The organism is Aeromonas cavernicola, assembly GCF_002795305.1.
GTDB classification, from domain to species: domain Bacteria; phylum Pseudomonadota; class Gammaproteobacteria; order Enterobacterales; family Aeromonadaceae; genus Aeromonas; species Aeromonas cavernicola.
The window spans coordinates 1-57266 of sequence record NZ_PGGC01000045.1 but is presented as its reverse complement, the minus strand read 5'-3'; the positions used below and the strand labels follow the sequence as shown (position 1 = coordinate 57266).

Sequence of the window (57266 nt, the reverse complement as noted above, 5' to 3'; positions counted from 1 at the left end):
CATCATTGTTGGCCGTTTTACCGTTCGTAGCAGAGATGCCGGCCGCTTGGAATCAGAGCTAAAAAAAGCCCATAAAGAGCTGGAGAGCTATCAAAGTCAAATCAATACCCATTTTGCAGAAAGCGCGGCACTGATGGAGCAACTGGCTGATCAGTATCAAAGTTTTTATCGCCACATGGCCGAGCAAAGCAAATTCTTAGCCAACGCCCAACAGCCGCTATTCCGTGAAACGCTACTCGATGATGAGACGGTAACACCTGCAAATGAAGAACCTGATGTTCCTCCCCGTGACTATGCTGGCGCATCATCTGGATTACTCAAACAACCTGGTTAATTTAAGCTGGGAACTAATCCTGCCGCTAAACAGTCTGACCTTGACGATTGCCATGCAACTTTATTTCGGGAGCTATTTCTCACATGCGTAAACCTCTTTCCATGCTCAATGTATTAGCCCTTAGTATCGGTATCGCCTTATCCGCTGCGCCAGCGCAAGCGGCGTTGCCATCTTTACTTAGCTCTAATCAAGAAATGCCAAGCTTGGCGCCGGTACTCGAACAAGTTACCCCTGCCGTAGTCAATATCTCAGTCTCTGGCAAAAAAGTGACCCGTCAGCGCTTACCAGAACAGTTTCGTTTTTTCTTTGGGCCTAACATGCCTGATGAACAGGTCAGTGAGCAGCCCTTTCAGGCTCTCGGGTCTGGCGTCATTATTGATGCCAAAAAAGGGTATGTGATTACTAACGCTCACGTGGTTTCCGAAGCAGATGAAATCAAAGTCAATCTCAAAGATGGCCGTGAATATGCAGCAAAGAAAATTGGCGAAGATAAGCAATCTGATATCGCACTCCTCCAAATTAAAGCCGATGAGTTAGTGCAAATTCAGTTTGCCGACTCTGATAATCTGCGAGTAGGCGATTACGCGCTCGCCATTGGCAATCCATTCGGTTTAGGCCAAACCGTGACGTCAGGGATCGTTTCAGCTCTGGGTCGTAGTGGCTTAAATGTTGAGAATCTAGAAAACTTCATCCAGACCGATGCCGCCATCAACTCGGGGAATTCCGGTGGTGCACTGCTTAATCTGCGTGGTGAGCTAATTGGTATCAATACCGCCATCCTAGGTCCCAACGGTGGCAATATAGGTATTGGCTTTGCGATTCCAGCCAATATGGTGCGCGATTTAGCCGATCAGATCGTGAAATACGGTGAGGTACGTCGTGGCCAGCTAGGGATCACCGGTACTGAACTGACTTCCGATATTGCTAAAACATTCGGCTATAACAAAAAAGATGGCGCATTCGTCAATCAGGTCATGCCCGATTCAGCGGCAGATAAAGCCGGGATTAAAGCAGGCGACATTATCGTGACCATCGATGGCAAACCGGTGCGCTCATTTGGTGAATTGCGCGCCAAAATCGCCACCATGGGAGCAGATAAAAAAGTGGCGCTTGGCCTGATTCGTGATGGGAAAGCACAAACTGTAACCGTGAAATTGAAACAGGCGGATGACAGTGAAGTCCGTGCTAGTGCCCTCCACCCCGCCTTAGAAGGTGCCAAACTAAGCTCAGCCACAGATCCAGTGCCTGGCGTGACAGTTGCAGAAATAGAACCTCGCTCGGCGGCGGCGGCATCTGGTCTACAAAAAGGCGACATCATCATTGGCGTCAATCGTCAACGTATCAACAGCTTGGGAGAATTAACCAAAGCCTTGAAGAATAAACCCGATGTGCTGGCGCTCAACATCCAGCGAGGGGACTCCTCACTCTATTTGGTTATCCGCTAAACCCCTCATCACCCGCAGCAACACTGCGGGTGATTTTTATCTGTTGATAATGCTATTCTCTGCCAGCTGCGTATAAGAACGAGAATGGCATGAAAATTTCCTCTTTAGTCAGTTACTTGGCCAAGTCTATTGGTTTTGGTTTGGCGGTCGCTGCATTATTGTTGCTGCTGTTCCCCACCTTACGAGGGGGAGTCCAACTCCCTAGCCTGATCACTAATGCCCGCGATCTCACGTTCTCTTACGCAGCCCATCGCGCAGGGCCCGCCGTCGTCAATGTTTACACCCGCAGCTTTTCCCGTAATCGAGACAGTCAAGCCGAGTTGCGCCCACAAGGGCTAGGCTCAGGGGTGATCATGAATGAGCGGGGCTATGTACTGACTAACTATCACGTCATCGCCAACGCCGACCAAACCATCGTGGCACTGCAAGATGGCCGCGTCTTTAGCGCTGAGCTGGTAGGCTCTGATCGTCTCACCGATTTAGCCGTGCTCTATATCGAATCGGATAATCTCCCTGTTATCCCACAAGATCCTAACCGGCTCCCCGATGTCGGCGATGTGGTCTTGGCCATTGGCAACCCGTACAACGTGGGACAAACCATTACCCAGGGCATCATCAGTGCCACTGGCCGCACGGGCCTCTCTAGCATGGGGCCCGATGGTAATGGGCGACAAGATCTGCTGCAAACTGATGCCGCCATCAACGAAGGCAACTCTGGGGGAGCGCTGGTCAATGGCCGTGGCGATCTGGTCGGTATCAATACCGCAACCTATCACCTCAACGGCAATCAAGAGAGCTACGGCATCAGTTTTGCGATTCCCTACCGACTGGCTAAACGGATCATGGATGAGCTGATCGCCAACGGCAGGGTCATTCGTGGTTATCTCGGGGTATCGATTGTCGAGATCAATCCGATAGTCGCTCGGATGATGAATCTCGGTAACCTGCAAGGGCTGGTAGTTGAAAGTCTCGATCCTAAAGGCCCTGCCAGCAAGGGAGGCTTAAAACGTGGAGATGTCCTGCTCAAGATCAACGGGGAGTCCATTTCAGGCGTACGCAGTGCCATGGACCGTATCGTTGAAAGCCGCCCAGGCACTACGCTGACTATCGCGGTATTTCGTAATGGCAAACCACTCGATGTCACTGTCACCATTGAGGAGGATCTTCGCTATCAACCTCAAAGCTCGCCCAGTCAGTAAGTCAGCATCAGAACGAGTACCACGAGCCCCCACACTATCCGTGAGGTAACTCACACTTTTAAGCGGTGCAGGAATACACGTTACAGTACGTGAAATGCCACCGAGATCACGGGAAACAAAGCCCGATAGAATCCCTATTGGACTGAGTTGACGCAAAAAAGCCTCGAATATCACCTTGGTGCTTGGAATTTCCGCTTCGAATCGGAAAAACCATGCCTACTCCCGCCTCCTACGCCAGTTTAGGGTGACGTATCCCTTCTGCCAGCATTGGAGAGCAGACCTTGCAAAGCCCCCATGATGATCAAGACCTAACCCCAAACAGCCCCGAGCTGTTACGTAAAACCGACCACATATTAGCCCGCATCTATCCGCTCCTCGGCGAGCAAGGGATCAGGCCAAATGAGGTGCAGCAGCAGATGTTGGCTTCCCATGTCAAAGCCATGGTGTGGCGTTCTTACAGTGGTGAATCGCTGCCAGACGTTGATCTCAGCCTGTTTGAAGAGATCTCCTCCCTGTCATTACGTCTGGCTGAGCAAGTCGTCGCTTGGTTGGACAACCTCGCCTATGAAGAAGCTCACCTACTATCTGTTCACTTCGAAGTGGCCAAAGAAAACGAACTCAGCTCCGTACTGAGCCAGTAATAACAGGAGATATCGACATGACTGCTATCAAACTCGTAATTGGTGATCGTCTTGGCAAGGGCCAGAAAGTAGGAGCTGGGGCAGAAGCGGCAGGCGCTACCGTCACTATCATCCCCGGCATGGCGGCCGATATGAAGCTCGGCGACGTAATGAATAAAGAGCAGGCCGACCTTGGCATCTCGTTTTGCGGGAGCGGTGGCGCAGGTGCCATCACCGCTCAGACCAAATATGGCTACAAGTGCCGTTATGGGATGCGCTCTATCGAAGAAGGGGTGACGGCCATTAACGATGGCTGCATCGTACTGGGCTTCGGCTTTATGGATAAAGAAGAGCTGGGCCAGAAATTGATCGAGGCCTTCGCTAAGAAACACGGGCGCGGCTAATGAAAGAGAGCTTCACCACCGAGCTTGTCGTCAACGGCAAGGGCACGACCCGCCAGCAAGCGTTCGCCGCCGCCCTTAGCCAAGTGCAGCCTAGCCTGCTCAAAGGTACTCCGCGAGTCATGCTGAGGATCGAACCGGTCGACGTGCAGGTACTCACAGCCGAAGAGTCTGTGCGGGTGGAGAAGTTCTTATTCTTCTTCCTGCCGCGCCAACGCCGCGAATTCAGAGTCCAGCTGAAAATCACGGTCATGGTCACCAGTCTGGATGTAGATAAGGTGGCATTCACCCAAGTGTGACGCCATCCGCGGGTATCAACCCACAAAAAGGACATGTTGGATGTTTCTAATCATTTTTATTAAATCACTCATTATCGGCGGCTTGGTCGGCGTCGGGGTGGGGGCGGGCGCGGCGCGGATGTTCCACGCTCCGACCGTGCAAGGTATGGGGGCCTTTCGCACCCTTGGCGAGCTCAACTCCTGTGAAGGGGACCCTGCCTCCCACTTCTCGTTTGGCCTTGGCTTCTTCTTTAACGCATGGGCCTCAACGGTAGCAGCAGGTGCCTTTACCCAAGATGTGGATCACCGCATCATCCCCCATTGGGCTACAGCTGCTCTGCTGGTCAAAAACCGCGATCTGGCTACCACACTGCACGACCCAAAGAAAATGGCTATCGCTGGCGGCCTCATCGGCGCCATTGTGGTCGCCTTCCTTAACAGTACGGCTGCCGCCGTGCCTGAAGCGCTGCAAGTCACCGCCGTCAAAGTGCTGGTGCCTGCCGCTAACCTGTTGGTCAGCACAGTGATGCCGGTTATTTTCTGGCTGGCTGCCATCGAAGCCGGCAAGAAGTCTGGTTTCTGGGCCACCATTTTTGGTGGTCTAGCCCAACTCATCATGGGGAACGCAGTCCCAGGCCTGGTGCTGGGCATCCTGATCGGAAAAGGGGTCGAAGAGAGCGGCTGGAACCGAGTCACCAAGATCATGATGGTGACCATCGTCTTGCTGTTCGTGCTGAGCGGATTCTTCCGTGGCTTCGATATGAAACTGATTGAGTCTTTCCACTTGGGGATTCCCGTGTGGCTGGACAACGTCCATAACCTGATGAGCGGTAAATAAGGGACCACACCATGGATGAGAAATTAAGAAATAACTTTTGGTATGCCGACTGGTCCTTCCCGATTTTTGTTGGTTTGCTCTCTGCTGGCGTATTCGCGGGCACCCACATGTACTACTTGTATGGTGTCGGCGCCTTCAACGAAGTGGCCTTCGTCTCGATGCTAAAAGCGGGGATAGAAACTGGTGCTTACGGCGCCGTCGCTGCTTTCGGTGCTAGCTTCCTGTTTGCCCGAATTATTGAGGGCTCACTAGTCGGGATCCTCGACATTGGTGGCGCAGTGCAAACAGGGGTTGGTCTGGGCGTACCTGCATTACTGCTGGGCGCCGGTATCGTCTATCCGCTGGAGAACTTCACTGCATCGCTCGTGACCGGTATGGTCATTGGTTTGGCCATTGGCTACATCATTATTCTGGCCCGTAAGTTCACCATTAATCAGAGCAACTCCACCTATGGCGCCGACGTCATGATGGGGGCTGGTAACAGCTCAGGCCGCTTCCTCGGCCCCCTGATCATCCTCTCGGCCATGGGTGCATCTATCCCCATCGGCTTGGGCTCACTGCTCGGGGCATTGCTGTTCTACGTCTGGGGTAAGCCTATCACTGGTGGCGCCATCTTGGGAGCCATGCTGCTGGGTTCCTTCTTCCCAGTCGCTCTGGCCTAAGTCTTAGCCGCCCTTACGGGCGGCATTTTTCGAGGTCATCACCATGTACGACATGATCATCAAAGCGGGACGCCAAGGAAATGGTGAACTGATCGACATCGCCATCCAACACGGCAAGATTGCAGCCCTTGGTCAATTGCCACCTCAGGCCGAGGCAAAGCAAACCCTTGATTTTGCTGGCGATGTCTACGTGAGTGCAGGCTGGATCGACGGCCATACCCACTGTTACCCTGCATCCCCCATCTATCACGATGAACCAGATAAGGTAGGCGTCGAATCAGGCGTCACCACGGTGATCGACGCTGGGAGTACCGGTGCTGACGACGTGGATGATTTTCAGCAGTTAGCGGCACAGTGCAAGACCCGTGTACACGCCCTGCTCAACATCTCGCGTATTGGCCTACTGCGCCAAAACGAACTGGCTGACAGCCGAGACCTGGATGCGGAGTTAGCCAGCGCGGCCATTGCCCGTCATCCCCGCTTTATCGTGGGGATCAAGGCGCGGATGAGCGGTAGCGTGATCGGTGAAAACGGCTTACAACCGCTGCGCATGGCCAAGCAACTGCAACGCGATAATGGCAATCTGCCTTTAATGGTGCATGTAGGAAACACCCCACCCGATCTCGATGAAATTGTCGCGCTGCTGGGAGAGGGTGATCTGCTGACTCACTGCTTTAATGGCAAACCCAATCGCATCCTCACTCCGGCCGGGGAATTACGCCAAACGGTACGTGATGCAATGCGGCGTGGGCTCATGCTCGATATCGGCCACGGTGGCGCTAGCTTCAGCTTTGACGTAGCGCAGGTCGCCATCAGCCAAGGCATTTTGCCGCACACCATAAGCTCCGATATCTATTGTAAGAACCGGATTAAAGGTCCGGTCTACAGCCTTGCTCACGTGATGTCCAAGTTTCTCACTATCGGCATGACGTTGGATCAGGTGCTCGCTTGCGTCACTGCCAATGCAGCGGATGCCCTGCGCCTGAGTGGTAAAGGCCGTCTCGCAGTCGGGGCCGATGCTGACCTAACGTTGTTTGAGCTGGCCCAAGGCCCGGTCGTATTTACTGATACCGAAGCGCAGTCCCGCCATGGCGAACTGCAACTGCAACCCCTCGCTGCGCTGGTAAGCGGCGAGCTGGTTCTGACTCACTATGGGAAATCGCACCATGCCTTCTGTTTATGAGAAATATCAACTTAAACCGGTGATCAATGCCTCTGGCCGGATGACCATTCTGGGTGTCTCCACCCCGGAACAAGAAGTGGTTGATGCGGTCAATTTTGGTCTTGGTCACTATTTCGAGATCAAGGACCTGACCAACAAGACCGGCGCTTACCTCGCCAATCTGCTGGGCGTCGAAGATGCGGTCGTGGTCTCCTGCGCCAGTGCTGGCATTGCCCAATCGGTCGCAGCCATGATCGTCCGTGGCGACGCCTACCGATTAGAGCACCTGCACGCTCATCACCATAATGTGCCAAGCGAGATCGTGCTGCCCAAAGGCCACAATGTGAACTACGGCGGCCCCGTGGGCACCATGGTCAATTTGGGGGGCGGTAAAGTGGTAGAGGCTGGCTACGCCAACGAATGCTCACCAGCCCAGCTGGCTGCCGCCATTAGCCCTAATACGGCGGCTATCCTCTACATCAAATCTCACCACTGTGTCCAAAAAAGTATTCTGTCGGTCGCTGAAGCTGCCGAGGTCGCCAAAGCCCATCAGCTGCCTTTGATCGTTGATGCAGCAGCTGAAGAGGATTTACGCCTCTATTACCAGCTGGGCGCAGACCTGGTTATCTACAGCGGCGGTAAGGCCATTGAGGGACCAACCAGCGGTCTCGTCCTTGGCAAACGCCAATATGTAGAGTGGGTCAAGCAACAATCAGCAGGAATTGGCCGTGCCATGAAAGTCGGTAAAGAGGGGATCCTTGGCCTGACCCACGCCATCGAACGCTACTTGGTGAAAGAGCAAGAGAGCGGTGCGGCCATGGTCACCAAGATGACCCCGTTCATCGAGCGCCTCAACCAGTTGCCTGGGATCACCGCCAAAGTGGTATGGGATAGCGCAGGTCGCGACATCGCCCGCACTGACGTAGCCTTCGACCATGACCGTATCGGCATGACCACGGTGCAGGTCGTCGCCCGTCTGCAGCAGGGTACCCCCGCTATTTACTGCCGTGGCTACAAGGCTAACGAAGGCCATATCGAGTTTGATGTGCGCAGCGTCAGCACGGCCCAACTCGACCAGATTTATTCCGCTATCGCCCATCTCGTTCAGGAGAATCATTGATGTCCCTCACTCCCCATTACTATCGTGACCGTGTCTGCCTCAACGTATTGGCGGGTTCGAAACAAAATGCAGCCGAGGTGTACGCCGCAGCAGAAGGCCACGTACTCGTGGGCGTGCTATCCAAAAACTATCCGGATGTCCCCTCAGCGGTAGCTGACATGCGTGAGTACGCAGCCCTCATTAATAACGCCCTCTCCATCGGGCTGGGGGCAGGCGATCCTAAGCAATCCGCCATGGTGGCTCAGCTGGCTTGCCAATTGCAGCCCCAGCACGTCAACCAAGTCTTCACGGGCGTGGGCGCCAGCCGAGCATTATTAAACCAATCTGAAACCTTGGTGAATGGCCTGATCTCCCCGACTGGCACCCCTGGCATGGTCAAAATCTCCACTGGTCCACTCAGTGCGCAGCAAGCCGATGGTATCGTGCCCATTGATACGGCGATTGCACTGCTCAAAGACATGGGCGGTAGCTCAGTCAAGTTCTTCCCGATGGGAGGGCTCACTTGCCGTGACGAATATCAGGCCGTGGCCGAAGCGTGTGCTCGTCATGGTTTCTGGCTCGAACCAACCGGCGGTATCGATCTGGATAACTTTGAGGAGATAGTCAAGATCGCCTTGGATGCGGGGGTTGAGAAAGTGATCCCTCACGTCTATAGCTCGATCATCGATAGCAACAGTGGCCAAACTCGCCCAGACGATGTGCGGACACTGCTCACCATGGTGAAACAACTGCTTGCTTAATGATACTGGTGCCGACTAGCTCAACTGGTCGGCACCTCATTTGTGAATGATCTAATACTTGTTAACATTGGGTCTTTCTTTACGCAACCGGAGTCGCCTTATGACCAAACTGTCCCACCCCAGACTCCATCAGTTATTGGCTCAACTTCAGGCCGCGCCCTTGCCACAAGAGGAGCTCGCCCGCCGTCTCAATGTCTCGACCCGTACTGTGCGCACTGATGTGGCAACCCTCAATGAACTCATCGCCGCCCATGGCGCTCATCTTATCCACCAACGTGGCAGCGGCTACCAGCTCAAGATTTACAATCAAGGTTTGTTTAACGAACTACTGGCTGCGCAGGAGCAAGAGGTGAGCCTGCCCCGCACCAGCCGCGAGCGGGTACTTCATCTGCAAATCCTGTTGCTGACAGCAGAACAGGGGATCAAGCTCGATGAACTGGCTGACACTTGGTATTTAAGTCGCGCCGCCCTACAAGGAGATATGGCTGAAGTACGTGAACGACTTGCTCACTTTGGCCTCACCATCGACAGTAAGCCCCGCTTAGGGATGCGTATTCAGGGCTGTGAAACGGCAATCCGCGCCTGCCTCACCCAGTTACTCTACCAAGAGCTACTGCATAACAAGCAGCTGCAAAGTCTGCTACCCAACCTGTGCCCTAGCAAAACACTGGAGGTAGTGGGCAACCACATTCATGCTCAGCTTACTCGGCATCAGCTACGGCTAGTCGACGAAAATTTACAACAATTGACCATCTATTGTGCCGTGGCCCTCTTACGCCAGGCATCTGGGCATGAATTACATCAATTTACCAGCGAAGATCTTACGCCACAGATGTTAGCTGCAGCGAGAGACATCTATAGCGAACTCCCGACCCTCACCTTACCAGTAGAAGAGGAAATTGCCTGCCTCGCGATTCAGATCCAAGCTCGCCTGATTGCCGAACCGCTGCAACTGAGTGCCGTCATGGCAACCGAAAGCGAACAGCTAGTCGGCCATTTACTGGACTATATTCATCAGCACTATCCCTATGATTTACGCTATGACCTTCAGTTGCGGGCAGACTTGCAAACCCACATCTGCGCTATGTTGCTACGAGTCAAATACCAGATTGGTAGCCATAACCCGCTGGCAGATCACATTAAGCAGTATTATCCCCTCGCCTACGACATCACCTTGGCGGCCATCTCGGAGTGGATTAAACAGACGCCTTATCGCCTCACCCACCATGAAATCGGCTATTTAGTCATCCATATCGGGGTTGGCTTAGAGCGGCACTATGATATCGGCTACACCAGACACCCGCAGGCGCTGCTGCTATGCGATGCCGGTAACGCCACCTTTCGCGTGCTGGAAGCTCGCATCAAGCGAGAGTACCCACAACTGCAACTCACCATGCTGGAGTCTGTGCGAGATTACGAAGGGCTGGGGGAAGTGCTGCAAGATTTTGTCATCAGTACCGTCAAGGTTACTGAGAAGAATGCCCCTGTGATACAAGTGGCCCCCTTCCCAACACAGTACCAGCTAGAGCAACTGGGTAAACTCGTGCTCATTGATCGCACCCGCCCTTATATGCTCGATAAATATTTTGACGCTAGCCACTTTCTCATCGTGAATGAGCCTCTCACTCAGACTCAGCTATTTCAGCAAGTCTGTGACCAATTGGAACAAGAAGACCTCGTAGAAATGGGTTTTCGGACGTCGCTGCATGAGCGGGAGCGGATTGTCTCCACCATGCTAGGGGAGGGTATTGCACTGCCCCACTCACTGGGATTACTCGCTCGTCGCACCTTGGTTTATACCATCCTCGCTCCACAGGGGATCGACTGGGGAAATGGCGAGACAGCCTCCCTGATATTCGTACTGGCCATCAGCAAGGCTGACTATGAAGAAGCGATGGCACTGTACGATCTGTTTTTGACACTCATGAACGAAAAAGCCAGCAAGAATCTGCTGGCTTGTCGTGACTTTGCCAGCTTCAAAGCGCTGGCACGAGCGGGTTAAGTGATCAAGTGAGGGGTCACTTACTCCTCATGAAAGCCAGAAGTAAATAACGCCACGACTGCGGCTAACGCTTCAACTTCTTCAGGACCATCAGCCTGAACTTGTACCTGCTTACCTTGGGCTGAATCGAGCATCAACAAACCAATCACGCTGTCTGCATCCGCTTCGACACCCTCTTCGTTACGCAGCAACACATGGGCATCAAAGCCCTGCACCAATTCAAACAGCATCATGGCAGGCCGAGCATGAATACCCAGCTTGTTTTTCACTTCTACCGAAGCACAGACTGTCATGAAAAATCCTATTTCAGCTCAAGATGGGGGGCTGCTTTATCCAGTGTTCGATGGCGGGTCTGCACATTTTTACCCATCTGAACAAAGGTGTTCGCTAAATGCTCTACCATAAAAACCGACCGGTGCTGGCCACCGGTACAACCAATACCTACCGTCACATAACTGCGGTTATTGCGCTCTAAATGCGGTAACCAAGTTACCAACATATTCTCGATCTGCTGAATAAAACGCATTACATCAGCCTGCTGTGAGAGATAGTTGATAACAGGGGTATCTTTACCGGTAAAGGGCTTTAGCTCTGGCACCCAGTGAGGATTAGGTAGAAAACGCGCATCAAATACAAAGTCCGCATCCTTGGGAATACCGTATTTAAAGCCAAATGATTCGAATACTAAAACCAGCTCATTCTCTTTTTTGCCCAGCACCCGAGTCTTAATAAACTCACTCAGCTCATGAATACTCAGGCTGGTGGTATCGATACGGAGATCTGCCGTTGAAGAAAGGGGGGCCAGCAAATGGGTCTCTTCCCGAATCGCCTCGTCCAACGACAAGTTATTACGCGAAAGTGGATGTAACCGGCGACTTTCGCCATAACGTTTGAGCAAGGCACCATTATCCGCATCAAAGAAAAAGCTGGCAAACTCAACCCGGCGCTCATTACGAACCTGAGCTAACAGGAGCTCTAGTTTTTCTGGGTCACTTGGCAGGTTACGCACATCAATGCTAACAGCTAGCTTGTCACACTGGCTTTCAACTGACACGATCAACTGCGGCAACAAGTTAACTGGTAAGTTGTCGACACAGTAGTAGCCAAGATCCTCTAACACTCGCAGAGCAACCGTTTTACCTGACCCAGAGCGGCCACTGACCACGATTAACTGCATGTTATTCTCCCACCCTAAAAGCTATCACCCACATCTTTCGATCAGGCAGAGGTCATCACTTGGTATAGCTCTTCATCACTCTGAGCTTGACGTAACTGGCGACAAACCGCCTTGTCACCCAACTTCGACGCCATCAACGACAACGTTTTGAGGTGCTGTTTGCACTCACTTTCTGGTACCAATAAGGCAAATAAGAGGTCTACCGGTTGGTTATCTATCGCATCGAAGGCAATAGGCTCAGCAAACGTCATTAGAATCGCGGTTGGCGGGAATTCGTCATCGATTCGACCATGGGGTATCGCGATACCGGCCCCAATCCCAGTACTGCCCATTTTTTCACGCGCTAACAAGCACTCAAACAGCGTTTGCCGAGAAGTGCCAAGCCGTTCAGCAGCCAACTCGCTGATGATTTCCAGCGCTCGTTTTTTGCTAGTACAAGGGACTGCACTCTTGGTGCAGCCCAGACTCAGTATGTGTTCAAGTTGCATAATTATTTTTTGTTTAGCTTATCTTTGTGCTTGATAACTTGCCGGTCTAGTTTATCGAGCAAGATATCGATGGCCGCGTACATATCTGTGTGCTCTGAGTTAGCGAACACCTCGCCTCCATTCACATGAAGCTTGGCTTCGGCTATCTGGTTCAATTTTTCAACGCTAAGCACCACATGTACATTGTTGATGTGGTCAAAATGACGCTCTAGCTTGGCAAACTTATTATTCACATAATCACGTAAAGCTTCAGTGATCTCAACATGGTGTCCGGTCAGGTTAATTTGCATAACAATTTTCCTTCTGTTTTGCCTAAACCAGGCGTTTGCGCTGATTGGATGGTGGGATCAATAAAGATTCACGGTACTTAGCGATCGTTCGTCTTGCCACCATGATACCCTGTTCGGCCAACAAATCCGCGATCTTGCTATCACTTAGTGGCTTGGCAGGGTTTTCTGCCATAACCATTTTTTTGATCAGCGCACGAATAGCTGTCGATGAGCACTCCCCTCCTCCTTCGGTGTTCACATGACTGGAGAAGAAAAACTTCAACTCGAAAATACCTCGCGGTGTATGCATATACTTTTGAGTCGTTACCCTAGAAATGGTCGACTCATGCATCTCCACCGCATCGGCAATATCATTGAGTACCATGGGTTTCATGGCCTCTTCACCATACTCAAAAAAGCCCTGCTGCTGTTCAACAATACAACATGCAACTTTCAGCAGCGTATCATTGCGGCTCTCTAGGCTTTTGATGAACCACTTGGCTTCTTGTAGATGGGAACGAATAAACTGAGTATCGGTACTACTACGCGCATTGCGAGCCATAGCAGCATAGGTTTCATTGACGCGGATCCGTGGTGCCGAATCCGGATTAAGCTCCACAACCCAACGATCTTGGCGCTTTACTACAGAGACATCTGGTATCACGTATTGAGAGTCACTATGGATGATATAGTTACCTGGCCGTGGCTCTAACAGTAAAATCAAATCAAGCACTTCTTTGAGGTCGCTCTCTTTGAGGCGAGTCTTGCGCGCTAAGGTACGGTAATCACGGCTTCCGAGTAACCCCATGTGCTCAGAAATCACCTCTCTCGCTTCATGCAGCCACGGTGTCAATGGATCATATTGTCCTAACTGGATGAGCAAACACTCCTGTACCGAGCGAGCGGCGACCCCTACTGGGTCAAAGTGTTGAACTCGCTTAAGTACGGCTTCAATCTCGTCAAGCTCTACTTCAACATCATCACTGGTTACGGCAGCCTGAATATCCGTGAGCTCAACGGTCAAGTAACCAGATTCATCAATTGCATCGATGATGGCAAGGGCAATGGCAGCATCTAGATCACTAAATGGGGTTAGCCGCATCTGCCAAAGTAGGTAATCTTGCAGACTTTCTGTTGTCTCCCCCTGATAAACACTATCTTCACCATCATAGGCAGGCCCTGCACTTTGGGCCGTCCCTGCGGAATAGACATCATCCCATGTGGTATCAACCGGCAGTTCATCAGGCATCTGCTCTTGAGCCATGGCATCACTAGAATCTAGCTGCGCAGCATCGTTTTCTAGCTCCGACGCCGTCTCTTTTGCGTCATTTTCCTCTTGTTCTAGCAACGGATTGCTATCGAGTGCCTGTTGAATTTCCTGCTGAAGTTCCAGAGTGGAGAGCTGGAGCAGACGAATCGCTTGTTGTAATTGCGGCGTCATCGTCAAGGATTGGCCAAGACGCAACTGTAATGTCGGCTTCATCTACGTCGGGATATCCTTATGCTTCGATCGAGGCACTCTTCATAAACATGAAGAGATGTCCCCTTACTATAGACTGAATTGATCACCCAAATAGACACGCTTGACCTGCTCATCAGCAAGGATTTCCACCGGAGTACCCTCTGCGATCATCTTGCCATGGCTAACGATATAGGCCTTTTCACAGACCGCCAACGTCTCTCTAACGTTATGATCCGTGATCAAAACACCTAACCCCCGGTCCTTGAGATGCTGGATTATTTTTTTGATGTCAATCACCGAGATAGGATCAACGCCGGCGAATGGCTCATCCAACAAGATAAAACGTGGTTCAGCTGCCAGAGCTCGTGCTATTTCAACCCGCCGTCGCTCGCCACCAGAAAGGCTCTGCCCCAAGTTATTACGGATATGGGTAATATTGAACTCTTCCAATAATTGCTGAACCCTGTCCTCCCGCTGCTCACGACTTAGTCCTTTGCGGGTCTGCATCACACCCATTAGATTATCGAATACCGATAGGTGGCGAAAAATCGATGCTTCCTGAGGTAAGTAACCGATGCCATTACGGGCACGTACATGCATCGGCTGCAAGCTAATATCTTGCTCATCGATCGTAATAAGCCCCGCATCTCGCTGTACCAAGCCTACGATCATGTAAAAAGAGGTTGTTTTACCTGCCCCATTTGGCCCCAACAAACCCACTATCTGGCCTGTCCCGACCTCTAGACTCACATCACTGACGACCATTCGCCGTTTATAACTCTTCTGCAGCCCCACTGCTTTTAACACTGCCATGGTTTATTTTCCCTGGTTTTTACGATCGGTGGGTTTGTCGAAGTTTTCTATTTGATCAGGAAGGAACACGGTTTTCACTCGCTGATTGGGCGCCTTACTCTCCGCAATCATCTGTTGCTTGACAATGTCATAGCGGATCAAGTCGCCATTGACTTGACTGTCCTCTTGTTTCAACTGACCGTTCCCGGTAATGGTCACCAAACGATTCTTCAGCTCGTAGCGAATACTATTACCATGAGCATTGACTGGTTTTCCGTTATCGAGGATCTGAAAGAAGGTTGCGGGCTGACCATAGGCAGTCATCACCTCTGCACCTTTTTCACCAGAACGACTCACAACCACTTTATCAGCCTTGATCTTGATAGTGCCTTGCGTAATGGCCACATCCTGCTCGAAGGTGATGCGATTGTCCTGCATTTCGGCTATCTGTTTCACCGCAGCGACAGAGACCTTTTCGGCAAAATCAGACTCCTTTGCAATTAAATGACCACCCAGCAGCAGTGTTGCAAAAACTAAGTTAACGTTTTTCATTGAAATAAATGGCATGACCTTGATCCAATAACTCGAAATATTTGCGTTCCAGCTGACCTTTTAAGCCAACTCCTCGGGTCTGAAAATCCCGACCCACTATGTTTACGTATTGATTGCTGCGCACATGCTGAGTCACCAGATCCAGTTCCAGATATGGAGTATCTAACGTCGCAATAAAAGAGGTCGGCTGCAGACCAGTCAAATGGACCTTTTCACGCAAAATTACACTGTCATCAATATTGAGTACGCCCGTCTCAGCCGTAACCTTCCATTCATCTCTTCCACTCTCATCGAAGAGATAAACGACCGGCTGCTCGAAGGTCGCTTGCTCAAGAATCTGAAAATACTCTGCATAGTCCGACTCAAGACGCTCAGTGCGCTTGCCGTTGATATCGAAACGAGTGGTCACTAGTCCCTTAGCGATAAAATCTGGCTGATAATGCTCTGTTTTTGCTGTCTCATTCACTATCGGATCAACTTTACTGAGCTGCCATGCGACAAGCGCCACTAAAAATAACAGGGCAAACAACGGAGTCTGCCTGCTCATACCGACACCTCGGGCTGGTAATCGCCATGTCCTTGCGCTTGTAAAATTAAGTCACATACCTCACGCACTGCCCCCATCCCGCCACCTAGGCGCGTCACTAAGTCAGCACGGCTCAGCACGAGCGGGTGTGCATCGGCAACAGCAATGCCAAGGCCACAGGCCTCCATCACAGGTAAGTCGATAGTGTCATCCCCCATGTAGGCAGCTTGTGACGCATCTAATCCTAACTGGGTCAACAAGGCTTCAAAATGAGGCAATTTGTGATCAGCACCTTGCACAATATGGGTAACACCGAGGCTTTGCATCCGATTGCTCACGATGCGAGATGTTCGCCCAGTAATAATTGCAATCTCGATGCCTGCCGTGAGCAGGGCACGCATTCCTGCCCCATCACGAGTACAGAACGTTTTCAGCTCTTCACCATCATTGCCCATATAGATGAGACCATTGGATAGCACCCCATCCACATCACATACTAACAGGCGAATATGAGCGGCTTTTTCATACTGACTGCGCGTTACCGAACCATATAAGGTCGCTACGTGTTGCATCAAATCACCCCAGCTTTCAGCAAGTCATGCATGTTGAAAGCCCCCTTAAGGCGCTTGTCTTCATCCACCACCAATAATCCGTTGATTTTTCTTGTTTCCATCAATTTGACCGCTTCAGCAGCCATCATTTCTGGTCTGACGGTAACACAGTGCGTGGTCATCACCCTGCTGATAGGGGTGAAATGAATATCCACTTGTTGATCTAAAACTCGGCGTAGATCGCCATCGGTAAATAACCCGGCAAGCTGACCGTCGATATTAACGATCGCTGTCATACCCAACCCTTTGCGACTAACTTCAAGTAACGCTTCGCTGATGGTGGCATCTATACCAACTTGGGGCAACTGATCGCCAACGTGCATCAAATCACCGACGCGCAATAACAGACGCTTACCTAAAGATCCGCCGGGATGCGACAACGCGAAATCATCTGCGGTAAAGCCGCGCGCTTCCAGTAATGCCACCGCCAACGCATCACCCATCACTAATGTGGCGGTCGTACTCGAGGTCGGTGCTAGCCCCAACGGGCAAGCTTCTTTTTCTACTCTGATACATAAATGAACATCGGCTTCTTTAGCCATAGTGGACGCTGGGTTACCCGTCATACAAATCAGCCGGATACCACGCCGCTTGAGTACCGGCAATAACGCTAGAATTTCGTCACTCTCACCGGAATTGGAAATAGCGATAATAAGATCGCTGCCAGAAATCATCCCCAAGTCGCCATGACTCGCTTCACCAGGATGAAGAAAGAAGGCAGGCGTTCCCGTACTGGCCAACGTAGCAGCAATCTTGCTGCCAATATGACCCGATTTGCCCATGCCTGTGACAACTATCTTACCACTGCAGTGGAGTATCATTTCGCACGCGCGCTCGAATGCTTCGTTTAAATACTGATAGAGACCTTCAATTGCTTGTTTTTCAATATCTAGCACTGCACGAGCACTACGACGATAATCGAATTGGTGAGACACGTTGTCAGACTTTGCAGACATAAAACACAGCTCCGGACCGAAATTAGCTGCGGGATTATAAAAAAGTCTGCTCTGATAAGCGAATCGTATGGTTGGCTGTGCCAATGTGACGTATTTTGTTACAAACAATTACTACATAATCGGGCTTTATGGCTGACTAGCAGCTGTTCCTTGTAGTTGCGAAGCCCTAGACTAGCCCATAAAATCCGCACTTCATTTACATGGGATGGATAACGGTTTGAACGATGACCTGATCACCATTTCTGACCTGACGTTTAGTCATGCAGATCGGCTGTTGTACGATGGGATAAACCTAACCATTCCTCGTGGTAAGGTCACCGCGGTTATGGGGCCGAGTGGTATAGGTAAGACCACCTTATTACGCTTGATTGGTGGCCAGATTAAGCCTGAATCAGGCCAAATCCTCTTTGATGGTGAGAATATTGCCACGCTGTCTCGGCGTCGCCTCTATGAGGTGCGTAAACGGATGAGCATGTTGTTTCAAAGCGGCGCACTATTTACCGGTATGACGGTCTATGACAACGTCGCATTCCCGCTACGCGAGCATTCCGGCCTACCGGAAGAGTTGATCCACACGATAGTCATGATGAAGTTGCACGCCGTCGGGCTACGGGGGGCTGCTAACCTGATGCCTTCTGAATTATCTGGAGGCATGGCTCGCCGTGCCGCGCTTGCTAGATCTATTGCCCTAGACCCAGACCTCATTATGTATGATGAGCCATTCGTGGGTCAGGATCCCATCACCATGGCAGTACTAGTGAAACTCATCAAAGAGCTCAATGATGCTCTTGGTATCACCTCTGTCATTGTTACGCATGATGTTAAAGAGGTACTGAGCATCGCTGACTACGCTTATATCATTGCTAACCGCAAGGTGGTGGCACATGGTACCCCAGCTCAGCTACGTGAAGAGCACAACCCAGAAGTCGAGCAATTTCTTCGCGGATTGCCCGATGGTCCTGTCCCATTTCATTTTCCAGCAGGCGATCTGCTACAGGATCTCTGATGCTAATAAACCAAATAAGCAACCTAGGTCGGATTGGCATTCGGGCCATGAGCTCTCTTGGGCGCGCAACGATTATGCTGTTCCATGCGCTGGTAGGCAAACCCGAACCCCGCAAACACTTTCCGCTGCTCGTGCAGCAACTCTATGTGGTCGGTGTACAATCCGTCGCCATCATCTTGGTGTCAGGTCTATTTATCGGCATGGTGCTGTCGCTGCAAGGCTACAACGTACTAAAGGATTTCGGTGCCGAGCAGAGTCTGGGGCCACTGGTTTCGCTCTCTTTACTGCGAGAGCTCGGGCCTGTGGTCACCGCACTGCTTTTCGCAGGACGCGCAGGGTCAGCTCTTACTGCCGAAATTGGTTTGATGAAAGCAACCGAACAGCTGTCTAGCTTGGAAATGATGGCTGTCGATCCCTTACGTCGTGTAGTTGCGCCACGCTTCTGGGCGGGTGCGATCAGCATGCCGCTTTTGGCATTTATGTTCAGCCTCATCGGTATCGTGGGTGGCAAGCTAGTAGGGGTAGATTTACTGGGTGTTGACGAAGGAAGTTTTTGGTCTGCTATGCAGGCCTCCGTCGACTGGTATGACGACATTATGCAGGGTGCCATCAAGAGCGTCATTTTTGCTCTCGTGATCTCTTGGATCGCACTTTTTAATGGCTACGATGCCAAGCCGACTTCGGCAGGGATCAGCCAAGCCACGACCCGCACCGTGGTTCACTCGTCCCTCGCCGTACTCGGCTTGGATTTTATACTCACCGCAGTCATGTTTGGGTAAGGTAAAGATGAAGTTCAGCAAAACAGAATTCTTAGTCGGTATCTTCATGCTAGCCAGCATAGGCGCAGTGTTGGCACTGGCACTGCAAGTGGCAGGTTTGAGCTTCAAACCAGAGGGGGAGACCTATACCTTACGCGCGCATTTCGATAACATCGGCGGCCTCAAAATCCGCTCACCCGTCAAGGTTGGGGGGGTGGTCGTCGGCCGAGTAAGTAATGTCGTATTAGATCCGAAAACCCAGGTTCCCGAAGTCACCTTGATGATGCAAAAAAGTGCTGGGGAATTTGCGGATACCAGTACGCTTTCGATTCTCACCTCTGGTCTACTCGGCGAGCAGTACATTGGTCTAGTACCTGGCTTCAGTGACGAGGAAATGGGCACCAACATGCTCAAAGACGGTGACCTGATTGAAGATACCAAGTCCGCTATCGTGCTAGAGGACCTGATTGGTAAGTTTCTTTACAATCAGTCATCCGATAACAAATCAGACAGCAATAAGGAGTAACCATGTTTAGAAAAATTGTCCTACTGCTGGGCTTGATCACTAGCATGATGGTTTCACTATCTCTTCACGCAGCGGTGGATGCCAAAGACCCCAATGCACTCGTCGATATGGCAGCAAAACAGACATTTGCTCGCCTTAAAGCCGATCAAAAACTGATCAAAAGTAACCCTGAGCACTTACGTGTCATTATCCGTGAAGAGCTATTGCCTTACGTCGATAATCGTTTCGCAGCATATAAAGTCCTTGGCAACCAGATCAAGCAAACGACCCCCGCTCAGCGCGATGCATTTGTCGCAGTATTTACCGAATACATGGTGAGCTCATACGCTGATGCACTAGCCCATTTCGACAAGCAGACCGTCAAGGTGGAGCCGAGCAAAGCCCCTAGTGATAGCAATATTACGGCGGTGAACCTCAGCGTAAAGGAAGCTGGCAAACCTGATATATTTCTCGAATTTAAATTGCGTAAAAATAACAAAACTGGCGAGTGGAAAGCATTCGACATGGTCGCCGAAGGAATTAGCCTACTCTCCGCTAAGCAAAATGAATTGGGCGGCCTGATTCGCCAAAATGGCATTGATGCCGTGATCAAGCAGCTCACCGAGCATAATGCTAAACCCTTGGTGCTCAAATCATGATCCTAAGCGGCGATCTGCAGGTGCAACAGGCTAAAAGCCTATGGTTGCGCCGTGCCGAATGGTGGCAACAAGATTGTATCGAATTGAGTGCGGTCACCGCACTCGATTCCGCTGGGCTGGCGCTGCTGGTTAAGTGGGCCAAAGCGGTATTAACACGAGGCGCTACACCACAGGTGGTGGGTGCCTCCGCTGATTTTTATACACTGGCAAACCTATATGGTGTCGCTAATTTGTTTCAATCAACGTCGCCTACAACTGAGGATAAATAATGCAAGTCTCTGAAATAGAACAAATACTCCTAGAGGCTCTGCCATTATCCGAAGTCCATGTCAAAGGCGATGGCAGCCACTACCAAGTGATCGCCGTCGGTAATCTATTTGATGGCATGAGCCGAGTGAAGAAACAGCAAGCCATCTATGCTCCCCTAATGGACAAGATCGCCTCGAATGCTATTCACGCTCTCTCCATTAAGGCCTTCACGGATTCCGAATGGAAGCGTGAGCGCAAATTCCTACTCCCCTCCTGATTTGGTAAAGAAGTAAAAATGGACAAATTTAAAATCGATGGTCGTTGTACCCTCAGCGGCGAGGTGACCATCTCTGGCGCCAAAAACGCTGCCCTGCCGATCCTATTCGCAACCCTGCTGTGTGATGAAGAGGTACACCTCTCCAACGTGCCACGTCTGAAAGATGTGGGGACGACCATCAAGCTGCTGGAGATGCTAGGTGCCACCACCAAGGTGAATGGTAATGTCACCGTGCTGACTGGCGCAGTGAATAACCACGTTGCGCCCTATGAGCTGGTAAAAACCATGCGCGCGTCCATCTTAGCGCTGGGCCCGCTGGCGGCGCGTTTCGGTGCAGCTGATGTCTCCCTACCTGGCGGTTGCGCTATCGGAGCGCGCCCGGTCAACCTGCACGTTCACGGCCTCGAGTTGATGGGCGCCAAGATCACCATCGAAGATGGCTACATCAAGGCTCGGGTTGATGGCCGCCTGAAAGGTGCCCACATTCTGATGGACATGGTCTCCGTCACCGGCACTGAAAACCTGATGATGGCTGCGACCTTGGCTGAAGGCCGTACCGTGATCGAAAATGCAGCTCGCGAACCAGAGGTGGTCGACTTAGCGAATTTCCTCAATACGCTGGGAGCAAATATCCAGGGCGCAGGCACCAACACCCTGACCATTGACGGTGTTGAGCGTCTGCATGGTGGTCGCTATAGCGTACAGCCTGATCGCATCGAGACCGGTACTTTCCTAGTAGGTGCCGCGGTCACGGGTGGCAAGATCACCTGTCGCAATACAGATCCTTCCCTGCTGGAAGCGGTACTGGTCAAGCTAGAAGAGGCTGGGGCGCTTATCGAGAAAGGTGGAGACTGGATCACCCTCGACATGACTGGCCGCACCCTCAAGCCGGTCACGATCAAGACCGCCCCCTACCCAGCCTTCCCAACTGACATGCAAGCCCAGTTCACCGTGCTGAACGCTGTCGCCAAAGGCACCGGCATGGTCACCGAGACCATCTTCGAGAACCGCTTCATGCACGTTCCCGAGCTGGTACGGATGGGCGCAGACATCGAACTGCAGGGCAACGTAGCCATCTGCCGCGACACCGAGCAGCTCAAGGGTGCCCAGGTGATGGCAACCGATCTGCGCGCCTCCGCCAGTCTGGTGCTGGCCGGCTTCGTGGCCGAAGGCTCCACCATCGTCGACCGTATCTATCACATCGACCGTGGCTACGAAGACATCGAGCAGAAGCTGCAGGGTCTAGGTGGCCGTATCGAGCGGATCAAGGGCTGATAGCCTCTTGATCGCTGGCCGATAAAAAGGCCCCCTCACTTGCGCGAGGGGGCCTTTTTCATGATTTCGGTTCCGTTAAGAGGGGATCAGTGCCCCGCCAGCTTCATATTTTCTACCAGCACCGAGCCGGTCTTGAGGCTGGAGCGCTCATCTTCGTCACAGCCCACCGCCACGATGTGGCTGAACATCTCGGCCAAATTGCCAGCGATGGTGATCTCCTCGACCGGGTAGGCTATTTCACCATTTTCGACCCAAAAACCCGCGGCGCCGCGCGAATAGTCACCGTTGACGATATTAACCCCCTGCCCCATCAGCTCAGTTACCAGCAGGCCGGTGCCCATCTCGTTGAGCATGCCCTGAAAATCCTGACCCGTACTGGAGACCTGCCAATTGTGAATGCCACCAGCATGGCCAGTGCTCGTCAGCCCTAGCTTACGAGCAGAATACGAGGTTAACAGCCAGCTCATCAGCTCACCGTTGCGGATGATGTCCATCTCGCGGGTACGCACCCCTTCGCCATCAAATGGCGAGCTGGCCAGCCCCCCTAACAAATGCGGGAACTCCTGAATGGTGAGCCACTCAGGCAGGATCTGCTGACCCAATTTATCGAGTAAGAAACTCGATTTACGATACAGGCTGCCGCCACTTATCGCGGTAACCAAGTGGCCCCACAGGCCTGCTGCCGTATCTGGGTGGAACATAACAGGGGCATGACAGGTCGCGATCTTGCGAGCACCGAGGCGAGCAACCGTACGTTCGACCGCTTCATCAGCAATGCGCTGTGGGTGCCACAGCCCATCGAGGGTACGGCTGGAGGAGTAACCATAATCCCGCTGCATCTCCCCCTCTTGCTCACCAATCAGTACGCAGCTCAGGGAGTTGCGTGATGCTGCATAGCCTTTGATAAAACCGTGGCTATTGCCATAGACCTTGATGCCAAGATGGCTGGAAAAACCAGCACCATCAGAGTGCTTAATGCGGGCATCACGGCCCAAAGCGAGTCGTTCGCACTCGATGGCCAGCTCGATCCCGCGCTGGGGATCCAGTTCGATTTGGTGGCACAGTTGCAGATCGGGGGCATCCCAGGCCAGCAGCTCGGCGTCCGCCAGACCGGCGCAATCATCGGCCGAAGTGTGGCGGGCAATCTCGATAGCCGCTTCAACGGCGGCGCGAATGGCGGGTTTGCTCAGATCAGTGGTCGAGGAGGATCCCTTACAACCATCGCGATAGACGGCAATACCGAGGGCACCATCTTTATTGAATTCAATGCTTTCCAGCTCACAACCGCGGGTGTTCACCGACAACCCAGTCTGCTTGCTGATGGAGACTTCGGCCAGCGAAGCCCCTAGGCTTTTGGCGATATCCAAGGCCTCGGCAACCACGGCCTCGAGATGGGCTTGATCTTGGCGGATTTGCTCTTGCTGCGCCATAAGTGTCATCTGTATGTAAGGAGGAGAAGAGGCCAAGCATATCAGACCCCTGCGTCCAACGGGAGAAGCTGGTAACATATCCGCCAACCGTGAATGACAGGAATCAACAGAGCGATGAGTCACTACCAAGACGACAACGAGTTCGAAGACTGGGGCCCGAGTAAGAGCCAGCTCAAGCGCGATGCCGAAGCCTTACAAAAAATGGGCGAGGAAATTGTCTCGCTGAGTCAGAGTGAGCTAGACAAAATCCCGCTGGATGAAGAGCTGGCCGAAGCGGTCGAATTAGGCCGCAAACTCAAACCAAAGAAAGATGAATCCTTTCGGCGCCACCTGCAGTTTATTGGCCGCTTAATGCGCAGCCGTGATATTGCACCGATCGAAGAAGCACTCTCCATCATCAAGAATCGCCACGCGACCGTGAATGCGCGTTTGCATCGGCTAGAGCAGTGGCGTGAGCGGCTCATTAATGATGGTGATAGCGCCCTTAACGAACTGATGGCGCAGTTTCACGAACTGGACCGTCAAAAGCTGCGTCAATTGATCCGCAACGCCAACAAGGAGCGGGAACTCAACAAACCACCCGCCGCTTACCGCGAGATTTACCAGTATCTGCGCGGCGAGATTGAAGATCTGCTGTAATGCGCCAGCACGCCTCCTGCTGGGGGCGTGTTGCTTTTTGACTCGGGCGGCCACCCCGCTCATGAGCATGATGACCACCCAAGATTGTTTAGTATATCCACCACGCAAAGCCTATTCACTGACCATATATCGCTCACAACCCCATCAAAATAGGGGCTAATTGCAACCACCCTCCATTTTCGTTAACACTTTCGCATCATTTTTGTTTGACATATTGAACATCTTTGGCAGACTGAGACAAGGATCCAGGCTGTCTGTATGAAGGCTTACCGACGATTCTGGTACCTCATGCGACGCAGGATCCCATGACCATGCTTTGAGGCATGCCTTTACCGATACGGTGGGCAAGGGCCTGCCCAAGGCGCAGGATGAGATGTCACACGCAAGGTGCCTTATGCCCAGTTTTATCCCTTCTGGTAACAGAAAACCCGTGGTGTTAATGACCATGGGCGCACAACCTCGTAACGGCCATGCCTATCAGGTAATGACCCACAAATACATCACTCCCATTGTAGAAATCAGCGACTGCGTCCCTCTGCTAGTCCCCACCTGCTGTGGCACAGCAGATCTGGCACAGTACTTAGATATGGCTGATGGGGTCTATCTGAGCGGGGCAGGATCTAATATTGACCCCAGCCTGTATGGACAGGAAAACCTGACCCCAGAGAAGCAGCAAGACCGAGAGCGTGATCTGTTTGATATCCCGTTAGTCCGCGCAGCCCTTGATCGTGGTTTACCAATTTTGGGTGTTTGTCGTGGTATGCAGGAGATCAACGTGGCGCTCGGCGGCGACATTTACCAAAAGGTCTACAGCGAGCCTGGATATAACGATCACCGTGAAGATGCCGATGACCCTGTCGATGAGCAGTATGGGCTCAGCCACCAGATCAACTTAGTGCCAGGGAGCTGGTTCGCAGAGCTTATGGGACAACCGAGCATCCCAGTCAACTCGTTGCACGGTCAAGGTATTCATCGGCTAGGCAGTGGTTTGGAGCCTCTGGCCCACGCCGAGGATGGGTTAATCGAGGCCATTCATGCTCCCGCTATTTCGCCGTTCTTGCTCGCCGTGCAATGGCACCCCGAATGGAAAGCGAGCGAAAATCCTCACTCGATCAAAATCTTTGAGGCCTTTGGCGAAGCCTGCCGAGCTCGTCTGAACAGGGCCATTGCCGCTTAAGTGAGTGGTTCACTCATGACCAAACCCACGCGCCCTGAGCTGAGGTAAAGCACCACGTTCAGGGCGCAGAGACCGACAACTATCAATCCCTTTTAGCCCATGCTGGATATGGCTTGGCATACTGCTCAATGCCATCTCGTTACTGCGATACAAATTGCTGCCATCGAGTTCGAACCACTCTCCCCCGATCTGGACCCGCTCACGGCCATTACTCGCCTCACCCCACTTAAGTGGCAGCGTCATGTCAGTGAGCACCTCTCCGAAAGCGCATCCTTCCCGCCAACGCGCCTTACTAGAAAAAGGCGTGATCACAATTTCGCGCCAGGATCCATCTCTGAACTCAACCCGATACTGTTCTGCCAGCAGATCACAGCCAGATATTGACAATAATGCGACTAATAACATCACTTGCTTTGATAATTGCACCAACACCCCCTTACTTAGCTATTGAGTACAGAATAAATAATTTGCCGTTAAACTGCACTCTTTCCCGATATTCTTCCAAGTTAACCCTACCATCCAGTTTCTTAGCCTATTGACTCCCCGCAATAGCATCGTTAAGCCACGCCTATATTTAACTGGCATGTCACTTGCTTAATGATTGCTCACTATCCACAACTGTTTAGGAAGGACGCACGATGAAACGGTGGATCCAACACTTCTATCAACTGAACCGCCTTAACTGGGTCATGGTCTGGCTAATGCTATGCTGCAGCATCATCTTGTTATTTCCGACTGGCTTAATGCAGGGTGCCGTTAGTCAATGGGCACACACCCATGCCGCGTGGCTGGGAGTGGGGATGCTGGTCGCTATCTCCTATTTTTGTAGCCAAGCAGCATTGATTGCGTGGGAGTGGGTCTGTGAAGAGTGGCAAGCTCGTCGCCAACAAGATCAACTGGCCCAAATGATCGGCTTTCTTGATTTCAATGAAAAAGCGGTATTAAGAGAGTTTGTACTGCAGCGGAAAAGCGTCATAAACCTGCCAGTGACCGAACCTGCTGTCAAAAACCTGATGGATGCAGGAGTATTGACCTTTGCATACGGTAAACCGGCACACGGTAAAGAAGATGAAACCCAAATTCGGGCTCTGATGATCGCCTTACCTGCACGGCCACTGCTCACCTATAAAGTACTGGGGCTGTCGCGGGGGAAAATGAGTGACGAACAGGTAGAACAGATCATGAATGCCAGACCCAAGTTCGCCCAGAAAGGATTGCAACGCTAATTTTTTCACCCCCCCTCGCTCCCTAAAACAGGAAGACCGCCAGTAAGGCGGTCTTCCTGTTTTAGTTGGTTCCTACACTCAGCAGCCGCTGGGTAGCACACCCTCAGGGATCAAATCGTTATAGCTCGCCTGTGCCAGCAGTTCGGCAGCCGCTTCAATATCCGGCGAGAAATATCGATCCTTATCGTAAAAACTAACTCGGTTACGCAACCGTGATTTTGCGAGTTCTAACCGTGCGGTGCTACGCAATGGCCCACGAAAATCCAGTCCTTGGGCTGCTGCCAACAACTCGACGGCCAGAATACCACGGGTATTGTCTGCCATATCGGCCAGCCGACGACCTGCAAAGGTCGCCATGGAGACGTGATCCTCCTGATTGGCGGAGGTGGGCAGGCTGTCCACCGAGGCTGGATGGGCTAGCGTCTTGTTCTCGGAGGCGAGCGCCGCCGAGGTGACCTGAGCGATCATAAAGCCGGAGTTGACCCCGCCGTTGTTGACCAGAAACGCCGGCAGGCCAGACATCCGCGAGTCGATCAGCAGCGCCATCCGCCGCTCGGAGAGCGAACCGATTTCGGCAATGGCCAGCGCCAGATTGTCGGCTGCAAAGGCGACGGGTTCGGCATGGAAGTTACCGCCGGAGAGGATCTCTTGGTCCTCGGCAAATACCAGCGGATTGTCGGACACGGCGTTAGCCTCGCACACTAACACCTCGGCTGCATGGCGGATCTGGGTCAGGCAAGCTCCCATCACTTGTGGCTGGCAACGCAAGGAGTAAGGGTCCTGCACTTTCTCACACTGATGGTGCGACATACCGATCTCGCTATCCTCCTCCAACAAATGGCGGTAGCAGGCAGCCGCGTCGATTTGGCCACGCTGACCGCGCACCGCGTGGATGCGGGCATCGAACGGCCGGCGACTGCCAAGGGCAGCCTCCACGCTCATGGCGCCGATGGTGATGGCAGCGGCGAATAGATCCTCGGCATGAAACAAGCCTTCAAGGGCAAACGCCGTGCTGGCCTGAGTACCGTTGAGCAGCGCCAACCCTTCTTTGGGGGCTAGCGTGATCGGGGTAATCCCCGCAATCCGCAGCGCTTCGCTTGCATCTATTTCGCGCTCAGCATGATGGGCCCGCCCTTCACCGATCAGCAAGCAGCTCATATGGGCCAGCGGTGCCAGATCGCCGGAGGCGCCGACGGAGCCCTTCTTCGGCACCAGCGGGTAGACCTCGGCGTTAACGAGGGCGATTAGCGCCTCCAGTACCGTCAACCGGATGCCGGAAAAACCACGGGCTAACGAGTTTATCTTCAGCACCATCATCAGTCGCACGGTGGCGTCATCCATGTAGGCGCCGATGCCGGCGGCATGGGAAAGCACAATGGCCCGCTGCAGCTCATCAAGCTGAGCGACCGGAATACGGGTGTTGGCCAACAGGCCAAAGCCGGTATTAATCCCATACACCACTCGGTTTTGCGCAATTACCTGAGTAACCACGGCTGCTGAGGCAACAATAGCTGGAATGGCCGATGCGGCAAGCCGGATCTGCACTGACTCACGACTGACACGGCGCAGCGTGGCGAGATCCAGTTCACCTGGAGTAATCGTCAATTCAAACATGGTGTTACACCTTTCCTTGGCCACCGTTCACACTGCCTATCATCGGCAGATCCAGTTTCGCCTCATGGGCGCAGTTGATGGCAATCTCGTAGCCCGCATCGGCGTGACGCATCACCCCAGTAGCCGGATCGTTGCGCAGCACCCGACCCACGCGGCGAGCCGCGTCATCGGTTCCATCGCAGACGATCACCACGCCGGAGTGCTGGGAGAAGCCCATGCCCACCCCACCACCATGGTGCAGCGACACCCAGGTCGCACCGCCAGCCGTGTTGAGCAGGGCGTTGAGCAGCGGCCAGTCGGAGACGGCATCGGAGCCATCCATCATCGACTCGGTCTCGCGGTTCGGGCTCGCTACCGAGCCGGAATCCAGATGGTCGCGGCCAATCACGATGGGGGCTTTCAGCTCGCCATTCTTGACCATCTCGTTGAAGGCCAGCCCGAGCCGCACCCGATCCTTGACCCCGACCCAGCAGATCCGCGCTGGCAGCCCCTGAAAGGCGATGCGCTCACGGGCCATATCGAGCCAGTTGTGCAGGTGAGGATCATCGGGGATCAGCGCTTTGACCTTCTGATCGGTCTTGTAGATATCCTCCGGATCGCCGGAGAGCGCCACCCAGCGGAACGGGCCGATCCCCTCGCAAAACAGCGGGCGGATATAAGCGGGGACGAAGCCAGGAAAGTCAAACGCGTTCGCCACCCCCTCCTCCAACGCCATCTGGCGGATGTTGTTGCCGTAATCGAGCGTGGCAGCGCCACGGGCTTGCAGGGTCAGCATCGCCTCCACCTGACGGGCCATGGAGCGACGAGCCGCCAGATTGACCTCCTGCGGGGTGCTCTGTTGCAGCTCGCGCCACTTGGCCACATCCCAACCCTGTGGCAAGTAGCCGTGGATCGGGTCGTGGGCAGAGGTCTGGTCGGTCACCACGTCTGGCGTGATGCCACGGGCCACCAGCTCTGCGAAGACATCGGCAGCGTTACCGAGCAGACCGACCGAGACCGCGGTGCCGCTGCGTTTGGCCGCCTCAACCATGGCCAGCGCTTCATCCAGCGTGTGGGCCTTCTGGTCCACATAGCGAGTCTTGAGGCGAAAATCGATGCGGGTCTCGTCGCACTCCACGGCGATCATCGAGAAACCGGCCATGGTAGCCGCCAGCGGCTGGGCACCGCCCATGCCACCGAGACCACCGGTGAGGATCCAGCGGCCCACAGGCGACCCGTTGAAGTGCTGGTTGGCCACCGCGAAGAAGGTTTCGTAGGTGCCCTGCACAATCCCCTGGGTGCCGATATAAATCCACGACCCCGCGGTCATCTGGCCGTACATCATCAGGCCTTGCTTATCGAGCTCGTTGAAGTGCTCCCAGTTAGCCCAGTGCGGCACCAGATTGGAGTTGGCGATTAGCACCCGTGGCGCATCCTTGTGGGTCTGGAACACCCCGACCGGCTTGCCAGATTGCACCAGCAAGGTCTGATCCTCCTCCAGCCGAGTCAGCACCTCGACGATCTTGTCAAAGCAGGCCCAGTTGCGGGCGGCGCGGCCAATGCCGCCATAGACCACCAGCGACTGGGGATGCTCGGCCACTTCGGGATCCAGATTGTTCATCAGCATCCGCAGCGGCGCTTCGGTGAGCCAGCTCTTGGCGGTCAGTTCGGTGCCACGGGGGGCTCGGACCATCCGGCTCGCATCATGACGCGGATCTGGGTGTTGCAAAGACATAAACACTCCTTGTGTTATCAATCGCATAGCGCACAACCTGCGTTGGCAAGCTGCTATTTGGTTAACTGATGGATCAGCCGGGCTACCACTCGAGCACTGCGGTTGTCCTGATCCAAGGTGGGGTTGTACTCGGCCAGATCGGCGAGCCGCAGCTTGCCACTGGCACGAATATGGGCAATCAGCGGTTCAATGACTGCCAGCTCCACACCTCGAGCGGCAGGGGCACTCACCCCCGGCATCACAGCGGCAGGCAGCACATCGAGATCGATGGTTAGATAGAGGTGATCACACCGAGCCATAAACCCATCGAGCCCTGCCCGTAGGATCGGCAGCTCTGCGCCAGTCATGGCTTCGTCCAACACATGCCAGACCCCTAACTCCTGCGCTCTTGCAAAGAGGGCTTGCGTATTGGCGGTCTCGGCTACGCCAAGGCAGGCGTAATGGAATGCTAAACCTCGGGCGGCGCACGCTTGGGCTATCTGGAAAAAGGGGGTGCCGGAGCTTGCAACACCTTGCGAGCGGCGCAAATCAAAGTGCGCATCAAAATTGATGATACCGACTCGCCCTTGTCCTCCTAGGTGACGATTAAGGCCACTCCAACTACCGAATGCCACCTCATGGCCACCGCCGATCACCAGCGGGAAATGGCCCTGTTTGAGCGCCTCGGCGATCCGTCTAGCCAACTGGCCGTGGGCAGCATCGAGATCGCCGCTATCACAGCGCACATCACCCCCGTCATACACGGCTCGGGTCTGATGCCATGCGTTATTGGCCAAGATCTTACGCACGGCCTGCGGAGCCGAGGCTGCACCGACCCGCCCCTTGTTGCGGCGTACCCCCTCATCGCAGGCAAACCCGAGCAGCACTACACCAGGTTCACCGCCCGCCTGCCACAGCTGAACTTTATCGTGCCAGCGCAAGGCCAACGCCCCCTCTTCTGGGTCTTGTCGACCTTGCCAGATACTCATGTGCGCAGTAGTTAGCTCATTCATGCCAACGTCTCCTCCCCGTTAACGACCCGACTCACCCATTGATCAACCCCCACCAGATAACTGATTTCGGCAGGGTGGGTGCAGTGCCAAACCAAAAAATCGGCGGCCATGCCAAGCTTCAGTTGCCCCAGCCTCTCTTGCTCACCAAGGGCTCGCGCAGCATGGCGTGTCACCCCAGCCATCGCCTCGACAGGGGTCAGGCCAAACAGCGTGCAGGCCATATTCATCGCCATTCGCAGCGAGACGATAGGAGCCGTACCAGGGTTGATATCAGAGGAGACCGCAAGGGGCACGCCCGCTTGACGCAGCGCTGCAATGGGGGGGAATTGGCGCTCTTTTAAGAAGTAGAAGGCGGTTGGGAGCAAGGTTGCCACAACGCCATGCTCTGCCAAGGCCGCAATACCTTGTTGATCCAGATATTCCAGATGATCCACCGACAGGGCCCGAAAACGGGCTGCCAAGGTGCTGCCGCCAAGATTGGAGAGCTGATCCATGTGGCCTTTCACTGGCAGGCCGTGATCGACTGCCGCCTGATAAACCCGCTCGGTTTGTGCTAACGAGAACCCAATCTGCTCACAAAACACATCCACGGCATCGGCCAGTCCAGCGCTAGCAGCAGCGGGGATAATCTCCTGACAAATAACAGAAACCCAGCGGTCAGGATCATCACGATACTCTGGGGGCACCGCATGGGCTGCCAGTAAGGTGGTTTTAATCCGAATAGGCAGTGACTCACCCAAGCGGCGCGCGACACGTAGCATCTTCAGCTCATCGACCAGCGTTAAGCCGTAGCCAGATTTGATCTCCAGCGTGGTCACCCCTTCGCGGATCAACGCCATCACCCTTGGCACGGCTAGCTCAAACAGCTGATGTTCAGTCGCCGCACGGGTCGCTCGCACCGTATTGAGAATACCGCCACCACGCCGAGCGATCTCGGCATAGGGGACGCCCTGTTGGCGTAGCTCGAACTCCTCAGCACGGCTACCGGCAAAGATGAGATGGGTGTGGCAATCGATGAGACCTGGGGTCACCAGCTTGCCCTGCATATCCCGCCAGTGAGCAGGATAGGGGCCTGATAGCTGAGCCATGGGTACTAATGCCGCGATGTTGCCCGCCCGAACCCCGATGGCATGGAGCGGCAGCAGGCCATAGTCAGCCCGTTCGGGAGTGAGGGTCGCAGGCGTGACATTGAGCCAGACCCGCTCGCAGTGCAACAGTTCCTTGTTCATAACCAGCCCTTAAATGTATATACAAATACTTATAATCGATCTTTACCCAGAAAGAAAGAAGCATTGTTCACATCTTGGCAACATGCTTATTGCATCGCTATAAACATAAAAAAAGCCCACCAAGAAGGTGAGCTCGTTAGGCTTTATTTGTATAGACAATTAGCTGATCTGTGCCTTGGAGCTGAGCTTATAACGCGAGCCGGGCGACAGCAGCCGCGCATAGGAAACCAGATACCCCTCTGACCACGTGCGACGGTGTAATAACAGGCAGGGGCTATCGAGCCGCACCTGCAGCAGCCCCGCCTCACCGGCACTGGGCAACACCGCTTCGACCACGTGCTCCATCTCAGATAGCGGGCAGACCTCCATCAGATAACGATTGGGGGTCTGCTGGCTAAAGTCTTGGCCACCATAATCGGGCAGTCGTTCGGCATCGACAAAACGCTCTTCCAGCTGCAGCGGTTCACCATCGGCCTGATGGACAATCAAACTATGAAAAATCGGGGCGCCGACCCGCAAGCCTAACTGAACGGCCACTTTTTCATCCGCAGCCTGACGCTGTAAACGGATCACCTTTGCGCTGTATTGGCTGCCCCGCTCGGTGATCTCATCGGCAATATTACGAATGGCCAGCAGCGGTGATTCGGTGCGTCGATCGGCCACGAAACTACCAGAGCCCGCAGTTCGGACCAGCCACCCTTCGGCCACCAGTTCACGCAGTGCGCGGTTGACCGTCATGCGGCTCACCGCGAACTGCTCACCCAATGCGGCCTCAGTCGGGATCTGGTCACCCGCTTGGTAGTGACGTGCTCGGATACCGTCCAAAATATGTTGTTTGATTTGCAAATAAAGTGCAGACGCCACTATCTGTTCCTTAGCGCCGACGATGGGGCGGCCGCATATCTGGCCAAGCACGGTAGACATCGGGTATTTGATCTGCCCCGCTGACGCAGAGCTCTAAGTCATGGAGCAGGCCATCTTTAATCCCATAAATCCAGCCATGTACCGCCAGTTCTTGCCCTTTGCGCCAGGCATTTTGGATGATGGTAGTGTGGCAAACGTTAGCCACTTGTTCTGCGACGTTCAGCTCGCACAAATAGTCGTGGCGCTCATGCTCATCTTCAATCGCATCAAGCTCATCGCGATACTTGAAGTAGACATCCTTGATATTACGCAGCCAGTTATCGATGAGACCCAACTCTTCATTCTTCATGGCCGCGAGCACACCACCACAGCCATAGTGGCCGCACACGATGATGTGTTTCACCTTGATCACCTCGACCGCATATTGCAGTACCGAGAGGCAGTTGAAATCGGTGTGTACCACCAGATTGGCCACGTTGCGGTGGACGAAGACATCCCCTGGTAATAAGCCCATAAGCTGATTGGCGGGCACTCGACTGTCAGAGCAACCAATCCAGAGATATTCCGGGGCTTGCTGGGCCGAGAGGGCGGCAAAAAATTGAGGATCTTCGGCCTTGATCCGCTCGGCCCATTCACGATTTTTGGTAAACAGATCGTTTAACAGTTTCACTTATGCTCTCCCTAATGTGACTGTGGCGGCAACATAGCACACCCCAGGGTCAACAAGGCAAGACACAAGCTAGGGGTGGCCAGAAAAATGGATAGCTGAGTCTGGTCTAACACTAATAAGCAGTGCCCGCGGTGATTGAGCACCAACAGAAACAAGATCCAATAAGAACCCAACCCAGCAATAACGGATTTAGCACGCCTTGATGACTCGGCATGGGGAGTGAGTAAACAAACCAGAGAAGATGAACGGGCGAAGAAGATCCAAACGAGATGGCATGCAATACACACTCGGCGGTTGCACAAGCATAGAGATCGGTAATAAACCAGTGGCAGCCAGCAACCCAAGAGCCATCTCACCGTAGTGCGGCTATTGCGTGCGGCATAGAGCAAGCAACCTTTACCCTAGTCAGGCAACTAGCCTAGCTCACTGTTCCCACTATCTCACCGCCCTGATATTAGACCTTATCGGGTAGAAGCCTAACTTGGTGACAGCCAAGAACCCCATCGCTAATCCGTTATTCCGAAAAGCAAAAACCCCGCCTAATAGGCGGGGTTTTAAAAGATGGTCGGTGATAAAGGATTCGAACCTTTGACCCTCTGGTCCCAAACCAGATGCGCTACCGGACTGCGCTAATCACCGAGAGTAATGCTTTATAAAATACCTTACTTTTTCAAATTCACCAAGAAAAATTCTGTTTTTTCTCGATTTTACAGCCAGTATGGTGCGAAGAGAGGGACTCGAACCCTCACACCCGGGGGGCACTAACACCTGAAGCTAGCGCGTCTACCAATTCCGCCACCTTCGCATACCGAACAAGCTGTTAATGGGGTGGCTGATGGGGCTCGAACCCACGACAACCGGAATCACAATCCGGGACTCTACCAACTGAGCTACAGCCACCACAACTTTTCTGTTCCACAACACGCCGCCCGCTTTGCTGACGCACTTTTTATGGTGCGCCCGACAGGATTCGAACCTGTGACCTCTGCCTCCGGAGGGCAGCGCTCTATCCAGCTGAGCTACGGGCGCTACGCTGTCGAACGGGCGGCATTATTGATGACATGAGATGTCTTGTCCACTTTTTTTTTATCAAATTGATTTGAATGCTTGTTTTTCAGCCAACCCTCTGTATTTATGGCTGTTTATCCTCTGTTTTTGGCTCTGTTGAATCGATTAGCCGTGAGGCAACGTCCGTCCATGTACCATGCTGACCAGGCCATGAAGCCACTTCCCTACCTTGGCTACCCGTACTAAAGACGACATAAATCCTGCAAGCAGGTACACTGGAATCCCATTTCATCGAGGCGACAAAGACCCCATGTCAGGACTTTTTTCCAAAACAGCGAAGACAGCCAAGAGCGTTAACGCGGTAGGCCGTCATGGCCTCTCTTATCGTCTACTCTCCTACATCCTAATATGCAGCACCGTACTGGCGATGATCATCACAGGCTTACAGCTGGCATGGGATTACAACAAAGATGTGACCGCGATCGAAGATAGTATCGGCCAGATAGAAGCCTCCTTCTTACAGCCTATTGCTGCCAGTCTATGGAATTTGGATGAAGAGCAGATAAAAGTGCAGCTAGAAGGGATCATGAACTTGCCCAGTATGCAGTTCGTGAGGCTAAAAGAGATGATGGGAAACTCAGAGGTCCCCCTACTGACCCAAGGGACACAGCAGGATAGCTATGACATCTCCCGAGAGTTTGACCTTACTTATCAAGGGGAGGTGGTGGGCAAGCTGTTTGTCGCTGCATCGCTTGATCAGGTCTATCAACGGCTGATTGAAAAATCCGTGTTGATCATGGTGACGCAAACCATCAAGACCTTAGTGGTCTCATTATGTATCTTGATTATCATTTATTATCTGGTCGTCAGGCACATCAATCGCATCGCTAACTATGCCCAAATGTTCAATCTTGATCGGTTAGAAGTGACCTTGGAGCTCGAAGGCCGGACTCTACCCCGTACAAAACCGGATGAGCTGGATACGCTCGTTGCCACCCTCAATCAGATGCGTAATCGGCTGCATGATGAACTCATCGCCCGCCATCAGGCAGCGGAACAGCTCCAGCAAGAACGTGACTTCTCCGCCACCTTGATTAACTCAGCCAATATGATCATCTGCTGCATGGCACCAGATTTGACCATTGCCAGCATCAACCCTGCCGCAGTCCTGCAAACGGGGTATCGCCAACAAGTATTACTACAAAAAAACTGGCTAGAGATCTTTGTCAGTGAACCACAGCGAACAGAATTAAGGTCTATTTTATCTGCCGAAGGATCGCTATCAGACCAAGAAGTGGTGATGCATGACTATAAAGGGGAGGAACTGATCCTACAGTGGACATTCGTGCCCTTCTACGATGGACACCAACTCAAGTACCAGATTGGCTTTGGTTATGACATCACTCAGCTGAAAAAAGTAGAACGAGAGATTATTCAACTCAACGAACAACTAGAAGGGAAAGTCGTCGAGCGAACGAGTAGCTTAAGCGAAACCAATGCGCAGTTAGGCAAAGCGTATGACGACCTAAAACAAGCCCAACAGACGTTGGTAGAGTCTGAAAAAATGGCGTCGCTAGGCTCACTAGTAGCGGGAGTAGCCCATGAAATCAACACCCCGATTGGTATCAGTGTTACCGCCTCCTCTTATCTACAAGAACAAGTTGCCGACTTCAAGACTCATATTGACTCTAAGCAGCTCTCTCGCTCTTACCTCAACGAATTTACCGTCAACCTAGATGAGTCAGTCCTGCTACTCCAAGGCAACTTGCGACGGGCAGCCGAACTTATCGCTAGCTTTAAACAAGTCGCGGTCGATCAATCATCAGAAGCCCGTTACAACTTCAATCTCGCGGATAACCTGCATCAAGTTGTGGTGTCATTAGGCCATAAATTGAAAAAAGCCCGCTGTGAAGTCGACATCCAATGTAACCCTCAACTGACTATGAACTCGTTTCCTGGCAGTTTCACCCAGATCTATTCCAACCTTATCTTGAACTCGATTCACCATGGTTTTGATGGGTGGGATAAACCCAAAAAAATCGTGATCAAGGTGGAGCAGCAGGGAGAAGAGGTGGTCATTGACTACCGCGATAATGGCCGTGGTATTCCCCCAGAGATCCTTCCGCGGATATACGATCCGTTTGTCACGTCAAAACGCGGACATGGTGGCAGCGGCCTTGGCACTCACATCATCTATAACTTGGTGGTACAGCTGCTACGTGGCCGCATCAACTGTATCAGCGAGCCGGGGCTTGGCGCCCAGTTCCATATTCGCTTACCTCTGCACCACAACTGAGTGCTGGCTCTTGTGAGCCAGCCCCTTTATCTCCATCATGCAATGATTGCACTCTTTAGCAGACGGAGAATTGGGTAATGGCACAGCATTTTGACTATATCGCCATCGGTGGTGGCAGTGGTGGTATCGCATCGGCGAATCGAGCAGCCATGTACGGCAAACGTGTGGCACTGATAGAAGCCAAAGAACTCGGCGGCACCTGTGTCAACGTGGGCTGTGTGCCGAAAAAAGCGATGTGGTATGCCGGCCAGATTGCCGATGCGCTCAAATATGGTGCCGATTACGGTTTCGATACGACGCTCAACCACTTCAGTTGGACCAAGTTGATCGCGTCGCGCCAAGCCTATATCGAGCGCATTCATCAATCCTACGAACATGTCCTCGCAAAAAACCAGATCACCGTTATAAAGGGGTTTGCCCGCTTCGTTGATAGCCAGACTATCGAAGTCAATGGCAGTCACTACACCGCTGACCATATCTTAATTGCAACCGGTGGCCATCCTCACACCCCCACGATTCCTGGTGCTGAGTTTGGTATTGATTCCGATGGTTTCTTCGAGTTACAGGCACAGCCTAAGCGCGTTGCCGTGGTCGGTGCTGGCTATATTGCCGTTGAAATTGCGGGGGTGATGCAGGCTCTCGGCTCCGAGACACACTTATTGGTGCGCAAGCAAGCGCCACTGCGTCAATTTGATCCCATGCTCCAGGAAACATTAGTAGAAATCATGGCGCAAGATGGGCCTACCCTACACACCCACGCAGTCCCGAAAGCGGTCTTGAAAAATGCCGATGATAGCGTCACGTTACAGCTAGAAGATGGGCGTAGTATCACGGTGGACTGTCTGATCTGGGCTGTTGGCCGGGCGCCAGCCACCCATCATCTCAACCTAGCCGCGGCTGGTATCGCACTCGATGAACAGGGATTTATTCCTACCGATAAGTACCAAAATACCGCAGTTGCGAACATCTACGCTGTGGGTGATAACACTGGCCGCATCCAGCTTACTCCGGTTGCGGTTGCAGCAGGGCGGCGTCTTTCGGAAAGATTATTTAATAACAAACCGACGGAACACCTTAACTATGACTTGGTGCCCACCGTCGTATTCAGTCACCCACCGATTGGCACGATAGGGCTGACAGAGCCCGAAGCGATTGCGCAATATGGCGAGAGCCAAGTGAAGGTGTACCGTAGTCAATTTACCGCAATGTATTCGGCATTGACCCAGCATCGCCAACCCACTCGCATGAAGCTCGTTTGCGTGGGCACCGAACAGAAAATTGTTGGCCTACATGGCATCGGTTTCGCCATGGATGAGATCCTGCAAGGGTTTGCCGTTGCTATCAAAATGGGCGCAACCAAAGCAGATTTCGACAACTGCGTCGCCATTCATCCCACCAGCGCAGAGGAATTCGTTACCCTGTAGATCGCTGTCTGGAAAACGCACCCTGCAGATTTGTAGACTCTGGAAAATCGACTAGCCTCTGATGACACGACTTGGTTTGACGAGGCTAGTATGGTGTTTGTGGTTCACTCCAGCTCATTTGATGTCCCACGCATTTATCCGAGCGATCGACATCAACAAACCATCCAGCTGAAAGGGTTCCCCACCTTTTACAGTCAGCATGGAGAGTACATTCTCCCCGTCAACCTATGGTTTCATTATCTCGTTAATATCAAACAGGAGGTCGATGTCTCCTCTGCTGTGCGCGCCATCAAGCGCTATTGGCACTTCCTTGAGGCCAATGGGTATGAATGGAATGTCTTCCCGGCCAGCAATGCGCTAAAACCTACCTATCGCTTTCGCAATGACGACTTACTCAAGTCTGCCCGAAACGGGGAAATCGCCTTTTCCACAGCCTCCCTGTATATCCTGCACGTGATCAAATTCTATGAATGGGCGATGCACGAACAATTGCTCTCACTCTCGGAAGCAGAGCGCCCCTTCAACTATCAAGTGGTGCATATTGCCAACACCGGCATGATGAGTCACCTGCACCCACGGTTTGCGATTCGCTCGACCGATTTAAGGATCCGAAAACCGGCGAGACATGACCATCAAAAACTGAATCCGCTGTCAGAGCATGAGCTCAGCCGCTTCGCCCACTGCCTCAAGCAAGGGAGTGACGAGTTCATTATTCATCAGCTGTTACAGATCCAGTCCGGATTGCGTGTGGAGGAAGCCTGCACCTTTCCCTATTCTGCGGTACAAGCCCCCGATCGCCACACCGCTCGCTACGAGGTTGAGATCGGTCCGTTTAACGGGGTCCATACCAAATACGATAAAAAAAGAACCATCGAAATCCCCCAGTCTCTCATGCAACGCATGTATGAATATGCTATTGGCGAGCGCCGCTATCTGCGAGCCCAACGTGCGATCCCGACGGGCCAACACATTCCACTGCTGCTAAATCGCCAGGGGACCTCCTTCACTAGCAATAATGTGCAGCAACACTTTCGTCGATTAAAACAAGCAATGACACGGGAGGGAAACAGGCCATTCCCTCATCGTACCCACGACCTGAGAGCAACCTATGGTACGTATCGACTGGACTCTCTCCTTGCCCATCTCCCGGAAGGCGATGCGATGGCCTTGGTGATGGCCTGGATGGGACATCAAGATGAGAAAACGACCTGGAAATATCTCAGATACTTACGAAAAGAGCACGCCAACCAGTCTGCAGTGTTGATGCTTGATGTGATCATGGCGGAAGCACTCCAATGACATCTGAGCATGCCAAATTAGCCCTCACCTTGAAAACGGGTATTAACAAAACAACGACGTTTCATTTTGCGCGTTTTTTATATGTGGGCGTGCCGCCACTGACAGCCCTCCATAAGGGCACCTCTGCGCACCGTAATAGTCAGGTTTATCGATGGCACCAATGCATCGCAGCCACCCAAGAGTATTCCGACACAACCAAATATGGTTACATTTCCGACCTGATCCAGTTTGTGCGTTTTTGTGACAGCCAAGGATTGATCCCCGAAAGCCAAACCGCCATCACATACTGGGAGCGGCATCTCGTGGAGGGAGTACGTTTAGGTAACCTGCACGTCAATACCGCAAGAAAGTTGCTCTCCTGCATAAGGTGCCTGTTGCAGCTCCTTGGCCACCCAACCAAGCAGTGGTTCTCGCCCTATCATTTATTTCGCGCGGAGGTGAACCCTACCCAAGGCTACACGGACACTGAGCTCAAACAATTGCTCAGACTCATAAGCTCCTTCTTTAAACAAGTCTCACAACAGATCATACAGTCTCCGGAGAGGCATCTGGGTGCAGCCACCAATCAGCAGACGGCTATATTTCAGTACCAAGGACATAAACACCACGTGGCCTCCTCTGTCACCAAGTGTTTCAGTGCCGCCTTCTATTTACTCGCCTATTACACCTGGGGAAATACCACTGTTCTCCTCAACATGGTCAAGCCTGCCGACAAAACCTATGTTGATGGCAGATGGTTTGAGCAATCAGTTTTGAAGCCTAGGGCCAACAAATATGTGTCAATCTCCATCGGTGATAACGGCACGTTTCACGTGCCAAAGTATGCGCTAACATTTTTTGAACAGTTATTGAAGCTAAGCTATCTGACGTCGGCAGCCCCCCACCTGCTTTGGCAAACAAAAGCCAGCCAAGCCGCCCCTCTGGAACCAGCCCACCTCCAAACATTCGCCACATGGCTGCAGACCACGTTTACACTAAAGGACTTGAACGGTAGCCCACTAAGACCCACGGCCCGAAAGTTCAGGGCCAGTGGTAGCTATCGGTACCTGGCCAAAACAGGAAGTCAGGTGGAAACATCCCTACTCCTGGGCAATACCCCTCAAGTCGTCTCCCGCCATTACAGCTCAGGCAACCAAGCTGACAACAACAATCAATTGTTGGCCGTTGCCTATACCCTTGAGGGAGTGGCTAAGTGCTCCGACATCCAGGCCGCGAAAGCCTATGCCAAGCAAGCACTGGCTGTGGACATCCTGCCCTATGAGGCATTTTTAGCCAAATACGGACATACCCATGGTCAAAAAACCGTGCTCGGTACCGGTTGTAAAAATGTGTTTGACCAACATGCGGAGAAATACCGTCGCCGCCATGACTTCAGCCCAGATGATTTTCCGGTCGATCACTTGGCATGTGCCGACATCCATCACTGCTTCTCGTGCCCCAACCAGGTCATCATCGAAAGCGTGGAGGACATGTGGTGCCTGTTGAGTTACCAACAAACCATTCTGGACTCTCGTCTTACTCACCTAAGCCCCCAGCATTTTGACAAGAATTACAGCGCACTGATGGACGCCATCAATCGCATACTGTTCAGTATTCATCCCAAGATAAGGCGGCTGGCGGAAAAAAAACTCAAGCATGAAGGGCGACACCCCCTCTGGCCTGAGCAGATGAACATGGCATTTTAGGAGGTACCGATGCACACCTTACTGACATTGCCAGGTGAGGTTATTCGCGAGAACAACGCCAGCGTACACGCCATCATCGAGCTCTACGCCCAGGGCCAGATTGCAGCCCTTGAAAAGACGGTGGTCACCAAGGACTTCAATGGTCATCCCAAGAGTTATTTTGGTGACGATGAATGGAATTTTTCTGCCTACCTGGATCGCCGGATCACCAATAAGTACCATATTAAATTTGACCGAGTCCTATCTCAGAAACTTGCACTCGAAATGAAGTTGATTTGTTTTGCCTGGGTCTATTTAACGGGTCATGCTAGGAAAGAAGCGACCATTAAAACCTCCACCCTGCTCGCAAGACACGCCAAACTCTCCGTGATATATCAGTATCTTGATAACAAAGGGTTCACCAGCATTGCCTCGTTGTCCAGTTATCTCCTGTTCTCTGAATACTGTAACCATCTTAAACTGCAGAATTATCAGTACAAGAATCTGGTGGCAGTCTTTGTCACCTTAGGCAGCGTTGAGCGGGTATCGTCGGCATTACCCTTCGAGTTTAAAATTCCGCTAAATGACAGTTATTTCAAACTTGCTAAAAAGCTGTCTAAAGATGTCGACACTCACAGCTGCAATCAATTCTATGCAATTCCAACCCGGCTAATGGAGCGGATATATCGTTTTTGTTTTGACACTATCAACACCTACCACCCTCACAGAGAAGCACTCCATGAGCTGCAAGCCGATCTCCGAGAGGTCTACCTCCAGGGTCAGCACGCCGTTGACGGTAAGATTGATAGTGGCCTGTGGCAATGGCTGGATAGACGTTCCCCCGAGTATCGCGTCGAGGTCAATAAACACAAACCCTGCTCATATCGGGAGGTCATCGAAGCTCATTTACTCGATACCCCCTTGGCAACACTATTACCCTTTGATTACCGACTGCTCAGTGGTGTTCTCATAGAGCTTCAGACAGTGTGCTACATCGTGTGCGGCGCGTTGACCGGAATGCGACGCTCTGAACTCTATTGTCTGCACGCCAACAGCTTCAAAGAGAAAGAGGTATATGGCAAAACCTATCAAGTGCTGGAGTCAGTACACCACAAGCTGACTCAGGGGCGGGGGGAAATCTCTGAATGGGTCACAGTACCGTTCACCAAGAAGGCCATTGAGCTAGCGGAAGCACTATCCCGGTACATGCGGCATCAGTTAGCGGTAGATGGCAATCCGATGAATATTCATAACTCGACGTGCTTGTGGCTATCGCAAGCCCACAAATCTATGCTGCCGCTGGTTCGTGCGGAGAACGGTTTTCGCACCCATTTTGACAGAATTGCTAAGAAGGCTGGAGCCTTTATCACCACCGAGGACTTGGAGGAGTTCCAACTTATCAATCCAAACCGAACGTCATCCAATGCCGATAATCGGATTCACCTTGGCAATATTTGGCCTATCACCACCCATCAATTTCGCCGCACCTTTGCGGTGTTTGCCAAGCGCCATAGCCTATGTTCGGATATCGCAATAAAGCAGCAATTCAAGCACTTGGACTTACCCACCACAGAATGGTACGGAGCCGGAGGATTAGCGGCAAAGGCACACGCCCTGACTATCGATACCGAGCTGAAAACCTATCTCGACGAGGTAGTTCAGGAATCCACAACGCAGCACATTTATGACTGGTATCAGGGCGATCATACCGACCCGCTGATGGGGAAAATGGCCAGTGCCATTGTGAACAACCGACGTGAGCTGCCCCAAACGTACACCTCCTGGGATGCGATACATGAGCATGTCAGGGCTGGCCGCTTGACACTGGTAGGCACGCTGCACTCGTACTGCTTAGCGGGCTATGAATGCCAGATGCATCGCGTGAGTTCACCGGCTAGCTGTATGAATTGCGAACATCAGCTCATCGACAAGATACAGGCCATTAATTGGCAGAAGCGTCATCACTGGGTGGTGGAACACGTCACAACCCTGGCCAAGCAGAGAACCTTGACAGCTTCCATATACAGCCATTTTATCACCCAGATCCGTGCAGCCGAGAAAGTGATGCGTCAGTTCAACATTCCGTTTACCCACTTCATCCTAGAGGGAAATGAATATGAGCAAATCCCAGATAACCCAAGCTGAACTGGCCGCCGCACTCCAGCGAATTTTATCGGGGAAGACTACACGGATATCTCCAGAACGAAGGTTGTCCGTCAAAGCGGTTGAAGAGGAGGCGGGACTTGGTAATGGGTCTGCGTATTACTACCAAAATATTATCAGCGATATCAAAAAATTTACGAAAAAACATCATCAAAATACGATAATTGATAATAACCACATAGATAAAATAACTAGCCTCAGGTTAAAACTTAAAAATGAGCAACGTCTGAAGGAGCAATATCGAGCCGATCTTATTAAGATGAAAAAATGTCTTGTTTTAATGTCAAGCCAGCACAATAAATTATCAATTATCATTCAGCAATATAAAGACAAAATTTTTCATTTAGAATCTGGAATGCCATACATTCACCATTCAGATGATGACAACAATATTTAATTTATATCCTCTTCTACCTGACCATTTTATTGATGCAAACTGATATTCCCTGCCATCAACTGTTTGAACCGAGATCGAGACATAGCCATCTCCGCCAGCGTGCGACGGCTATATCCCGATATCTTTTTCTAGCACAGTACCCCCTTCTTGCACATCCCCTCTGGGTGACCCGTAGAGAAAAGCTGAAAACTGTGGAACACTCATACACAACGAAAGCGATACCATCTATTGGTTACAACAACTGAAACAGCTGTTGAATCTGATGGTAGCAAACTCTGTCTTCATATTGACCTACCTAGCGGTTCGTTTTATGGCTTTAAACCATGACTCGCTAACCTCACATGTGAAAGCTTTATCTGTCAGAACATTTGGCGCTAGAAATATATGATTAATATCTCAAAAATGGAAAATGACGAGCAATGACATGTATTTAGCTGTAGAAATAACTGTATGCTAGTACTCCAGACTGTTAAAGGAAGTAAGAAAATATGTGGTCAGATAAAGAATCTAACATTGACTTTCTTAACTTTAATGAGATTGCTGAATCAATTAAAGATCTTATTTCTGAAAAAGAGTTAATGCCTATCTCTATAGGTGTTTTCGGTGATTGGGGGGCGGGCAAATCTACTATTTTAGAATTAACCGCAAATTCCTTAAAAAAAGAGAAGCAAGACTACATTCAAATCCAATTCGATGCATGGACATTTCAAGGATATGATGATGCCAAAGCTGCTCTATTGGAAACAATAGCCTCACATCTTGTTGAGGCTGCAGCAAATGATGAAAATTTGCTTTCAAAGGCTCTCGATTTTGCTAAAAGAGTAGATAAAGTTAGATTTATGGGATTAATGGCTGAGGGTGCGGCCGCCATATCTGGCATGCCAACGTTTGGCGTTATTCAGAAATTCTTTGGCTGGGCAAGTGATGCCGTAGATGGTAATGACGACAGTTTTGGACTAGACGATATCCATAAAGATGGCAAAGAACTTGGCAGTTTAGGAAAAAAAGCTAAATCCCTTGTTGAAGACAAGGGCAAGTTCTCTCCGCCAAAAGAAATAAATGAATTCAGAAATTCGTATTTATCACTTTTAAAAGCTTTTGATAAACCTATTATAGTATATGTTGATAATCTTGACCGATGCTCCCCGATTAATACCATATCTACATTGGAAGCAATTCGATTATTTCTATTTTTACCTAATACCGCATTTATTGTGGCCGCAGACCCAGACATGATTCGTCTGGCGATACCTCACTTCCATAAAGGTGCATCCGTTCGTCACCAGACCGACTATCTAGACAAACTAATACAGATACCGGTACATGTTCCTAAGCCAGGAGTGTCAGAGGTAAGAGCTTACTTAATCATGCTGATAGCACAGGACAAAAAAATCCCAGAGATAGAATTTGAAAAAATAAGAGAAAAATTAGAAGAGTCACTAAAATTTTCTTGGAAACAAGAGCCGGTGTCAATAGACAACTTATTGGAAAGTTGTATTATTGACAATAAGGCTACGTTTCGTGAAGAGCTCAAAATTGCCGAACAACTCGCGCCAATATTAGCCGAATCAGCTAATATTAACGGTAATCCGAGAATAGTTAAGCGTCTGTTGAATCAAGTAAAAATGAGGCGAAAAACGGCATATCGCCGCGGCATGCAGCTTGATGAAAGAACAATCACAAAGTTGGTTATATTTGAACGCTGCATGGGAACTGAAGCAACTAATAAGTTGTATGAATTCATAGACATGGAGAATGGTAAACCCGCTATAATTGCAGCATTAGAAGACAAAGAAAAGGAATTTGATCTCAATATTATACCAGATGAATGGAAGAAAGAGTTACCTTTCCTGAATAAGTGGTCAAAGTTACCCCCCATGTTTGCCAATGTTGACCTTAAGGCAGCTGCTTATTTAAGTCGTCAGAGCATCCCTATGGGTTCTGTTAACTCAGTAATGTCTGGTGCGGCTCAAGAATTACTCGAAGGATTAATGAAACAAAAAATTTCAACAAGCAACGCGAGTATTACTCTGATTGATAAAACCCCCCGCGAAGAATATGTCTCTGTTATGGATAGCCTTATAGAACAGTTACGAAAAGTCGAAGATTGGCAATTAAAAACACCGGGTATTTACGGGGCCAGGCTATTGGCAATGCGCAATGAAAAGTGCAAGGATATCCTCCTAGCCTTTATTAAAAAAGCCCCCAAAAAACGATGGCTTACATCAATTATAAATGAGTTAGAGGGTGCTAAATAATGGGTACTTCTGCATCAAATACAGGTCCTAATAATAGAAGTCCACTGTTACCACCTTGGGCAGAACAAGGTGATCCAATCCAAGTTGGACCTATAGATGGCCAACCAACCCCAGATAGAGGTGATGGAAATGACAACAAAGTTCCATTACAACAAGTAGATAACGGAAAAGTACAAGAGCAGATACCGGGAGCAAGACCGAATATCCCCTCACCCAACAGGCTATCAGGGGCAAGAAGGTCATTTGGTGACTACGCTAAATCCAATGGTGGTACATCAAATCTGAAAGCTTCTCTAAAGAAATTCTCAAAAAGTTCTGGCGGCGGTTCTGGAGTAAGTCGTCGACTAGCTAGCGGCATCACGGCAGGTTCCGGCTTATTAGGAATAATGCAAGGTGAAAGCGTTAGTATCAATAATATAACGCTCTCCCTGTCGGATCTAGATGGACTCTCAACAGACCAAGCTATTGATCGTATCACTGAGCACTTAACACCTGAAAATGGTGATGCCGATGCTGTACGCATTGCATTGGACTTTGCACTGGCAGAGGTTTTACCAGAAGAAGATGTTTTTGATGCGTCGATTTTCACTGATGAAGTTGTTCATGAAGCTATTTCATGCTACCTCACTGACCTTATATTTCAGGACGTTGTCAATGGCATGGGTAAAGCCTGGTTTCATATTGAACATCCGAGCAAGCATCACCGAATGGAAGAAGAGCTAAGGGATCTAATAAAATTTATAACACAATCAAAATTAGAAAAAACAATGCTCGCTAATGCGGGGAATGTTTCACAAAGCAATATAATACAGATACAAATAGATGTGATTTCACAAACTGTGGAAGAGTGGGAGAATTATAATGACTAATTTTTATTTTAACAATGACCCAGCAAAACTACCAGACTATTCAGATACCTGTCATCCGGTCCAGATTTTTAATACACATGATTACAATATTTCAAAGCATAGTATTGCTTCAAGAAGTCTATTTAATAACATACGTAAACTTGGTGTTAATATTGATGCAGACGCAATCGACTTGATCACAATTGCTACTGCTGTTACCGCTGCCGAGACTTTTGAACGTCGAGGAAACGCGGCTGATGCGTGGTCACGAGTAATGCACTTGCATATCCCAGTTAATAATGAAACCAAGTGGAACAATCTTTCAGGGGAATTGGGTTCTATTCTAAATTTCTTAACCGGAGACCAGTGGGAATTTACATTCTCTAAAACAACACTACCAATTCCATCTCCTATTGTAAGCAAAGCATCAAAAACTCGATTGTCTAGCCTTAAAGGGTTAAACTGCATTTGTCTTTTCTCTGGCGGACTAGATAGTGCAGTGGGAGCAATAGATATACTTAATGGCAACTCAATGCATAAACCTCTATTGCTAAGCCATGCTTACCGTGGTGATGGTGTAAAACAGAACGATATTAAGAAACTTCTTAAAGCAAAATATGGGGAGCTATCATATAGTATTTCGCCAAAATTGATGTCGGGATTAAAAGGGAAAACTGATGTCACAATGCGTGGAAGAAGCTTCAATTTTTTAGCTATGGCTGTACTTGGTATTTCAGCCCTAAGAAACGCAAATTCAGATGATAGTATTTCGACAATTATTGTTCCAGAAAACGGATATATATCTATAAACCCACCCCTTACCAGACGAAGAATAGGTAGTCACAGCACACGTACAACTCACCCATATTTTTTAAGTAGACTTGAAAAATTATTAGGAGATGCTGGCTTCAACATAAAATTTGTTAACCCATATCAATTTAAAACTAAAGGCGAAATGTTGGCAGAGTGTATAGATCAAGCTGCTATTGCGAAAGCCATCCCATTAAGTGTTTCCTGTAGTCATTGGCACAGAAAACATAAACAATGTGGCCATTGTGTTCCTTGCTTGATTAGGCGTTCATCGATTCATCATGCTGGTTTTACACAAGACGCATTGTATGTAAGCCAGAATATTAATCTCATCTACGGAGAGAAAGATACAAGAGACGATCTCCTAGCTGTGCAAACTGCAATAATTAGATTGAGTAAAACCAAAGATTATAAAGGCTGGATCAGACAGAGCGGTTCGTTGCCAGAAGATAGTGCCACTAGAATTAAGCTTGAATCAACAATAAAACGTGGATTACAGGAAGTTGATACGTTTCTAAAAGTGAATAAAGTCTCATGATGGATATGCATTGTCATGTGGATCTTTATCCTAATCATGGTGAAATCCTAGATGACATAAGAAAATCTGGATTTTATGTTCTATCTGTAACCACAGTACCTTCTGCTTTCGAAGGTACTAGAAATTTAACACATGGAATAAAGAACTGTCGCACCGCATTGGGCCTACACCCCCAATTGGCTCACCAAAGAAAAAATGAATTAGCTATCTTCGATCAGCTGATAGGTGAAACACGCTACATTGGCGAGATTGGCCTTGATGGTTCGAGAGGTTTTAAAGAGCATTTTGCCGATCAAATGCTAGTCTTTAACCATATATTGGAAAGATGTGAGCATTACAGAAACAAGATTCTAACCATTCACAGTCTTAATGCGGTAAATGAGGTTTTAACGTGCTTAAATGAGCATCCTAATGCAGGCACTCCCATTCTTCATTGGTTTTTAGCGACTAAGCAACAAATAGAAACAGCTGTTCGCTTAGGCTGTTTTTTCTCAATTGGGCCTGCGATGCTTTATTCTGAACGGGCAAAAAAAATAATATCTTGGCTTCCAAAAGATCGGATTCTTCTTGAAACTGATGGGCCTTTTGGAACACTGAGAGGAAAAATACTCTACCCATCTGATGCAGTTCTGGTTATTCAATATCTTTCTGAGATTTGGAATATGTCTTCTGGTGAGGTAATAACCGAAATTGAATCTAATTTGAAAGATCTCGTTAGTTAGGTCGTAGCGATTCAACGTCAAAAATTGATTATTATGGCTCTGAAAAATAGTTTTTCATTCTGTGGTGGTCAACCGGGCCGGCAGCGTCATGCTCTGGCCTCCCACAGCCGTGCCAGTACCTCATCCACAGTATGGGTCTTGCCGGAGGCAATGTCCTGAGTAGCCAGAGCGACCAATATCACTAGGGCTTTTTGCTCGCGCCCCTGCTGCAGCTTGGCCACCCCGTTCTCCACCCCACTGAAACTGTCCTGCTTCCCCAGCGCTTCTCGAACGGCCCGCAGGGAAATGACTTTGATGGGCTCTCTCATAGTGCGCATCTCTCTTTCTCTTGGTGTGATGGATGCCTGCCAGTATATCATCCCCAGCGCGCCCCACCGGTAAAAGCGGATTTGGACCGGACTTTGCAGAATGCAATACGGAGCCGAAACCCTACCAATTCCCCAGAAGGTTTCTCAGCCCCCAGTCATGGTGACCAACCAGCCCAGTGCCTTCACCGCCAGCACCCCGCCGCTGGCGCCTTCCAGAATAACCCGCACACTGCTGACCACAGCCCCGATCACCGGCCAGCTCGGCGCAGGCCGACGTGGCCAGCGCTTGCAGGGCGGTATAATTGGCCTGCAGCTCGGCCCGCGCGCATGCTGCTGGCGCCCTTGCTCGATCACCTGCTTCAACCAGGCCAGCAATGCCGCCAGAGCCTCGGCCCTCAGCTCACCAGTGATTGCCTGCTGATGGTGATCTCCGGGCGAGCTCACCATCAGCTGACCACCATCGCCTTGCGCAGCAGGTCGGAGGTCTTGACGATCAGATCGCTGGCAATGGCGCTCAGTTCGGGGATAAGGGCGGGCATGAGAAGCACTCCAGGGCGACATAAGGCCCTCATTGTAACCGGTTGGGCCCGTACCGGTTGCAGTGCTGTTCTGCAAGGGGGAGGATCCCGCCCGAACCACAAGATGTGGTGATCGGCTAGACTAACTCTTGGTCATCACCCTGTACTCGTCCAAAGTCAGGATTGGGCTCGTATCCCCGCTCGGAAAACATCAACGTCCCCCGTCGCTGTTCTTGAAGGTTAGCAAGAGCCTGGAAAAAACAGCTTTCGCACAGATGAAGCTCGAAAGCCTCGCCATCATGGTGGGAGCCATAACTCCATTGAGCTTGTACCGTTCCAAACTGGGGGCAGTGGCATCCATGCTTAGAGGTGCTTTCATCACATATGTCACAACGGATATCAGCTACAACGTCGACTTCCTTTTTGGCCATCACTTTCATTGCATAGCTCCGATATCTGCCTGAACGTTGAAATTCGGTGGGGATGAGACATGACCTCAACATCAGCGAACCAGTCCAGGGTGACCAATGTGTAGTTTTCCGAGTGAGAATACAGTCTATCCTATCTTTTCCAGACTTCTATCCGACTCACTCTTCGTTCAATTTCTTTGTTAATCTGGAATATCATGCGAGGCCTTGGTACATCCGTGTTTCCAGAGTTTTTCCATAACATAATGTAAAGGGTATCGTGTGACACTGCGCTAAGTGGGCTGCCCCTCGTATTCAGGTACAGACCACCAGCCCGCCGCCATGTTCTACACGTCTAGCCCGGTGCTAACCGTGCAGAACATGGCGCACATCATGACGAGCAGAAAATAGGGGCGACATTATTTCAATGAGCGCGCCCCTCCCCCCGCCAGTAGTAAATCGCTACCAACCCCGCAATCTTTGTCGTTCATTGCATAGCCGCTAGCTTTCTCATCATCTTGCACACTAGCCCCTGCGATGCCCTATCTGAGGGCGACCATCCAAATACCCACGACACACATGCGCCGACTTGGTGCAAACAGAAACAAAATAGCATTCAATGTATTGATTTTTAAGGTTTAATTTAATTGGCCTGATTTATGCTTTGGCTAGCTCACACATCAATAAGTCCAGATGTAATCGGGGTCAGCCCTGTCATGGTGGAGCAGTACTTTCACGTTACTGTTGAGTCGTCACGAACGCCTCGTGGACTAAAGACCACATTAATCAAGGATAGAAAGCCGGCAATGCACCGGTATCGCAAGAGAGGAACACACTATGGTCAAAAAAAGTATATTTATGAGTCTCTTCCCTCTCGTTGTCACACCGAGCTGGGCCGAACCAATAGCGCAAACTGCAACCGCCATGGCCTCTGTTGCCAGCTTAACGATTAACAAAGGAGATACGACCTGGATGCTGCTGGCAACGGCGTTGGTGCTCCTGATGTCCATTCCTGGTCTCGCGCTGTTTTATGGGGGGCTAGTACGCGCAAAAAACATGCTCAGCATGTTGATGCAGGTATTTACCCTGTTCTGCCTGATCAGTGTGCTGTGGGTCATTTATGGCTACTCCTTGGCTTTTACTGAAGGCAATGGCGTGTATGGCTCTTTCAGTAAGCTGTTACTCAAGGGGATTACCCCTGATTCCATCGCCGCTACGTTCAGTAAAGGGGTGGGGATGAGCGAGTTTATTTATGTGGTATTCCAAGGAGCATTTGCCGCCATTACGTGTGGCCTGATTGTCGGGGCGTTTGCGGAGCGGATTAAATTTGCAGCGGTGCTCTTATTTGCAGTGTTCTGGTTTACCTTCGCTTATATCCCACTGGCGCACATGGTGTGGTACTGGGCCGGCCCTGATGCTTATAGCAGCACTGATGCAGCTGCTGCTGCAACGGCAACCGCCGGCTACCTCTTTCAACATGGTGCACTTGATTTTGCAGGGGGAACCGTTGTGCATGTCAACGCGGCCGTAGCTGGGTTGGTGGGGGCTTACCTAGTAGGAGCACGCCTCGGTTATGGCCGTGATCCTATGACTCCTCACAGCCTCACCATGACCATGATAGGCGCATCTTTACTCTGGTTTGGTTGGTTTGGCTTCAATGCAGGGTCAGCGCTAGAGGCTAATGGGACCGCAACCTTGGCCTTTATCAACACCTGGGTTGCCCCAGCCGCAGCAGCGTTATCTTGGACCTTCGCGGAATGGTTAATGAAGGGCCGTCCTTCACTGCTGGGGGCCGCGTCTGGTGCAGTCTCGGGGCTGGTTGTGATTACCCCAGCAGCTGGGTTTGTTGGCGTAGGGGGTGGGCTGGTGATGGGCCTTATCAGTGGCGTCGCAGGCTTATGGGGGGTTCATGGTCTCAAGCGTCTGCTAGGCACCGATGACAGTCTGGATGTGTTTGGCTTGCACGGAGTGTGTGGGATTCTTGGTGCCCTGTTAACAGGCGTGTTTGCCAGCCCAGACTTAGGTGGCACGGGAGTCTGGGATTATGTCACCAACCAAGTGGCTGAGGATTACTCCATCTGGGCACAAGTAAAAATTCAGGCTATCGGGGTTGGGATCACCATTGTCTGGTCTGCGGTCGTGGCGGCGGTGGCGTTCAAAGTGCTGGATATGACCATCGGGCTGCGAGTAAGTCGAGACGCTGAGCGTGAGGGGTTGGATGTCACCACTCATGGTGAAAAGGCTTATAGCATGTAACAAGAGGCCCGGCGTCAGCGATGCCTGCCAGCTCATACTGATCCATGTTAAAGGCCCGCTCTGTTAGATGAGAGCGGGCCTTTTTAAAACGCGCAAATAGACCGTTAGCTAGCTTAATCCAGCATGGCTTCTTTTAGCTTTCGCAGCGCATTTTTCTCAAGCTGGCGGACCCGCTCAGCAGAAACACCGTAAGCATCGGCTAGCTCTTGCAGGGTACTTTTGCTGTCATCATCCAACCAGCGGGCACGGATAATATGCTGGCTACGCTCATCCAATCCAGCCAAGGCAGAGCTCAAGCGACGGGTGGCATGGTCATCCCAGTTATCGTTTTCGATAGTGGCTGCGAGATCGGAGGATTTATCCTCCAAATAGTGAACCGGAGCAAACGCCCCCTCTTCGTCATCATCGCCAACTAAATCAAACGCCTGATCATAATTGCTCATGCGTGCTTCCATCTCGGTCACGTCGGCAGCAGACACACCGAGATCGGCCGCCACGGCCTGAACCTCTTCATGGTTCAACCAGCCCAAGCGCTTTTTGGATTTACGCAGATTAAAAAAGAGTTTGCGCTGAGCTTTGGTTGTAGCCACTTTGACCATACGCCAGTTGCGCAATACATATTCGTGGATTTCAGCTTTGATCCAGTGCACGGCAAAGGAGACCAAGCGCACTCCGACACTGGGGTCGAAGCGCTTGACCGCCTTCATCAGGCCGATATTGCCCTCTTGCACTAAGTCTGCTTGAGGCAAGCCATATCCGGCATAACTCTTGGCGACATGAACAACAAAGCGCAGGTGCGACATAACCAGCTGGCGGGCAGCCTCAAGGTCACCGTCTTGCTGCAAACGCAAAGCGAGGTCGCGCTCTTCCTCAGCGCTAAGAACCGGAATTGCGTTAACTGCTTGGATATAACCTTCAAGACTCCCTTGCGGAATCAGAGCCATAGTGCGTTGCAATGAAGTTCCCATCAATTACCTCTTACTTTTCAATCACGCCAGTCTAGCACCTCGAAAGGATCTGTCTACTGACTGGACGGCGTTCTGGAAGTGTACCAAACATCACACCCAGCTTGAACAGGGAGCCATATTAGGCAGATAGGATGAATCATGAATGAACGGTCAAAAAAAGGGGGCCAATAAAGGCCCCCCCGAAAATAGCATGCTAAGTCCATTGTTGCGGAGCTCGCAACCTTCACATGCTTGCCAAGTCTGACGAGCAAAGCAGGGAGCCATACTCGTGTAAATCTTTCTGTTGATGACGATGGGCATCTATCAGATAGACAACCTACAGGCGTTAATGTTCACCGATAGGATCATTATGATTCAGGATCTGCAGGCTAGGGGGTAGATTACCGCAAAGGGTCACTTTTACGTCATCTACCAGATGAAATCCAGCGATTTAGCTTGATAACTCATCACTCAAGATGGCTCGATGTCTCGAATATGGCGATGCACTGAGAACCACGAAGCGATTAAACCTAATAGCGCGCCTAATAATATCAAGTTCAGTCCATCGATGACCCCCATCCCCACTAATTGGAACGAGCTGTCATATAAGCCAGCTAACTCTTTTACGACCCCTTCACTCCAGATCACCATCACTTCGGTTAACCACCACGCCAACATGCCGCCAATGATGCCAAACCAGATGCCAGTATAAAGAAAGGGACGATGGATGAAGGCATCGGTCGCCCCCACCAGCTTGAGCACTTCAATCTCAGAACGCTGATTCAGGATATTCAGGCGCAGGGTATTGCCGACGATCAGCAACACGGCAGAGAGCAGCAGCACGGCGATACCGGTGATGGTGTGGCGCAGCAGATTCATGATCCCCTGCAGACGGGTCAACCACTGCAGATCCAGCTTGCCCTGCTCAACCCCGTCTTCGTTATTGAGCTTACCGAGCAGCTCGGCCGCCCCTTCAGGACTCTGCCAGCGAAGATCGGGAATGACATTCAGCACCGGTGGCAACGGGTTGCTATCCAGATAATCGAGGGCATCGCCGAAGCCAGAAATCTCGCGAAACTCCCGCAATGCATCATCACGGCTTAGATAAGTCACCGAATCGACTTCGGGATAGAGCAAAATCCGTTGCTGCAAGTCGAGAATGCTCTGCTCCGGTAAATCCTTGCGCAGATAGAGAGAGATCTGGGAACTAGTCTGCCAGCTCCCTTCCACCACCTCGGCATTTTTTAGCAACACGTGAAAACAGGAGGGCAGCGCCAGACTGACCCCAAGCACCGCCAGCGTCATCAGGGAAGCGAGCGGATTGCGCCACAGCTCTCCGAGACTGGCGAAAGCTTGGCGGACATGGTCTACCGCCATCATCATCAGACGACGCAACAACGGCTGCTTATGCCGAACGATAGCCATCAGCGTGTCTCCTCTACTGAGTGCATACGCCCAGCTTTGAGCGCCAATGTGCGATAACGCATCCGGGCGATCAGGCCGAGATCGTGGGTTGCAATGAGCACCGAAACACCGAAACGGTTGAACTCCTCAAACAGCCGCATAATGTCCATGGAGAGCTGGGGGTCGAGGTTGCCGGTCGGCTCATCGGCCAGCAGCAGCGGCGGCTTGTTGACGATGGCGCGGGCGATGCCAACCCGCTGCTGTTCGCCACCCGAGAGCATCCGCGGCTGATAACGCGCCTTATTAAGTAAGCCGACCTTGTCGAGCGCCGCAGCCACCCGTTTATTTATATCCGCATGACGGTAGCCGTCGATCACCAGTGGCAGCGCCACATTATCAAATACCGTGCGGTCCATCAGCAGCCGATGGTCCTGAAAGATCATCCCAATCTGGCGGCGTACGTAAGGGATCTGGCTGCGCTGGATATGGCTGACATCATCGCCATGAAAGAAGACGCGGCCATCGGTCGGTCGCTCCATCACGCTGATCAATTTGAGCAGAGTACTTTTGCCCGCCCCCGAGTGTCCGGTCAGAAAAGCCATCTCCCCCTTACGTAGATGGAAACTGACCTTTTGCAGCGCCTGATGGCCACCACTGTATACCTTACTGACCTTATCAAAACGAATCATAACGCTTCCCTGACCTTAACCAACCCCGACCGGGATCCACGTATGGAGCACAAACTCATCGCGGCGCCCCTGCGCGAGAGGAGAGAACTCATCCGCAGCCGACCATCTTGCCGCCCAGATCGCTACGAGCCACATCTTAGCGACAAGCCCCGACCAGAGTCGGGGCTTGGGACACTGACTCATCACGGCTAAGCGAAATGATCGCGGCCGACCTTACTCATCGTGGCTAAAAAGCGCCTCGATAAAGTCGTTGGCAACGAAGGGGCGCAGATCGTCGATCCCCTCGCCCACCCCGATATAGCGGATCGGGATCTGGAACTTATCCGCCACCGCAAAAATAACGCCCCCCTTAGCCGTACCATCCAGCTTGGTGATAGTGATGCCGGTCAGACCCACCGCCTCGCTGAATAGCTTGGCCTGGCTCAGGGCGTTCTGGCCGGTGCCCGCATCCAGAGTCAGCATGATCTCGTGGGGCGCCTCTGCATCCAGCTTCTTCATCACCCGCACTACTTTTTTGAGCTCTTCCATCAGGTTGCTCTTGTTCTGCAAGCGGCCAGCAGTATCGGCGATCAACACGTCGGCGCCGCGCGCGCGCGCCGCTTCGATGGCGTCATAAATCACGGAGGCGGAATCGGCACCGGTATGCTGGGCAATCACCGGAATGTTGTTGCGCTGCCCCCATACCTGCAGCTGCTCGACCGCAGCGGCGCGGAAGGTGTCACCCGCCGCTAGCATCACGCTCTTGCCCTCAGCCTGGAACTGCTTAGCCAACTTGCCGATAGTGGTGGTTTTACCGACGCCGTTCACCCCAACCATCAGGATCACGTAAGGCTTCTTGTTGGTGTCGATCATCAGTGGCTGCTCGACCTTGGCCAGCATTTCGCCCATGTCCTGCTTGAGCAAACCGTAGAGCGCCTCGGCATCCTTGAGCTGTTTGCGATCCGCGTGCTGCACCAAGCCTTCGATGATGCGACTGGTAGTATCCACGCCAAGATCGGCGGTCAGCAGCTGGGTTTCCAGTTCTTCGAACAGTTCATCGTCGATCTTCTTGCCACGGAACAGGCCGAAGAAACCGGAGCCGATATTCTCCTTGGTGCGCACCAGACTGCGCTTGAGGCGAGCAAAGAAGCCCTCCCGCTGCGGCTTGTCCTGGGTATCGTCGTCCACCTTGGCAGCCAGCGGCAGAGCCGCCAGGGCCGCGGCCTCAGCTTCCAGCGCGGCAACCAGGCGCAGATCTTCCGCGCGCTGGGCCTCTTTGGCGATACGGGCTTCTTCCTCAGCACGGGCCTCGGCAGCAATGCGAGCCTCTTGCGCAGCGCGGGCCTCGCCCGCGATACGAGCCTCTTGCGCAGCGCGAGCCTCGGCAGCGATACGAGCCTCTTCCTCAGCACG

General features: G+C 51.6%; 57 protein-coding genes, 4 tRNA genes and 1 pseudogene (1 of these 62 running past the window's edge). 33 read left to right on the top strand and 29 right to left on the bottom strand.

Features of this window, described 5'->3' with window-relative positions:
• From CUC53_RS05380 to CUC53_RS05325, 12 genes are all read left to right on the top strand, one after another.
• A protein-coding gene (locus CUC53_RS05380) for a Z-ring associated ZapG family protein (protein ID WP_100293204.1) crosses the window boundary here: on the top strand, nt 1-334 show its 3' portion. It extends 50 nt beyond the left edge of the window; the window shows 334 of its 384 coding nt (coding positions 51-384); its start codon lies off the left edge, out of view; its stop codon occupies nt 332-334.
• 83 nt (nt 335-417) lie between these two features.
• The gene (locus tag CUC53_RS05375; RefSeq protein ID WP_100293203.1) at nt 418-1779 is read left to right on the top strand and encodes a Do family serine endopeptidase; all 1362 of its coding nucleotides are present in this window, start codon (nt 418-420) and stop codon (nt 1777-1779) included.
• Between the two features lie 89 nt (nt 1780-1868).
• The gene (degS, locus tag CUC53_RS05370; protein ID WP_100293202.1) at nt 1869-2978 is read left to right on the top strand and encodes an outer membrane-stress sensor serine endopeptidase DegS; all 1110 of its coding nucleotides are present in this window, start codon (nt 1869-1871) and stop codon (nt 2976-2978) included.
• 281 nt (nt 2979-3259) lie between these two features.
• Nucleotides 3260-3619, top strand: a complete 360-nt coding sequence (locus tag CUC53_RS05365; protein WP_100293201.1) for a transcriptional regulator — start codon at nt 3260-3262, stop codon at nt 3617-3619.
• Between the two features lie 17 nt (nt 3620-3636).
• Complete coding sequence (locus CUC53_RS05360; RefSeq protein WP_100293200.1) at nt 3637-4002, top strand: SFCGS family glycine-rich protein; 366 nt, start codon at nt 3637-3639, stop codon at nt 4000-4002.
• The gene (locus tag CUC53_RS05355) at nt 4002-4298 is read left to right on the top strand and encodes a DUF4312 family protein (protein ID WP_100293199.1); all 297 of its coding nucleotides are present in this window, start codon (nt 4002-4004) and stop codon (nt 4296-4298) included. Before CUC53_RS05360 ends, CUC53_RS05355 begins: the two co-directional genes overlap by 1 nt.
• 40 nt (nt 4299-4338) lie before the next feature.
• A complete protein-coding gene (locus CUC53_RS05350; protein WP_100293198.1) occupies nt 4339-5115 on the top strand; it encodes a DUF4311 domain-containing protein in 777 nt (258 codons plus the stop codon).
• 11 nt (nt 5116-5126) lie between these two features.
• The gene (locus tag CUC53_RS05345; RefSeq protein WP_100293197.1) at nt 5127-5777 is read left to right on the top strand and encodes a DUF4310 family protein; all 651 of its coding nucleotides are present in this window, start codon (nt 5127-5129) and stop codon (nt 5775-5777) included.
• A 43-nt stretch (nt 5778-5820) separates the two neighbouring features.
• Nucleotides 5821-6960, top strand: coding sequence for an amidohydrolase/deacetylase family metallohydrolase (locus CUC53_RS05340; RefSeq protein WP_100293196.1), 1140 nt, complete (start codon nt 5821-5823; stop codon nt 6958-6960).
• Nucleotides 6944-8059, top strand: coding sequence for a DgaE family pyridoxal phosphate-dependent ammonia lyase (locus CUC53_RS05335; RefSeq protein WP_100293195.1), 1116 nt, complete (start codon nt 6944-6946; stop codon nt 8057-8059). Before CUC53_RS05340 ends, CUC53_RS05335 begins: the two co-directional genes overlap by 17 nt.
• Complete coding sequence (gene dagF, locus CUC53_RS05330; RefSeq protein WP_100293194.1) at nt 8059-8799, top strand: 2-dehydro-3-deoxy-phosphogluconate aldolase; 741 nt, start codon at nt 8059-8061, stop codon at nt 8797-8799. Before CUC53_RS05335 ends, dagF begins: the two co-directional genes overlap by 1 nt.
• 100 nt (nt 8800-8899) lie before the next feature.
• Complete coding sequence (locus tag CUC53_RS05325) at nt 8900-10801, top strand: BglG family transcription antiterminator (protein ID WP_100293193.1); 1902 nt, start codon at nt 8900-8902, stop codon at nt 10799-10801.
• A 20-nt stretch (nt 10802-10821) separates the two neighbouring features.
• Here CUC53_RS05325 and npr read toward each other — a convergent pair whose 3' ends face one another.
• The 10 genes from npr to CUC53_RS05275 form a co-directional block, all read right to left on the bottom strand.
• Nucleotides 10822-11094 (bottom strand): PTS phosphocarrier protein NPr, encoded by a 273-nt coding sequence (gene npr / locus CUC53_RS05320; protein WP_100293192.1) that lies wholly within the window; start codon nt 11092-11094, stop codon nt 10822-10824.
• Nucleotides 11095-11102: 8 nt separating this feature from the next.
• Nucleotides 11103-11978 carry an RNase adapter RapZ gene (rapZ, locus tag CUC53_RS05315; RefSeq protein WP_100293191.1) on the bottom strand — a complete coding sequence of 292 codons (876 nt, stop codon included), beginning with the start codon at nt 11976-11978 and terminating at the stop codon, nt 11103-11105.
• A 41-nt stretch (nt 11979-12019) separates the two neighbouring features.
• On the bottom strand, nt 12020-12466 hold the full coding sequence (ptsN, locus tag CUC53_RS05310) for a PTS IIA-like nitrogen regulatory protein PtsN (protein ID WP_100293190.1): 447 nt from the start codon (nt 12464-12466) through the stop codon (nt 12020-12022).
• Nucleotides 12467-12468: 2 nt separating this feature from the next.
• Entirely contained in the window at nt 12469-12756 is a 288-nt protein-coding gene (gene hpf, locus CUC53_RS05305; RefSeq protein WP_100293189.1) for a ribosome hibernation promoting factor, read from the bottom strand.
• A gap of 22 nt (nt 12757-12778) precedes the next feature.
• On the bottom strand, nt 12779-14218 hold the full coding sequence (locus CUC53_RS05300) for an RNA polymerase factor sigma-54 (protein ID WP_100293188.1): 1440 nt from the start codon (nt 14216-14218) through the stop codon (nt 12779-12781).
• 66 nt (nt 14219-14284) lie between these two features.
• Nucleotides 14285-15010, bottom strand: coding sequence for an LPS export ABC transporter ATP-binding protein (gene lptB / locus CUC53_RS05295; protein ID WP_100293187.1), 726 nt, complete (start codon nt 15008-15010; stop codon nt 14285-14287).
• Nucleotides 15011-15013: 3 nt separating this feature from the next.
• Nucleotides 15014-15541: a lipopolysaccharide transport periplasmic protein LptA gene (lptA, locus tag CUC53_RS05290; RefSeq protein ID WP_100293186.1), complete on the bottom strand. Its 528-nt coding sequence runs from the start codon at nt 15539-15541 to the stop codon at nt 15014-15016.
• Nucleotides 15528-16088 (bottom strand): LPS export ABC transporter periplasmic protein LptC, encoded by a 561-nt coding sequence (lptC, locus tag CUC53_RS05285; protein ID WP_100293185.1) that lies wholly within the window; start codon nt 16086-16088, stop codon nt 15528-15530. Before lptC ends, lptA begins: the two co-directional genes overlap by 14 nt.
• Entirely contained in the window at nt 16085-16639 is a 555-nt protein-coding gene (kdsC, locus tag CUC53_RS05280; RefSeq protein ID WP_100293184.1) for a 3-deoxy-manno-octulosonate-8-phosphatase KdsC, read from the bottom strand. The genes lptC and kdsC overlap by 4 nt, the downstream gene beginning before the upstream one ends.
• On the bottom strand, nt 16639-17634 hold the full coding sequence (locus CUC53_RS05275; protein WP_100293183.1) for a KpsF/GutQ family sugar-phosphate isomerase: 996 nt from the start codon (nt 17632-17634) through the stop codon (nt 16639-16641). Before CUC53_RS05275 ends, kdsC begins: the two co-directional genes overlap by 1 nt.
• A 205-nt stretch (nt 17635-17839) precedes the next feature.
• Between CUC53_RS05275 and mlaF the strand changes: the two genes are divergently transcribed.
• The 7 genes from mlaF to murA are packed head-to-tail and all read left to right on the top strand — an operon-like array spanning nt 17840 to nt 22363.
• Entirely contained in the window at nt 17840-18640 is an 801-nt protein-coding gene (gene mlaF / locus CUC53_RS05270; RefSeq protein ID WP_100293182.1) for a phospholipid ABC transporter ATP-binding protein MlaF, read from the top strand.
• Complete coding sequence (gene mlaE / locus CUC53_RS05265) at nt 18640-19419, top strand: lipid asymmetry maintenance ABC transporter permease subunit MlaE (RefSeq protein WP_100293181.1); 780 nt, start codon at nt 18640-18642, stop codon at nt 19417-19419. Before mlaF ends, mlaE begins: the two co-directional genes overlap by 1 nt.
• 7 nt (nt 19420-19426) lie before the next feature.
• Entirely contained in the window at nt 19427-19924 is a 498-nt protein-coding gene (mlaD, locus tag CUC53_RS05260; protein WP_100293180.1) for an outer membrane lipid asymmetry maintenance protein MlaD, read from the top strand.
• Between the two features lie 2 nt (nt 19925-19926).
• Nucleotides 19927-20562, top strand: a complete 636-nt coding sequence (gene mlaC / locus CUC53_RS05255; RefSeq protein WP_100293179.1) for a phospholipid-binding protein MlaC — start codon at nt 19927-19929, stop codon at nt 20560-20562.
• On the top strand, nt 20559-20831 hold the full coding sequence (locus CUC53_RS05250) for an STAS domain-containing protein (RefSeq protein ID WP_100293178.1): 273 nt from the start codon (nt 20559-20561) through the stop codon (nt 20829-20831). Before mlaC ends, CUC53_RS05250 begins: the two co-directional genes overlap by 4 nt.
• Entirely contained in the window at nt 20831-21088 is a 258-nt protein-coding gene (gene ibaG, locus CUC53_RS05245) for a BolA family iron metabolism protein IbaG (RefSeq protein ID WP_100293177.1), read from the top strand. Before CUC53_RS05250 ends, ibaG begins: the two co-directional genes overlap by 1 nt.
• Nucleotides 21089-21106: 18 nt before the next feature.
• Nucleotides 21107-22363 carry a UDP-N-acetylglucosamine 1-carboxyvinyltransferase gene (gene murA / locus CUC53_RS05240; RefSeq protein ID WP_100293176.1) on the top strand — a complete coding sequence of 419 codons (1257 nt, stop codon included), beginning with the start codon at nt 21107-21109 and terminating at the stop codon, nt 22361-22363.
• 86 nt (nt 22364-22449) lie between these two features.
• On the opposite strand, the gene pmbA is transcribed toward murA, so the two are convergent.
• A complete protein-coding gene (gene pmbA, locus CUC53_RS05235; RefSeq protein WP_100293175.1) occupies nt 22450-23793 on the bottom strand; it encodes a metalloprotease PmbA in 1344 nt (447 codons plus the stop codon).
• 114 nt (nt 23794-23907) lie between these two features.
• Between pmbA and yjgA the strand changes: the two genes are divergently transcribed.
• Nucleotides 23908-24432 carry a ribosome biogenesis factor YjgA gene (gene yjgA, locus CUC53_RS05230; RefSeq protein WP_167386689.1) on the top strand — a complete coding sequence of 175 codons (525 nt, stop codon included), beginning with the start codon at nt 23908-23910 and terminating at the stop codon, nt 24430-24432.
• Nucleotides 24433-24826: 394 nt separating this feature from the next.
• Nucleotides 24827-25609: a gamma-glutamyl-gamma-aminobutyrate hydrolase family protein gene (locus CUC53_RS05225; protein WP_100293173.1), complete on the top strand. Its 783-nt coding sequence runs from the start codon at nt 24827-24829 to the stop codon at nt 25607-25609.
• 9 nt (nt 25610-25618) lie between these two features.
• Here the strand turns inward: CUC53_RS05225 and CUC53_RS05220 are convergent, their stop codons facing one another.
• Complete coding sequence (locus tag CUC53_RS05220; RefSeq protein ID WP_100293220.1) at nt 25619-26014, bottom strand: hypothetical protein; 396 nt, start codon at nt 26012-26014, stop codon at nt 25619-25621.
• A 233-nt stretch (nt 26015-26247) separates the two neighbouring features.
• Between CUC53_RS05220 and CUC53_RS05215 the strand changes: the two genes are divergently transcribed.
• Entirely contained in the window at nt 26248-26835 is a 588-nt protein-coding gene (locus CUC53_RS05215; protein WP_100293172.1) for a superinfection exclusion B family protein, read from the top strand.
• Between the two features lie 78 nt (nt 26836-26913).
• On the opposite strand, the gene hutH is transcribed toward CUC53_RS05215, so the two are convergent.
• The 10 genes from hutH to CUC53_RS05165 all read right to left on the bottom strand — a co-directional run bounded on the left by hutH (nt 26914) and on the right by CUC53_RS05165 (nt 34947).
• Nucleotides 26914-28449: a histidine ammonia-lyase gene (gene hutH, locus CUC53_RS05210; RefSeq protein ID WP_100293171.1), complete on the bottom strand. Its 1536-nt coding sequence runs from the start codon at nt 28447-28449 to the stop codon at nt 26914-26916.
• A 4-nt stretch (nt 28450-28453) separates the two neighbouring features.
• Nucleotides 28454-30163, bottom strand: a complete 1710-nt coding sequence (gene hutU / locus CUC53_RS05205) for a urocanate hydratase (RefSeq protein ID WP_100293170.1) — start codon at nt 30161-30163, stop codon at nt 28454-28456.
• 53 nt (nt 30164-30216) lie between these two features.
• Nucleotides 30217-31155 carry a formimidoylglutamase gene (gene hutG / locus CUC53_RS05200; RefSeq protein ID WP_100293169.1) on the bottom strand — a complete coding sequence of 313 codons (939 nt, stop codon included), beginning with the start codon at nt 31153-31155 and terminating at the stop codon, nt 30217-30219.
• Nucleotides 31152-32384 (bottom strand): imidazolonepropionase, encoded by a 1233-nt coding sequence (gene hutI / locus CUC53_RS05195; protein ID WP_100293168.1) that lies wholly within the window; start codon nt 32382-32384, stop codon nt 31152-31154. Before hutI ends, hutG begins: the two co-directional genes overlap by 4 nt.
• 159 nt (nt 32385-32543) lie before the next feature.
• Complete coding sequence (gene hutC, locus CUC53_RS05190) at nt 32544-33248, bottom strand: histidine utilization repressor (RefSeq protein ID WP_100293167.1); 705 nt, start codon at nt 33246-33248, stop codon at nt 32544-32546.
• A gap of 10 nt (nt 33249-33258) precedes the next feature.
• A complete protein-coding gene (gene can / locus CUC53_RS05185; RefSeq protein WP_100293166.1) occupies nt 33259-33918 on the bottom strand; it encodes a carbonate dehydratase in 660 nt (219 codons plus the stop codon).
• A gap of 562 nt (nt 33919-34480) precedes the next feature.
• Nucleotides 34481-34557 (bottom strand) — tRNA-Pro (locus tag CUC53_RS05180).
• A gap of 80 nt (nt 34558-34637) precedes the next feature.
• A tRNA-Leu gene (locus tag CUC53_RS05175) sits at nt 34638-34723 on the bottom strand.
• A 19-nt stretch (nt 34724-34742) separates the two neighbouring features.
• Nucleotides 34743-34818 (bottom strand) — tRNA-His (locus tag CUC53_RS05170).
• 52 nt (nt 34819-34870) lie between these two features.
• Nucleotides 34871-34947 (bottom strand) — tRNA-Arg (locus CUC53_RS05165).
• Between the two features lie 289 nt (nt 34948-35236).
• Here CUC53_RS05165 and CUC53_RS05160 point away from each other — a divergent pair.
• From CUC53_RS05160 to CUC53_RS05135, 6 genes are all read left to right on the top strand, one after another.
• Nucleotides 35237-37222 (top strand): ATP-binding protein, encoded by a 1986-nt coding sequence (locus CUC53_RS05160; RefSeq protein ID WP_100293165.1) that lies wholly within the window; start codon nt 35237-35239, stop codon nt 37220-37222.
• A 77-nt stretch (nt 37223-37299) separates the two neighbouring features.
• Nucleotides 37300-38646: a glutathione-disulfide reductase gene (gene gorA / locus CUC53_RS05155; protein ID WP_100293164.1), complete on the top strand. Its 1347-nt coding sequence runs from the start codon at nt 37300-37302 to the stop codon at nt 38644-38646.
• Between the two features lie 90 nt (nt 38647-38736).
• The gene (locus CUC53_RS05150) at nt 38737-39945 is read left to right on the top strand and encodes a site-specific integrase (RefSeq protein WP_100293163.1); all 1209 of its coding nucleotides are present in this window, start codon (nt 38737-38739) and stop codon (nt 39943-39945) included.
• Nucleotides 39942-41630: a hypothetical protein gene (locus CUC53_RS05145; protein ID WP_100293162.1), complete on the top strand. Its 1689-nt coding sequence runs from the start codon at nt 39942-39944 to the stop codon at nt 41628-41630. Before CUC53_RS05150 ends, CUC53_RS05145 begins: the two co-directional genes overlap by 4 nt.
• A gap of 9 nt (nt 41631-41639) precedes the next feature.
• On the top strand, nt 41640-43754 hold the full coding sequence (locus CUC53_RS05140) for an integrase (RefSeq protein WP_100293161.1): 2115 nt from the start codon (nt 41640-41642) through the stop codon (nt 43752-43754).
• Nucleotides 43726-44169, top strand: a complete 444-nt coding sequence (locus CUC53_RS05135; RefSeq protein ID WP_100293160.1) for a hypothetical protein — start codon at nt 43726-43728, stop codon at nt 44167-44169. The genes CUC53_RS05140 and CUC53_RS05135 overlap by 29 nt, the downstream gene beginning before the upstream one ends.
• A 29-nt stretch (nt 44170-44198) precedes the next feature.
• Here the strand turns inward: CUC53_RS05135 and CUC53_RS19170 are convergent.
• Nucleotides 44199-44297: pseudogene (locus CUC53_RS19170) on the bottom strand (IS5/IS1182 family transposase); the annotation flags it as partial.
• A 360-nt stretch (nt 44298-44657) separates the two neighbouring features.
• On the opposite strand from CUC53_RS19170, the gene CUC53_RS05130 reads away from it, so the two are divergent.
• Genes CUC53_RS05130 through qatD form a run of 4 tightly spaced genes read left to right on the top strand, consistent with a single transcriptional unit; the run spans nt 44658 to nt 49345 of the window.
• Nucleotides 44658-46427, top strand: a complete 1770-nt coding sequence (locus CUC53_RS05130; RefSeq protein ID WP_100293159.1) for a KAP family P-loop NTPase fold protein — start codon at nt 44658-44660, stop codon at nt 46425-46427.
• Nucleotides 46427-47296, top strand: a complete 870-nt coding sequence (locus CUC53_RS05125; protein ID WP_100293158.1) for a hypothetical protein — start codon at nt 46427-46429, stop codon at nt 47294-47296. Before CUC53_RS05130 ends, CUC53_RS05125 begins: the two co-directional genes overlap by 1 nt.
• Nucleotides 47289-48623, top strand: coding sequence for a Qat anti-phage system QueC-like protein QatC (qatC, locus tag CUC53_RS05120; RefSeq protein WP_100293157.1), 1335 nt, complete (start codon nt 47289-47291; stop codon nt 48621-48623). Before CUC53_RS05125 ends, qatC begins: the two co-directional genes overlap by 8 nt.
• Nucleotides 48620-49345, top strand: a complete 726-nt coding sequence (gene qatD / locus CUC53_RS05115; RefSeq protein WP_100293156.1) for a Qat anti-phage system TatD family nuclease QatD — start codon at nt 48620-48622, stop codon at nt 49343-49345. Before qatC ends, qatD begins: the two co-directional genes overlap by 4 nt.
• Nucleotides 49346-49431: 86 nt before the next feature.
• Here qatD and CUC53_RS05110 read toward each other — a convergent pair whose 3' ends face one another.
• Both CUC53_RS05110 and CUC53_RS05105 read right to left on the bottom strand, forming a co-directional pair.
• Nucleotides 49432-49653, bottom strand: coding sequence for a hypothetical protein (locus CUC53_RS05110; protein WP_100293219.1), 222 nt, complete (start codon nt 49651-49653; stop codon nt 49432-49434).
• 144 nt (nt 49654-49797) lie between these two features.
• Entirely contained in the window at nt 49798-50100 is a 303-nt protein-coding gene (locus CUC53_RS05105) for a hypothetical protein (protein ID WP_100293155.1), read from the bottom strand.
• A 1336-nt stretch (nt 50101-51436) separates the two neighbouring features.
• Here CUC53_RS05105 and amt point away from each other — a divergent pair.
• Nucleotides 51437-52834: an ammonium transporter gene (gene amt, locus CUC53_RS05095; RefSeq protein WP_420808044.1), complete on the top strand. Its 1398-nt coding sequence runs from the start codon at nt 51437-51439 to the stop codon at nt 52832-52834.
• A gap of 113 nt (nt 52835-52947) precedes the next feature.
• On the opposite strand, the gene rpoH is transcribed toward amt, so the two are convergent.
• The 4 genes from rpoH to ftsY form a co-directional block, all read right to left on the bottom strand.
• Complete coding sequence (gene rpoH / locus CUC53_RS05090; RefSeq protein ID WP_100293152.1) at nt 52948-53802, bottom strand: RNA polymerase sigma factor RpoH; 855 nt, start codon at nt 53800-53802, stop codon at nt 52948-52950.
• 450 nt (nt 53803-54252) lie between these two features.
• The gene (gene ftsX, locus CUC53_RS05085) at nt 54253-55206 is read right to left on the bottom strand and encodes a permease-like cell division protein FtsX (protein ID WP_100293151.1); all 954 of its coding nucleotides are present in this window, start codon (nt 55204-55206) and stop codon (nt 54253-54255) included.
• Nucleotides 55206-55874, bottom strand: a complete 669-nt coding sequence (gene ftsE / locus CUC53_RS05080; RefSeq protein WP_100293150.1) for a cell division ATP-binding protein FtsE — start codon at nt 55872-55874, stop codon at nt 55206-55208. Before ftsE ends, ftsX begins: the two co-directional genes overlap by 1 nt.
• Nucleotides 55875-56087: 213 nt before the next feature.
• Nucleotides 56088-57266: signal recognition particle-docking protein FtsY (gene ftsY, locus CUC53_RS05075; protein ID WP_100293149.1), on the bottom strand; the 1179-nt coding region annotated here is incomplete at its 5' end.

Bases quoted from the DNA above. Each gene is read 5' to 3' on its own strand.
- CUC53_RS05140 (WP_100293161.1), top strand. From the start codon at position 41,640: ATGCACACCTTACTGACATTGCCAGGTGAGGTTATTCGCGAGAACAAC.
- CUC53_RS05350 (WP_100293198.1), top strand. From the start codon at position 4,339: ATGTTTCTAATCATTTTTATTAAATCACTCATTATCGGCGGCTTGGTC.
- CUC53_RS05250 (WP_100293178.1), top strand. From the start codon at position 20,559: ATGATCCTAAGCGGCGATCTGCAGGTGCAACAGGCTAAAAGCCTATGG.
- rapZ (WP_100293191.1), bottom strand. From the start codon at position 11,978: ATGCAGTTAATCGTGGTCAGTGGCCGCTCTGGGTCAGGTAAAACGGTT.
- lptB (WP_100293187.1), bottom strand. From the start codon at position 15,010: ATGGCAGTGTTAAAAGCAGTGGGGCTGCAGAAGAGTTATAAACGGCGA.
- npr (WP_100293192.1), bottom strand. From the start codon at position 11,094: ATGACAGTCTGTGCTTCGGTAGAAGTGAAAAACAAGCTGGGTATTCAT.
- lptC (WP_100293185.1), bottom strand. From the start codon at position 16,088: ATGAGCAGGCAGACTCCGTTGTTTGCCCTGTTATTTTTAGTGGCGCTT.
- mlaF (WP_100293182.1), top strand. From the start codon at position 17,840: ATGGATAACGGTTTGAACGATGACCTGATCACCATTTCTGACCTGACG.
- CUC53_RS05160 (WP_100293165.1), top strand. From the start codon at position 35,237: ATGTCAGGACTTTTTTCCAAAACAGCGAAGACAGCCAAGAGCGTTAAC.
- pmbA (WP_100293175.1), bottom strand. From the start codon at position 23,793: ATGGCGCAGCAAGAGCAAATCCGCCAAGATCAAGCCCATCTCGAGGCC.
- hutI (WP_100293168.1), bottom strand. From the start codon at position 32,384: ATGAACAAGGAACTGTTGCACTGCGAGCGGGTCTGGCTCAATGTCACG.
- mlaD (WP_100293180.1), top strand. From the start codon at position 19,427: ATGAAGTTCAGCAAAACAGAATTCTTAGTCGGTATCTTCATGCTAGCC.
- CUC53_RS05275 (WP_100293183.1), bottom strand. From the start codon at position 17,634: ATGTCTGCAAAGTCTGACAACGTGTCTCACCAATTCGATTATCGTCGT.
- CUC53_RS05335 (WP_100293195.1), top strand. From the start codon at position 6,944: ATGCCTTCTGTTTATGAGAAATATCAACTTAAACCGGTGATCAATGCC.
- CUC53_RS05355 (WP_100293199.1), top strand. From the start codon at position 4,002: ATGAAAGAGAGCTTCACCACCGAGCTTGTCGTCAACGGCAAGGGCACG.
- CUC53_RS05130 (WP_100293159.1), top strand. From the start codon at position 44,658: ATGTGGTCAGATAAAGAATCTAACATTGACTTTCTTAACTTTAATGAG.
- CUC53_RS05110 (WP_100293219.1), bottom strand. From the start codon at position 49,653: ATGAGAGAGCCCATCAAAGTCATTTCCCTGCGGGCCGTTCGAGAAGCG.
- qatD (WP_100293156.1), top strand. From the start codon at position 48,620: ATGATGGATATGCATTGTCATGTGGATCTTTATCCTAATCATGGTGAA.
- mlaE (WP_100293181.1), top strand. From the start codon at position 18,640: ATGCTAATAAACCAAATAAGCAACCTAGGTCGGATTGGCATTCGGGCC.
- rpoH (WP_100293152.1), bottom strand. From the start codon at position 53,802: ATGGGAACTTCATTGCAACGCACTATGGCTCTGATTCCGCAAGGGAGT.
- degS (WP_100293202.1), top strand. From the start codon at position 1,869: ATGAAAATTTCCTCTTTAGTCAGTTACTTGGCCAAGTCTATTGGTTTT.
- lptA (WP_100293186.1), bottom strand. From the start codon at position 15,541: ATGAAAAACGTTAACTTAGTTTTTGCAACACTGCTGCTGGGTGGTCAT.
- dagF (WP_100293194.1), top strand. From the start codon at position 8,059: ATGTCCCTCACTCCCCATTACTATCGTGACCGTGTCTGCCTCAACGTA.
- CUC53_RS05105 (WP_100293155.1), bottom strand. From the start codon at position 50,100: ATGGTGAGCTCGCCCGGAGATCACCATCAGCAGGCAATCACTGGTGAG.
- CUC53_RS05360 (WP_100293200.1), top strand. From the start codon at position 3,637: ATGACTGCTATCAAACTCGTAATTGGTGATCGTCTTGGCAAGGGCCAG.
- hutG (WP_100293169.1), bottom strand. From the start codon at position 31,155: ATGAATGAGCTAACTACTGCGCACATGAGTATCTGGCAAGGTCGACAA.
- kdsC (WP_100293184.1), bottom strand. From the start codon at position 16,639: ATGCAACACGTAGCGACCTTATATGGTTCGGTAACGCGCAGTCAGTAT.
- murA (WP_100293176.1), top strand. From the start codon at position 21,107: ATGGACAAATTTAAAATCGATGGTCGTTGTACCCTCAGCGGCGAGGTG.
- hutH (WP_100293171.1), bottom strand. From the start codon at position 28,449: ATGTTTGAATTGACGATTACTCCAGGTGAACTGGATCTCGCCACGCTG.
- hpf (WP_100293189.1), bottom strand. From the start codon at position 12,756: ATGCAAATTAACCTGACCGGACACCATGTTGAGATCACTGAAGCTTTA.
- CUC53_RS05125 (WP_100293158.1), top strand. From the start codon at position 46,427: ATGGGTACTTCTGCATCAAATACAGGTCCTAATAATAGAAGTCCACTG.
- ftsX (WP_100293151.1), bottom strand. From the start codon at position 55,206: ATGGCTATCGTTCGGCATAAGCAGCCGTTGTTGCGTCGTCTGATGATG.
- CUC53_RS05150 (WP_100293163.1), top strand. From the start codon at position 38,737: ATGGTGTTTGTGGTTCACTCCAGCTCATTTGATGTCCCACGCATTTAT.
- amt (WP_420808044.1), top strand. From the start codon at position 51,437: ATGAGTCTCTTCCCTCTCGTTGTCACACCGAGCTGGGCCGAACCAATA.
- CUC53_RS05345 (WP_100293197.1), top strand. From the start codon at position 5,127: ATGGATGAGAAATTAAGAAATAACTTTTGGTATGCCGACTGGTCCTTC.
- hutU (WP_100293170.1), bottom strand. From the start codon at position 30,163: ATGTCTTTGCAACACCCAGATCCGCGTCATGATGCGAGCCGGATGGTC.
- CUC53_RS05375 (WP_100293203.1), top strand. From the start codon at position 418: ATGCGTAAACCTCTTTCCATGCTCAATGTATTAGCCCTTAGTATCGGT.
- CUC53_RS05220 (WP_100293220.1), bottom strand. From the start codon at position 26,014: ATGTTATTAGTCGCATTATTGTCAATATCTGGCTGTGATCTGCTGGCA.
- CUC53_RS05145 (WP_100293162.1), top strand. From the start codon at position 39,942: ATGACATCTGAGCATGCCAAATTAGCCCTCACCTTGAAAACGGGTATT.
- CUC53_RS05325 (WP_100293193.1), top strand. From the start codon at position 8,900: ATGACCAAACTGTCCCACCCCAGACTCCATCAGTTATTGGCTCAACTT.
- qatC (WP_100293157.1), top strand. From the start codon at position 47,289: ATGACTAATTTTTATTTTAACAATGACCCAGCAAAACTACCAGACTAT.
- mlaC (WP_100293179.1), top strand. From the start codon at position 19,927: ATGTTTAGAAAAATTGTCCTACTGCTGGGCTTGATCACTAGCATGATG.
- CUC53_RS05215 (WP_100293172.1), top strand. From the start codon at position 26,248: ATGAAACGGTGGATCCAACACTTCTATCAACTGAACCGCCTTAACTGG.
- CUC53_RS05135 (WP_100293160.1), top strand. From the start codon at position 43,726: ATGAGCAAATCCCAGATAACCCAAGCTGAACTGGCCGCCGCACTCCAG.
- gorA (WP_100293164.1), top strand. From the start codon at position 37,300: ATGGCACAGCATTTTGACTATATCGCCATCGGTGGTGGCAGTGGTGGT.
- yjgA (WP_167386689.1), top strand. From the start codon at position 23,908: ATGAGTCACTACCAAGACGACAACGAGTTCGAAGACTGGGGCCCGAGT.
- ibaG (WP_100293177.1), top strand. From the start codon at position 20,831: ATGCAAGTCTCTGAAATAGAACAAATACTCCTAGAGGCTCTGCCATTA.
- CUC53_RS05300 (WP_100293188.1), bottom strand. From the start codon at position 14,218: ATGAAGCCGACATTACAGTTGCGTCTTGGCCAATCCTTGACGATGACG.
- ftsE (WP_100293150.1), bottom strand. From the start codon at position 55,874: ATGATTCGTTTTGATAAGGTCAGTAAGGTATACAGTGGTGGCCATCAG.
- ptsN (WP_100293190.1), bottom strand. From the start codon at position 12,466: ATGCAACTTGAACACATACTGAGTCTGGGCTGCACCAAGAGTGCAGTC.
- CUC53_RS05225 (WP_100293173.1), top strand. From the start codon at position 24,827: ATGCCCAGTTTTATCCCTTCTGGTAACAGAAAACCCGTGGTGTTAATG.
- CUC53_RS05340 (WP_100293196.1), top strand. From the start codon at position 5,821: ATGTACGACATGATCATCAAAGCGGGACGCCAAGGAAATGGTGAACTG.